The following is a 57,671-nucleotide window of genomic DNA, read 5'->3' on the forward strand; positions in this document are numbered from 1 at the left end:
CGGCTGGCTTTTGGCCAGCCTGCCAGCCGCTTTGGGCTGTGTTGCCCTTTGTGGCCTCCGCGGCTGGCTTTTGGCCAGCCTGCCAGCCGCTTTGGCTGGTCTCGCGGCTGACGCCCATGGCGTAGCCGGTCGCATGCAGCGTCTGCGAGCCGACGACGATCGCGTAGAGCGCGAAGCCGTGCTCGTTCGGGTCCCAGCCGCCGTGCGCCGAACCGCGGAAGAGCCCGAGGATCGCGACCGGGTCGACGCCCCGGCAGTAGGCGACCCCGTGCTCACGGTAGGACGGGAACGCCATGTCGTCGGGCGCGAGTGCCCGGGCGGAGCCGACCTGGGCTGCCTCCTGACCGCGCAGCGGGGCCCACAGCCCCAGTTCACCCTGGCGCTGCAGGGCAGTGGCCTCCTCGTCGAGGCGGCGGATGATGACCATGTCGGTATACATGTCCAACAGGTCCGCCAAGGTCACATCCGCGATGTGCGCCTCGATCTCCTGCGCGCTGATCTCTGGTCCGGCCGCCGCCACCCTTTGTCCGCTCGGTGTGAGCAGCTGCATCAGCTCCGTCACGTTGGCCAACGATAGACCGCGTGGGCGCGTCGGCAAGCCAGCAATCTGTAATCAGATCGATTCGAAAGGTAGTAGTCGTTGCTGCCGGCTCGTTTTATGCCCCGCTGGTGGGGCTTTGCCCCACGCTGGGCCAGACGCTCGGTGGCTCGGCGGCGCGGCTCCGGGGGCAAAGAGGGCGACAGCGGGTTGCCGGGCGATAGGCGCCGGGCGGCTCGGTACGGTGACCGGCGTGAGCGCATCGTCGGAAGCCACCTCGCACACGTCCGCGTTCCCGCCGTCCGGCCCGCCTGGCTCCGCCGTGCCGGTGCCGCGGCCACTGGTCGACGGCGGGTCACTCGGGCGGGTGGGCATCTGGAGCGGGCAGTTCGACTTTTCGCCGGCCGATGTCGTCCGCGAGGCGGTGGCCGAGCTCGACGAGCTCGGCTACCCGACGGTCTGGACCGGCGAGGTGAAGGGCCGCGAGGTGCTGGTGACGGCCGGGCTGATGCTCGCAGCCACCAGCCGGATCACCGTGGCCACCGGCATCGCGCAGATCCTCGCCCGCAACCCGCTGACCATGGCCGCCGGCCAGCTGGCGCTGGCTGAGGCGCACCCCGGCCGGTTCCTGCTCGGCCTCGGCGTCTCGCACGCCGAACTGATGCAGATCCGCGGCGCGCCGTATACCAAACCACTCGGCCAGATGGCGGCCTATCTCGACGAGATGGACCGGATGGCCGCCGAGCAGTACCGGGCGGTGCCGCCCGATGGCACACCAGTCCGGGTGCTGGCCGCGCTCGGCCCGAAGATGTTGGAGCTCGCCCGTGACCGCGCCGATGGCGCGCACACCTATTTCGTTCCGCCCGAGCACACCGCGGCCGCCCGCAAGACGCTCGGCTCGGGCAAGGTGCTCGTTCCCGAGCAGGCGTTCGTGCTGGACACCGACACCGAGCGAGCCCGGGAGCTCGCCCGCCGGCACACCGGCTCCTACCTGCGGCTGCCGAACTACACCAACAACCTGCGCCGCTATGGGTACGGCGACGATGACTTCGCGAACGCCGGTTCCGACCGGCTGGTCGACATGATCGTGCCGCATGGCGGCCCCGAGGTGCTCGCGCGCCGGGTCACCGAGCATCTCGACGCCGGCGCCGACCAGGTCGCCGTGCAGGTGCTCGACTACGACCGCCGCGGCCTGCCGCGCCGCCAGTGGCGCGAGCTCGCCCCCGCGCTGCTCGCGCACTAGCAGAGACCGACTTCGGGACGACCACTTCGGGGACGGCACGTTTCAGCACAGAGCGGGAGATTCTACCCCAGGGTGGATGACCCGGCGTGACCGGCCCGCCCGTGCGAGCCGACAGTGTGGCCCCGGTCGCATGTGGCACGTAGGTGCTGCCTACCGTGTCCCTGATGGGGGCCAGCACGGGGTGGGGTGAGCGGTGATGCCGGCACGGCGGAGCCCAGGCAGGCTGGGCAGGACCGGCGGGAGCCGGGACGAGGGCCCGAGGAGCAGAGCCGCGGCGAGCGGCCGGCGGGCGGCCAGCGTGTCCGCGGCGAGGACCCCGGCCTCCGAGGTACCGAGGGAGAAGGGCTCGATGGCCGTATCCAGGTACCGGTCCGCCGGCCGCCGCCGCGGGGCGCCGCGGATCGTGCTGGCGCTTGTCGCGGTGAGCGCGACGCTGATGGGCTGCGGACTCCTCGGCGGTGGCGACGACGGTTCGTCGGACGGCCAGGTGCATGCCGGCGCGCTCGGCCAGCCGAGCGCCCCCGCCACGACGGCGCCGCCCGTTCCGTCCGTGCCCCCGGGCGGAGCGCAACGAGCGCCCACGGGCGAGCCGGTGACCCTTGAGTTCGCCGGCGACGTGCACTTCGCCGGCTCGTCGGCGGCCGGGCTCACCTCTCTCGGCCCGATGATCCCGACGCTGACGGCGGCCGACCTCACCGTGCTCAACCTGGAGACGGCGATCACCACCGGCGGCGAGCCGGCGTCGAAGGCGTTCACCTTCCGCGCGCCGCCGCAGGCGTTCACGTCGCTGCGGGCCGCGGGCGTCGACGTCGTGAACGTGGCGAACAACCACGGCATGGACTACGGCCCGACCGGTCTTCAGGACACGCTGCGCGCCGCCCAGGCGGCGAACTTCCCCGTGGTGGGGATCGGGCAGGACGACACGCAGGCGTTCCGGCCCTACCGGACCGAGATCAAGGGCCAGCGGATCGCCGTGATCGGGGCGACCCGGGTGCTCGACGACGAGCTCGCCGCCGCGTGGACCGCGGGGCCGGGCAAGCCGGGGCTCGCCTCCGCCAAGGACCTGCCCAAGCTCCTGGCGGCGGTGCGCGCGGCGCGCGCCGACTCCGACACGGTTGTGGTGTTCCTCCACTGGGGGGTGGAGATGCGCAGCTGCGCGGGTGAGGACCAGACCGGCATCGTGCCCGCCCTGGTGGACGCGGGCGCCGACGTCGTCGTCGGCTCGCATGCGCACGTTCTCGAGGGCGGCGGCTGGCATCCGTCGGGCGCCTTCGTCGACTACGGGCTCGGCAACTTCGTCTTCTACGCCTCCGGCGTGAGCGCCACCACGGAGAGCGGCGTACTGCGGCTGACCGTCCAGGGCCGGGCGGTGACCCAGGCCCAGTGGGTACCGGCGCGCATCGTCGGCGGCCTGCCCCGGCCGGCCACCGGGTCCGACGCCCAGGCGATCCTCGCGGCCAAGGGCGCACTGCAGGGCTGTGCCGGGCTGAACCCCAACCCGCCGACGTGGGGCGCCATCCCCGTCACCAGCCAGGGCGGCGCGACCGGTGGCCCGGCGAGTGCATCTTCCCCACCGATTGGCTAGGTCGAACCGCGGCCATACCGACACGTCCGGCCCTGCGCACTCGGAGCCAATCCGGACCTCCCAGCAGACCTCCCAGATCGCTTCGCGATCCGGCAGGGACCCCGGCTTCGCGATCCGGCAGGAACCCCGGGGGACCCCGCGAGCGATCAGCGCGAAAAGCGGCGCCGGGGTCAGGGGCAGGAGACGCAGTCGGCGCAGCGGCCGTAGATCTCCAGGGTGTGCGCGACGTCGGTGAAGCCCTCGGCGGCGGCCACCTGCTCGGTCCAGCGTTCGATCTCGGGGCCCGCGACCTCGACGGCGTGCCCACACTCGCGGCACACCAGGTGATGGTGGTGCGAGCCGGTCGCGCAGCGGCGGTAGACCGTCTCGCCGTCGTCCAGGCGTAGCACGTCGACCTCGCCACGGTCGGCGAGCACCTGCAGATGCCGGTAGACGGTGGTGAGGCCGACCGGCTGGCCGTCGGCGCGCAGCTGGGCGTGCAACTCCTGCGCGCTGGTGAACGCGTTGGTCGCCGCGAGCGCCGCCGAGACGGCGTCGCCCTGGCGGGTGGACCGCGTCGTCGTGCCGCGGCCGGGCAGGCCGCGACCGGCCGAGACGGTCACGCGGCCGTCCGGTTCGTCGCTGGCGCGATCGCGGTTCGCGGTGGGCACGCCCTCCACTTTCTCATCTCCGGAGCTACGGGGGACCGGGCTGGACGGACTGCGGGGGACCGGCGGTCTCTCTTCTTCTAACGGTATTGACAACGGTTTTCATTTCAACCACGATCCGTGGTGAGGTCGTCGCGCCTGGTGCCACGACCGCCATCAGGAACCGTCAGGAAGTGGAGGGAGCTCCATGTCGCTCACCGTGACGCCGGACGTACTCGAGGCCGCCGAGGCGGGCCGGCTCTCCGACGAGGCGTTTGTCGCCTGCGTCCAGGAGTCGCTGCCTTACGCCTACGGTGTCGTCGAGCGGCTCGCCCGTCGGCTGCCGGCGGCCGTTGCCGCCGGCGCGTCCTGCGTCGTCGATGACACCGTGCCGCCGGACGACGCCGCGTTCGGCCAGTTGCTGCGCGCGTTCGCGAGCACGTCGATCCGCGGCGCGCTGGAACGGCGCTTCGGCGTCGCGCTTGCCTTCCAGAACTGCCACCGGGTGGGCGCCTTCTCACCCGGTGGGCGCGCGGGCGACGCCTACCGCCGGTTCACCTCGCCAGAGTCACAGATCCGCAACCAACGCCCTGACCTGGTCAACTGCTGAGGCTCACGCGCCCTTCGCCCGGCGGTGGGGGTGCCAACGGTGCACCCCCACCAAAGGCTGACCTAACTGGCGATATCGTCCAATCGAAAGCTTCCTTCACCGAGGCGCGAACCCCGGCCCCCAAGACGCGGCGCCTGGTCGCGGCGGGGTCGGCGGGTGCGCCCGCCTGACCAGGCGTGGTGTGGCGGAGCGGCACGATTGTGTGGCGCCAGGAGGTCAAGGAGGACGGCGGATGGAACGCCCCCGGACGGGGTCGCGGGCGGGCGTGCGCGCCGATGGGGAGCCGAGCCAGATCTGGGTCCGCTTCGCCATCGCCGGCGCCGCGCTCATCGCGGTCGCCGGGGTGCTGACCACCTGCACCGACGGACGGTCGTCCGGCTCGACCAGCTCTCCCGACAGCGTGTACGCCGCCTCGACCGTGAGCGACGACGTGATCGCCCGTTGGTATGACGGGACGCACGACGTCCGTCAGCGGATCGCCGACGACGTCGCGGAGATCCGCGCGCGCCTCTCGGCTCAGGACGGCAATGCGCTGCGCCCGGCCTGCACCACGCTTGCCGATGATGTGACCGAGGCCAGGGCACTCACGTCCGGCCCGGACACCGCCGCGCAGAACCTGTTCGATGCCGGCCTCGACGGCTACGGCGACGGCGTCACCGCCTGCGGGAACCTCTTCGACGGCACCCAGCTCAGCGTCGACGTGCTCCAGGAGCAGATCAGGAAGGGGCTCACCACCGGCGACGAGCAGTGGGCCGCGCTCGCGGCCCGGCTCTCGCTGCCGATGGCCACCGCTGCGGCGGTTCCCCCGTCCGAGGCGGAGACGAGCACCCCGCCGGACGCGGCGACGCCCGGCGCGCCCGCCTCCACGCCCGGAGCGACCAGGCCGACGCCCGTCCGCACGACCCCGCCGCCGACCGCGCCGAGAACCGGTCCCCCGCCCGCCACCACCACTCCGGCTCCGCCGCCCGCGACCACGGCGAGCCCCACCACGCCGACACCACCCGTGGACGAGACCACCCCGGCTACGAAGCCACCCTTGCCCACGCTCCCCGGCGGCGGCTGACCCGCGCCGCCGGACGGCGCCGCAACCCGATGGGCGATTACGGAAAGTAATGAGTCGTCGCGCCATGGGTTCAACGGTGGGTGAGGCGCACCGCCGCGAACGCGCAGGTACGGGTGTCTCGTCCCCCACACGGCCAGGGTGGGGGCGTCTGGCGCGGCCACCGGGCGTGCATAACCGGTGGACGACATGCCTACCCTGGATGGCATGGAGTTCACCCAGTCCGACAAGCTCGCCGGCGTCTGTTACGACGTCCGAGGTCCCATCCTCGACGAGGCGACTCGGATGGAGGCCGCTGGGGAGTGGATCCTGAAGTTGAACATCGGCAACCCGGCTTCGTTTGGCTTCTCGACCCCGCCCGAGGTTCTCGCGTCCGTGACCGCGAACCTTACGAGCGCCCAGGGCTACAGCGACTCCAAGGGACTTCCGGCGGCGCGTGTCGCCGTCGCCGAGTACCACCGCCGCAAGGGCCTGGCGGGCGTCGGCCCGGACGACGTCTATCTGGGCAACGGCGTCTCCGAAATGATCATGATGTCGTTGCAGGCGCTGCTCAACAACGGCGACGAGGTGCTTCTGCCGGCCCCGGACTACCCGCTGTGGACGGCCGTGGTGAGCCTCTGCGGCGGCAAACCGGTGCACTACCTCTGCGACGAGTCCGCGGGCTGGCTGCCCGACCTGGAACACGTCGCCGCCAGGATCACTCCGCGCACCCGGGCGATCGTGTTGATCAATCCGAACAACCCGACCGGCGCCGTCTATGACCGCGCGACGGTCGAGGCGCTGGTGGAGCTGGCCCGCCAGCACAGCCTGATGGTCTTCTCCGACGAGATCTACGACCGGGTTCTCTACGACGGCACGGAGCACGTCTCGGCCGCGGCGCTCGCCCCCGACCTGGTCTGCGTGACGTTCAACGGCCTGTCCAAGGCCTATCTGCTCGCCGGGTTCCGCGCCGGCTGGATGGTCGTCTCCGGCCCTCGCGAGCACGCCTCCAGCTACATCGAGGGCCTGAACATCCTCGCGAACATGCGGCTGTGCGCGAACGTGCCCGGTCAGTACGCCGTCGTGGCCGCCCTGGCCAACGACGAGGGCGCCGGCGAACTCGTGCTTCCCGGCGGCCGGCTGCGTGAACAGCGCGACACCGTGGTGAAGCTGCTGAACGACATCCCCGGGGTGTCCTGTGTGCCGCCGCGCGGCGCTCTCTACGCGTTCCCGCGGTTGGACCCCGACGTGTACGCGATCCGCGACGACGAACGGTTCGTTCTCGACCTGCTGCGAGCGGAGAACATCCTGCTGGTCCAGGGCACCGGCTTCCATTGGGAGAAGCCTGACCACGTCCGCATCGTCACCCTGCCAAACGTCGACGACCTCACCGCCGCGATCGGCCGCATCGACCACTTCCTGTCGACCTACCAGCAGATCTGAGTGGTGGGCGAGGGGGCTCGCGGCGCCGCTGTCCACATGACCAGGCGAGATTTCCACAGTCATGAGCGCCCTGTGGACAAGAGCTGTGGATAACTCGCCCTCAGCTGTGGACGCCGGGGCTGACGACCGAAGCGTGTCGCTACTTGGCGTTGCCAGTACCGGCCCCGTCGAAGGTAGATCATCGGTGCCGATGGACGCGGATCTCGCTGAAGGCGCTGATCTCACTGAAGGTGCTGAGCCGGACACGCGGGCGGACACCAGACGGGCGCGCCGGCCCCGACGGCCGGTGGACATCGCCGTGCCGGTGGCGCTCGCCGGCGCCGTCGTCGCCGCGTTAGGCGCGCTACACGTCGTGTTGGGCCGTCCGCTCTGGTACGACGAGATCTGGCGCCCGCACTTTCTCGCCGAGCCACCGGCGACGTTCTGGCCGGAGCTCGCGCACGCGAACACCCCGTCGGCGCTGGGCTGGGCGGTGCTCACCCGGCTCGTCGGCGACCTGGCCGGCTGGCACGCCTGGGCGTTGCGCGGGCCCGAGCTGGTTGCGCTGGTCCTGCTCCCGGCCGTCGTCTATGTCTTCACCCGGCGGTTCGCCGGCGTGGTCGCGGCCGGCCTCGCGGGGGCGTCGGTCGGGCTGTCCGGGGTGATCGTCGACCTGGGTACCCAGCTCAAGCCGTACTCGGTCGAGGCGCTCGCCTCCGTCGCCATCGTCTGGCTGTGGACGGCTGGACGCCCACGGGCTGGACACCCGCGACCGGCGACGGCGTCTCGCGCTGGCGACCCGACCAGCGGGGCCGCGCCGAGCGCCCAGGGCGCCGCGACCGCGCCGGGGCGGGCCTTGCTCGCGCGCGGCGCGGCGGGGCTGGTCGCACTGTTCTCGGTGCCGGCCGCCTTCCTGGTCATTCCGCTGGCCGCCGCCGATGTGCTGACAGCCGGACGCGGGTCGCGGCGCAGGCTGACCGCGGTGCTCGTGGCGACGCCCGCGCTGGCGATCTGCGGGCTGCACACCCTGGTGTTCGTCGGCCATCAGTCCAGCCAGCGGGCCAGCCGGTTCTGGGACACCCAGTTCCTCGCGGGCCGTGGCCCGCTCGAAGCGGTCCGGTTCGTCGCGGGCGAGGTGGTCCGGATCCTCGGCGGCGCGCCGACCGGCATCGACCGCTACGACCCGAACCTGGTGCACCCGGCGACGGACACCACCTTCGCCGCCGGCTGGCTCATCGCCCCCGCCGCCGGGGTGGCCTTCGCCGTCGGGACCGTCGCGCTCGCGCGCCGTCGCGACGGGCGGCACCTGATCGCCGCGGTCGTCGGCGCGCTGGTGCTCGCGCTCGCCGCCAGCGCCGGCCGCTACTGGCCATTCGGTGCCAACCGCACCAACCTGTTCCTCGTCCCGCTGCTGGTCGTCGTCGTCGCCACCGGCGCCGACCGCCTCGCCCGCCGCCTTGCTCGCCCCGTTGTCCGCCGCCCCGCGGCCACCTACCGGCACGGCCGCCCCGCGGCCACCTACCGGCACGGCCGTCCCGTTGCCGCGGCGGCGGTGCTGGCCGGTCGGGTGCTCGTGGCGGGTGGGCTCGCCGTGCTCGCCGTGATGCCGGTGGCGTCCGCGAGCGCGTTGGCGCCGTTGTGGCGGGAGCGCGCCGAGATCCGGCCGGTGGCGCTGATGGTCGACGCGACGGAGCAGGCCCGCCGGCTCTACCAGCCGGGTGACGTCGTCATCGTTGGTGGCCGGCTGGCCCGTTCCGGCTGGCTGTACGCGATGAGCGTCAGCGACGACCGTGCCTACCAGCCACCGCCCCGGACCTCCCAGCAGACCTCCCAGATCGCTAACCTCCCAGATCGGCTCCCAGACCTCCCCGATCGGCTTCGCCAATCGGGCAGGGACCCCGGATCCGGCAGGGACCCTGTAGCCGATCCGGCAGGAACCCCGGGCAACGCAAGCCCCACCAATCCGGCGGGAAGCCCAAACGCGCCGTCCCGCGTCGGCCCTCGCCTGCCTCAGGGCTCGACGGTCTTCCTCACCGAGGTCGGCGCCGGCGAGGGGCGCGTGGCGTTGGCGGCGCGCCAGGGCCCGCCCCCGAGCCGCGTCCTGCTGTTCGTCCTCGTCTACGACCGCTCGGGCACACGGGCGGAGCTCGCCGACCTGCGCGCCGCGGGCTGGTGCCCATCGGAGGCCTTCGACTTCCCGAACACGGGAACCTTGAACGTCCTGACGCACTGCCTGTAGCACCTGGAGGACGCTCCGCGGCGGGCTGGGCAGTACGGTCAGGCCGCGGGCCGTCTCGTCTACGTCCGCGCGACGGCGAGGCGCCCCGCGCCTCGCCGCATCGGGGGGGGCATGCCCCAAAATCTGCTGCGATGCCCGTAGGCTCCCGGTCTTGTGAGCCCCGTTCTCGCCTCGTCCCGAGCGGGGAACTTCGTCCGTTCGCTGTTGATCATTGGGCTGATGGTGATCATTTTCCGGGAGCTCTACCTACTGTGGATCTTCCATACCCCAGCCTGGACGTCGCGGCCCCCGGAGATCAAGTATTGCGGCTCCTACTACCAGCAGCGTGAAAATCCGCCGGACGTCTCCACTGCCGAGATGAACAGGATCGCTGGTGGCCGAGTGAAGCAGATCATGCGTTCGCCGGTATTGCGCCCGGTCGCCGCCTACCGCCCCGCGAAGGCCTGCCCGCGCTACGTCTTCGCCAAGGTCGACGACGACCGTTTCGTCGTCTACACCTTCCCGACCAAGTAAGCCGTCCGGGCGCTGGACGCGCCGGGCCGCCTCGGGGCCGGGTTTGGGCGGGAAGGTTGTTGCTGGTTCGCTCCGTGCGGGCGGCGCGCTCCGGCCCCGTACTCGCTTCGCTCCCACGGGACCTCCGCGCGCCGTCCTCCTGCGCTCACGGGCGCTGCGGCGACCTCGCTGCGGCCCCCCTACGTCGCTTCGCTCGTAGGAGGGCCTCCGCGAGGCGCGCCTCCGCGCCCAGCCCGGTTGCGTTTCGCTGGAACGTCACGAGTCCAGGGTCCGGCCTGATCTGAAGCCAGATTCCTGCGGGGAACCACCGACCAGACGCGAAGCCCACCTCACGAGCGCAGCGAAGTGCTTCCCGGTACCAGCCCTGGCCTAGTCCGGCGGGAGGTGACCGTGCTGGGTGCGGAGGCCCGGCCGCGAGCGAAGCGACGTGGCCCTGCCGAGATGGCGGCTTCGGGTTGGCGACGTACAGCGTGACGCAACCGTGCTGGGCGCGGAGGCGCGCCTCCGCGGAGGCCTGCCTACGAGCGAAGCGACGTAGGCGGGCCGCAGCGGAGGTCGCCGCAGCGCCCGTGAGCGCAGGAGGACGCGGCGCGGAGGTCCCGTGGGAGCGAAGCGAGTACGGGGCCGGAGCGCCGCGCCCGGACGGAGCGAACCAGCAACCAATGTCACAGCATCGGGCGGGAGGTGCCGCCGGGGTCGGCCGGAGAGTGGGGCGCCTCGCGTGCTGGGGTGACGGTGTAGACGCGGGCGTGGATGGACGTGCGCTGCTGCAGGGCGGCTCGTACCGCGCGGTGCAGGCCGTCCTCAAGGTAGAGGGTTCCCTCCCACTCGACGACGTGCGGGAACAGGTCGCCGTAGAAGGTGGAGGCCTCATCCAGCAGCAGGTCCAACGCGAGGACCCGCTTCGTGGTCACCAGTTGGTCGAGCCGGACCTGGCGGGGCGGGATCTTTGCCCAGTCGCGCTGGCCGAGCCCGTGGTCGGGGTACGGGCGACTGTCCCCGACCAGCTTGAAGATCACCTGAACCTCCTCGCCGTGCCGTCAGCCTTCACGCCACGGACCTACTCCCAACACCTCACCACCCGGACGGCACCGGACCGCGTGGCCGCTCGCCAGCCCCCGGATCGGCCGGCCGTTCCAGCCTAGAATCCTCCGTCCGCGCCCCGAAGCACTACCAGTGTCCGGCCCGTAGTTGCCCGGACCTTGAGACACGCGGGCCTTGTTGGCGTCGGGTAGTTGTCAACGTGCCCCGCCGTCGCCGCGGCGATCCGCGCGAGACGCCTGTCACACTCTCCTCCCATCGATTGTCCGGTAGGGGCCCGGTGTCGCCGTCCGTCCGACTGGCAGGGGGCCTTTGCTTGACGGGGAGGCCGCTGGCTACTTAAGTAAGGCTTACCTGATGACAGGAGGAACTCGATGCCAGCGGAGGAACCGGACGAGGCGATGGCCCGCGACGCGGTCCGTGCGCGCACCGTCCTGGCCGGCGCCCGGCACGCGCTGCTGACCGTGCTGGGACCGCGGGTGCGAGGCTGGACCGGCCTGATCGACGATGGCGGCGAACCGGTTCTGCTGGTCGGTGCCGACAGCCCGCCCACGCGCGCGGCCGCCGCTGGCTCGGCGCGCCGCTGCCGCCTCGATATCCCCGGCGCCGCGGGCGAGCGGCTCGTGCTCGCCGGGCAGCTGCGGACGGTGCCGGGCAGCGCCGAGCAGGTGGCCCGCAGGATCGCCGGGCCCGGCCTGACGGTCGAGGTGCCGCAGTGCGGCGGCGACGAACTCGCGGCGGTGGCGCTGTCGGTCGACGAGGTACTGCTGTGCCTGCCCAGCGTGGCCGAGCCGGGGGCGCGCCGGGGATGGCTCCACCGTGTCGCCGGAGGTGCCGCGAGCGCCGCGGAGGGCGGTGCCCTCGGCCAGGGCACCGAGCCGCGGTGGCCGTCGACGGCGAACGGCCAACGGATCGATCTGGCCGCCTACGCGCTCGCCGAGCCGGACCTGATCGCCGCGTACGCGCCGGACCTCGTGGAGCACCTGAACATCGCGCACGGCGACCAGCTGCGCCGGATCGCCGCTCATGGCCAGCCCGTCGCGGCGCCCGTGCCGAGGCCGTCACGGACGGCCGGCGCGCTCGGGAGCACGGCGACGGCGGACGGCGCGGGTTCGGCCGCGGGCACGGCCGGCGCCCTCGGACTGGGCGGCGTCGCGAGCGGAAGCGACTCGGGCGAGCCGGCGTGGACCAGACGGCTCGCGGACCCGACGGATCTGTCCGCCGTCGCCGCGGTCGCGATCGGTGACCTCGACCGCACCGGCCTGACGCTGTGGCAGGTCGGCCAGGACGGCGCGGACGAACTGCGCGTCACCTTCCGTCAGCCGCTCACCGAGCCGCGCTCGCTGGGCCTGGAGCTTCGCCGTCTGCTCTCCAACGACTAGCGGAGGCGGAGGCGCCGGGTACCGCGTTTGACAGCGGTATCCGAAACGGTTTTCATTACGGGCATGCGCCCTCATGAGGACCGGACGCCCGCGCGCCGGTCCGCCGTGCCCTGGAAGTACCGTCCGAGGGCCCTGGCGGCGGTCGGCGCGCTTGTCGCGCTTGGCTTCGCCACCTCGGCGCTGCTTGCCGGCTGCGCCTCGGCGGACGACGGCGGCAGCACCGGCGATGCCCACGACGGAAGGCTGCGTGTGGTCGCCACGACCACCCAGGCCGGCGACTTCAGCCGGGCGATCGGCGGTGACCTCGTCGAGGTCACCCAGCTGGTCAAGCCGAACGTCGACCCGCACGACTACGAGCCGTCGCCGGCCGACCTGGACGCCATCGCCACCGCCGGCGTCCTGGTCACCAACGGCGTCGGGCTGGAGCACTGGCTCGACGACGCGGTCTCGGCGGCCGGGTTCGAGGGCACCCGGGTGGTGATGGCCGACGGCGTGACCCTGCGCACCGGCACCGGTGGCGAGGCCGGCGAGCACGACCCGCACATCTGGCACGACCCGCGCAACGCCAAGATCATGGTTGCCGATGTCGAGCGGGGCCTCGCGCGGGCCGATCCGGCGCACGCCGGGACCTACCAGGCGAATCTGGCCACCTACTCGGCGTCGCTCGACGCGCTCGACCGCCGCCAGGCCGCCGCGTTCGCGACGATCCCGCCCGAGCGCCGGCTGCTGGTCACGAACCACGACGCGTTCGGCTATTACACGGCCCGCTATGGGATCACCTACGTCGGCTCGATCATCCCGAGCTTCGACACCTCGGCGGAGCTTTCCGGGCGAGCCATCCAGGAGATCGTCGCGAAGATCCGGGCGACCGGGGTCAGGGCGGTGTTCTCGGAGTCGTCGCTGCCACCGAAGACCGCCGAGACGATCGGACGCGAGGCCGGTGTCACGGTGGTCGCCGGCGAGGACTCGCTGTACGCCGACTCACTTGGCCCCGTCGGGTCCGCCGGCGAGACGTACCTGAAGGCCGAACAGCACAACACCGACGTCATCATCGGAGCGCTTCGGTGAGGCGGGGTGGTCTGGGGGCGGACCGGGCGCTGTCACCTGGTGGTCGACCGCATACCGTGGCCGTCATGAGTTCCGACGCTCGGGCCACCTCGGTATCCCCGTTGGGCCCGTCGCTCGTGACGCCCCGGTTCGGGCTGGCCGCGCTCGCTGACCGCGAGGCGCCGCCGGCTGTCGCCGGGCATGTGACCATGGCCGCGTCGGCCGCTGTGGCGGGGCCGGTCGCCGTGGCGGGGCCGGTCGCGGACGGCGGCCGCTCCGCGCCGCGCCGGGAGCCGGCCGCGCGGACCGGGCCAGCCGGGGGGGCACGGGCCGCCGAGGCGGCTCTGCCCGTCGAGCCGGCCGCCGCGGGAGTGCCGGACGCGCTGGTGCTCGCGGAGGCGACCGTCGCCTATGGCCGCACCCCGGCGCTGGAGCGCGTGAGCGGCCGGGTGCCGGCCGGGCGCACGGTCGCGTTGATCGGCCCGAACGGCGCCGGCAAGTCGACGCTGATCAAGGCGGTGCTCGGCCTGGTCCCCGTGGTGTCCGGCTCGGTGACCGTGCTGGGCCAGACGCCGGCGCGGGCCCGCCGCGAGGTCGGCTACGTCCCCCAGGCGGACACCCTGGACGCCGACTTCCCGGTCTCCGCCGCGCAGGTGGTGTTGATGGGCCGCTACCGGCGGATCGGCTGGGTGCGCCGGCCGGGCGCCGACGACCGGGCTGCCGCCCAGGAGGCGCTCGCGGCGGTCGGGCTCGAGCACCGCGCCCGCGACCGGTTCGGAACGTTGTCCGGCGGGCAGCGTCAGCGGGTTCTGCTGGCCAGGGCGATCTCGGCGCGACCGCGGTTGCTGCTGCTCGACGAGCCGTTCAACGGCGTCGATACCGTCTCCCAGGACGCGCTGCTCGCGACGCTCGCGCGCCTGACCGCCGCGGGGACCGCCGTGGTGATCTCGACCCATGACCTGGCGCTGGCGCACCTGGCCTGCGATGACGTCTGCCTGCTCAACAGGCATCAGTTCGCGTTCGGGCCGCCGGCGGCGACCCTGACTCCCGAGCTGCTGCGCGCGACCTACGGCGGTGCCGCGGTGGAGCTGGGCGCCCACGGCGTCATCGTGGCCCGCCCATGACCTCGACCCGCCGCCGCCTCGCGGCCCGGGCCGCGAGGCGGGAAGGCGTCGGGACGGGCGCGGCACGGTGACACAGCTGCTGGTGGCACCGTTCGAGCGGCCCTACCTCACCCGGGCGCTCGTCGAGCTGTTGCTGCTCGGCGGGGTCGCGGCCGTCGTGGGGGTGTTCGTGCTGCTGCGTCGGCTCGCCTTCCTGACCGACGCACTCACCCACACCGTTTTCCCTGGCGTCGTCGTCGGCTTCCTGCTCGGCGGGCAGTCGGGGATCTTTCCGGGCGCCCTGGTGGTCGCCTGCGTCGCCGCCGGGCTGTTCACTCTGCTCGCGGCCACCCGCCGGGTCGGGGAGGACGCGGCGCTCGCGATCCTGCTCACCGGGTTCTTCGCGATCGGCGTCGTGCTGGTCTCGCGTCGCTCGTCGTACACGGCCGACCTGACGGCGTTTCTGTTCGGCCGGGTGCTGACCGTGCGTGTCTCCGACATCGTCGCGACGGCCGTCGTCGCGGCGTTCGTGCTCGTGATCCTGGCCGTTCTGCGTAAGGAACTGCTGCTGGTCGCGTTCGACCCTGAATCGGCCCGGGCTGCGGGGTACCGGGTGGCCGCACTCGACCTGGCGCTCAACCTGGCGATCGCACTCGTTGTCGTCGCCGCGGTGCGCGCAGTCGGCACGGTCCTCGTGATCGCGCTGGTCGTGGTCCCGGCGGCGGCCGCGCGGCTGCTCTCCGACCGCCTCATCGTGATCGTCACCGTCGCCGCGGCCCTGGGGATGGCGAGCGGCTGGCTCGGCCTGCTGGTCAGCTACCGGATCTCGGTGGACCACGGCATCCGGCTCGCGACCGGCGCGACCGTCGTGCTCGTCCTCGTCGCCGCCTACCTGCTCGCGCTCGCGGCCGCCGCCGTGCGCGCTCGCCTGCGCCCGCGATACCAAGGAGGAACTCGAGGCAGCCGGCGGGCCGTGGCCGCCACGCCCTCGCCCGACGACCCTCAGGCCGACGACCCTCAGTCCATGGCGACCACCCCGGGCGAACGGCCGGGCATGGGCACCCGCCATGGACTGACGAAGAACTCTGACGGCCGTCCCGGCGCGGCGGGTCCGGGCACCGAGATCGGGCTGGGCACGCGATGAGGCTGTGGGAGACCCTCGGCGACGGCTACACGCGCCGGGCGCTGACCGAGGCCGTGCTGGTCGGCATCCTCTGCGGGGCCGTCGGGGTGCACGTGGTCCTGCGGCGGCTGAGCTTCCTGACCACCGCGCTCACCCACGCGACGTTTCCCGGCGTCGTCATCGCCGCGCTGCTGGGCGTGCACCTCGTCCTCGGCGCGGGACTCTTCGGCCTGCTCGTCGTCGGCGTGGTCGCGGCCGTCTCGGGGGCGCGCGGCGGGGGCGGCACCCTGCCCTCGGCCGCTCCGGCTGGCCGCGGCGGGCGTGACCTGTCCAGCGTCACGGGCGTTGTCCTGTCCGGCGGGTTCGCCTTCGGCGTCGCCCTGATGTCCGCCCAGGATGGCTTCACCAAGGATCTGACGGCCTTCCTGGTCGGCTCCATCCTCACCGTCGGCACGACGGACCTCGCCATCACCGCCGGCGCGGCCGCCGTCGTCCTCACGGTGCTCGTCGCGCTGCGCAAGGAGCTGCTGCTCGGCGCGTTCGACCCGACCGCGCTCTGGGCCGCCGGCTACCCGGCGCGGCTGCTCGACCTGGTCGTGCTGCTCGTGGTCGAGGTGACGGTCGTGACCACGGTGCCCGCCGTTGGCACGATCATGGCGATCGCGCTGGTCGTCGGCCCGGCGGCGACCGCGCGGCTGTGGTGCGCGCGTATCGGCCCGATGACCGCCCTCTCGATGGCCTTCGGCGTCGCCGCGAGCGTCATCGGCCTCGCGGTGAGCGCCCAGTGGGACGTCGCCGCCGGCGGCGCCATCGTGCTCACCATTGCCGCCCTCTTCGCCTTCTCGCTGCTTCTCGCCCCCCGCGCCCATCTCGCCACCCCTCGCTCCCCGGCCGCGGAGCCCGCCACGGCCGGCTGAGACGTGATCCGGCGCGGCCTCCCAGCCCGGCGGGACATCTGACGCTCAGCTGACTGCGTGGGCAATAGTGATGAACGTTGGGGATATGGCAGAGTCACGGTCGTGACGACCGGTCGGAGCCGCCCGCGCCGGCCACCCGGCGCGACCGGCCCGGGGCGGCGCGAGCCGCTCGCCGCCCGCCGGTCCTCCGTGATGTTCACCGTGCGAGGCGGCCTGTCCGGTGTTCCGAGCCTGCCAAGGCTCCCGAGCTTCCCGACGCCGCGTCTCGCGTCGCCCGCCGGACAGCACGCCCCCGCCGGCCATCAGCTCGGTTCCCTGGGCTCCTCGGACTCCCTGGCCGGGCATCCCGCGGCGCCGGGCGTCCGGCTCGCCAGGGCGGTCGTCGCCGGCGGGGCCTCGACGAGCCTCGCGATCGCCGCGCACGCCGCCGCCGGTGGTGCCCCACCCTCCGCCGCGTTGGTCGCCGCCGCGGGCGCGCTGTTGATCCGGCTGGCCTACGGCCTGGCCGGGCGTCACCGCGGCCTGCCGACGGTGCTCGCCGCCCTGGCCGGCTCCCAGTTCGGGCTGCACATCGCCTTCGTCCTGAGCGGCCACCGGGCCGCGAACCCGGAGCATCACCATGTGGTAGCCCCGGCGGAGCTGCTCGCCTACGGCGGGGAGCACTACGGCGCGGGCGCAGGGTTCATGATCCTGGCCCACCTGGCCGCGGTCGTCGTCACCGGCGCGCTGCTGCACCGGGCCGAGGAGCTGTTGTGGGCCGCGGCCGCGCTGCGGGCCACGTTGCGCCACCTGACGGCGCGCGTCTTCGGACCACTGGCCGACGCCGTGTCCCGGCTGCGGCGCCTGCTCGCGTCGGTGATCGTGGGCCTTCCGCCGGCGATGAGCGCCGGGGTGACCGCCGTGGCGGCCACGCCACCGGTGCCGCCACGGGACATCCCGGTCGGACGTGCGGCCCGGCGGCGCGGCCCGCCGGCGCCACGCCACGCCCTGACACCCGCCTGACCTCCCTGCCTGACACCCGCCTGACCTCCCTGTACGTGTCCAGCTCACGCATGTCCAGCTCCGACACTTGAGCGGCCTCTGACCGTGCGAGCGGCATTTCCGCGTCGGTCCCCCCTCAGGGCCCCCGCCGACTGGCTGCCAAGTGGCGGGGAGCCCTGGACGTGCCGGTGCGTGCTGAGTCCCCACCTGGCCAATCGGTGGGGAGGAGCTACCGGACGACGCCACCCACCCCGCGGCTGACGCTGGGGTGAGGTCGGAGCCGGCCGGTCGCGTGGCCGTCCCCCCTGTGGACCAGGAGACGACGGCCGGGTGCTGGGCGGCGCGCGTCACGACGAGGCACATTCCACGACCGGGGGCCGAGCCCGCCGCCACCGCGCGGCGGAGTGGGCCGACCGGCGGCGCCTCGCCACCACCCGTGAGCCCCGTGGGCGACGGGCCCATGAGCGACCGTCCAGGGCGGGACCGCCGCGACGGTCCCGGGCGCCGGGTGGCATCCCCTCCCAACTTCTCGTCCACCTGTGTGGAAGGACCACCATGTCCCAAACCGTGTCCCGAACCATGTCCCGGGTCGCCCGGGCCGGCGGCGTGCTCGCCGCCGGAACCATCGCCCTCGTCGCGACGGCCCTGCCCGCCTGGGCGCACGTCAGCGTCGCCCCGACGAGTGCGCCCGCCGGCGGCTACACCACGCTGGCGTTCAAGGTGCCGACCGAGAGCGACACCGCGTCGACCACCAAGCTCGACGTCGCGTTCCCCACCGACGCGCCCATCGGCTCGGTGAGCGTGCAGCCGAAGGCGGGCTGGACCTACGAGGTCCACAAGGGCAAGCCACCCAAGCCGGTGGTGACCGACGACGGTGACCAGATCAACGAGGTGGTCACCGAGATCATCTGGACCGCCGCCGGCTCGCCGGGGATCAAGCCTGGCGAGTTCGACACCTTCGTCGTCTCGGCCGGCCCGCTGCCCGAGGGCGTCGCGTCGATCTCCTTCAAGGCGCTGCAGACCTACTCGGACGGCGAGGTCGTGCGCTGGATCGAGACGAGCACGGCTGGGCAGCCCGAGCCGGAGCACCCGGCCCCGACGCTGACGCTGACCAAGGCGTCGGCGGACGACGCGGACGACGGCGCCACGACGGCCGCCACGCCGGTGGCGGCCGCGTCGTCGGAGTCGTCGGGGTCGTTGTCGGATGGCACGGCTCGTGGGCTTGGGATCGCCGGGCTGGTCGTCGGCGTTCTCGGGCTCGCGGCGGCGGGCTTCGCCCTCGCCACGTCCCGGCGTCGCGCCGGTACGGGAGGCTGACGCACGCGCGTGGCCTGTCCGCCCGGTGGAACGGTCCTCGGGCGGACAGGCCCAGGCTTGTCCGCGGCCGCTTCACCTCGGGTTGCTCGGGGATGGCTCATCGGCGCTATGCGCCGCACCGCCGACGAGATCGGGACCAACCCGTGCTTTGGCGAGAACACCGCTGGGCGCGGTGACAGGAAGAGACTGAACGTTATGAGCGGTAAGACCGGCATCAAGGCGGACTCGCCGGGCCTCTCCCGGGGGTCGGCGGCGGGCGTGGCGGCCGATGAGCCCACGACGCCCTCGGGGAGCTCCGGTGCCGCGGCGGTCCGCCGGCCTCGGCGCCGGATCGCGGCGGCGGGGCACCGTCGGCGTCGGGCCGGGACGTTGCTGGTGCTGACGCTGGCCACCGCACTGGCCGTCGTCGGTGGCGCGGCCTCGCCAGCGTGGGCGCACGCCATCCTGGAACGGGCCACCCCGGCCGGCGGCACCGCCGTCGCCACCGCACCGACGAACATCACACTGGGCTTCAGTGAGGCCGTCCGCACCGACGCGAACGCGATCCGTGTGATCGACACCCATGGCACCCGGGTGGACACCGGCGGCGCGCACAGCGGCGCACACGCCTCCGACGTGACCGTGGCCCTCAAGCCGGGGCTGCCGAAGGGGACGTACCTCGTCAGCTGGCGCGTCATCTCCGCCGACAGCCATCCGATCGCGGGTGGCTACGCCTTCGGGATCGGCGAGGCGCCGGCTGCCGGCGCCGCGGCGGCGGCGAGCGCCACCCCGAAGGGGTCGGCCCTCACCGGGTTCACCTTCGGCCTCGCGCGGCTGGTCGCGTTCGCCGGAATGGCGCTGCTGCTCGGCGCCGTGTTCCTCCTGGTGGCGCTCTGGCCGGGCGGGCTACGCCGCCGCGCGCCGCGGCTGCTGATCGTCGGCGGCTGGGTGGCGGTGTTCGTCGGGTCCGTCGCCTGTCTGCTCCTGCAGGGCGTCTACGCCTCGGGACTGGGGCTTTCGGCGCTGGCACGCTGGGATCCGCTCGGGGCCACGCTCGGGGACCGGTACGGCCGGCTCACCCTGATTCGCCTGCTGGCCCTGCTGCTCGCTCTTCCGCTGCTCCGAGGACTGGTCTGGACCCTCGCCGAGGGAGCCGCCGACAGCCCGCCGCCCGCCGGCGCGGTGCGGCCCTCGCGCTGGGTGATGGCCGAGCTCGGCGGCCTCGCCGTCGCGGTCGCCGCGACGACGGCGCTCGTCGGGCACGCGGGCGCGGGCTCGTGGTCCTGGCTCGCCGCCAGCAGCCTGACGGTGCACCTGCTCGCCATGTCGATCTGGCTGGGAGGCCTGGCCGTGCTCGCCGCCGGGCTCCTCGACCGGCGTGCCTCGGCGGCCGTGACGACGGGCGGCCAGGGCGTATCGGCCGGCTGGGCCTCCGCTGTCGAGCGGGGGAACGCCGGTGAGACGGACGAGGAGGCCGACCTCGCCGCCGCTCGTGCCTACCTGGACGAGCAGGGCGCCGAGGCCGTACCGGTGCCGGCGGCCCGGGCCGCGGAGCTTGCCTCGGTGCTCCCGCGCTGGTCACGCACGGCGATGGCCGCGGTCGCCGCGATCGTGGTCAGCGGCACCTACCAGACCTGGCGCGAGGTCGGCACGCTGCCAGCCCTGTTCGACACCGACTACGGGCGGTTGCTGCTCTACAAGCTCTGGTTCGTGCTGGCGATGCTCGGGATCGGCTACATCTCCCAGCGTTGGATCAGGCACCACTATCGGCCGGTCGCGCTGGCCATGACAGCCGAGACGGATCCGGTGGGCCGCGGCGTGGCCCACCGGCGCGCCGCGGGTGGCGGCCTGGACGGCGCCAAGGCGGCCGCCGCGCCCGCCACACCCGACGCGGACGGCTCCGGGCGGGAGGTCACCGTCGGAGCGCTCGCCGCGCTGCGGCGTGGGGTGATCGCCGAGGCGGTGATCGCGATCGCGGTGCTGGCCGTGACCGCCGTACTGATCAACCGTGTCCCCGGCCGGTCCTCGTACGCTCCGCCGTTCCACACGACAACCGTCGCCGGACCCCTCACCGTCGACGTGCGGGTGTCGCCCACCCGGATCGGCCTGGAGGGCATCGAGGTCACGGTGCGCGACCCGCAGGGACAGCCGCAACGGCTGGTCGAGGCGTCGGTGACGCTGTCGCTACCGGCGGCCCAGGTCGGCCCGCTCGAGGTACCGGTGGTCGCGGCCGGCACCGGGGCCCTGGTCACCCAGGACGCTCAGGTCCCGCTCCCCGGGGACTGGCGCATGACGATCACCCTGCGGATCAATGACTTCGACCAGTACTCGACCACCGTCACCTACCGCGTCCGCTGACCCGTGAGCGCGGCCTTCGGCCCGTCGGCCGACGGGCTGTCCGGGGGGCGAGACGGCGAAGAGGGCCGAATGCTGGAGACCGACCGAGAGCCATGGTGAAGAAGCCGCCGAGTGCCCGGTAGCGTCGGCATGCGCGCCGCCGGCCGAGTCGCCTCCCGCTGTGTGGGGCCGCGCCGTCGTCACGAGGCATGGGGCTCGTGCCGGCTGGCCGCTTCTCGTCGTGTGAGGCCGGCCGTCGCCGCGGCGGGTGGCCGGAGGACGGAGACGGCGGTGGACAGACGAGGGAGCGGATAGATGGGTGTTTCGGCTGGTCCGCTGGTAGCCGAGCTCTACCGGTACCCGGTGAAGGGGCTGTCCGCCGAGCCGATCGGCGAGGTCGCGCTGAGCGCCGACGAGGGCGTCCCCGGTGATCGGATGTTCGCACTCGCGCTGCCCGACACCGAGTTCGACGAGGACCATCCGGAGGCGCTGCACAAGACGCGGTTCCTGATGCTGCAGCGCGACGAGGCGCTCGCCAGGGTCCGCACCGGCTACGACCCGGTCACCGGCCAGCTCCGCGTCGACGACGGCATGCGCCGCTGGTCGGCCGACCTCGGCACCGCGGCCGGACGGCGCGCCGTCGAGGAGTACTTCGGCGCGCTCGCCACCCCGACCGCCGGCACATCCGGCGCCGCCCCGGGCCACGGCACGGACGGCACGGGCATGACGGACGTGACGGACACGGTCCACGGGCTGCCCCGACTGGTCGAGGCCCGTGGCGGCCACCGGTTCACCGACGCGGGGCCGGCCGGGCCGGACCTGATGCGCGCGGTCTCCGTCGTCAACCTGGCATCCGTGCGCGACCTCGCCGCGCGGGTCGGCCAACCGGTCCACCCGCTGCGGTTCCGGGCGAACGTCTACGTCGACGGCATCCCGGCCTGGGCCGAGCGTGACTGGATCGGTAAGGAGATCACCCTGGGCCCGGTGCGGGCCCAGGTGCTCTCCGTCACCCGGCGCTGCGCCGCGACCACCGTCAATCCGGATACCGCCGAGCGTGACCTCAAGGTCGTCAAGGAGCTTTCCGCCCACTACGGTCATACCGAATGCGGCATCTACGTCCAGGTGCGCGGCGCGGGCACGGTGCGCCCGGGCGATGCGGTGACGCCGCCCGCGCCCGCGTAACGCCGCTCACGCCGGACCACCGAGAACGACCCGCTGAAAGGCCGCGCGACAATGGCCGAGTCTTGCGCGGCCGGAGGTGCGCCGGTACCGCGCCGTGAAGGTTGCCGACGATGGACCAGGACCGGGAGGACTCGTGCGGGTCGTGATCGCCGAGGACTCGGTGCTGCTGAGGGAAGGGCTGTCCCGCCTGCTGACCGACGCGGGCTGTGAGATTGTGGCAGCGGTCGGTGACGGTCCTGCCCTGGTTGAGGCGATCGCCGCCCACCGACCGGACGTCTCGGTTGTCGACGTGCGAATGCCGCCGTCGCATCGCGACGAGGGGCTGCGGGCCGCGATCACGGCCCGCTCCACCGTGCCGGGCTCGCCGGTGCTGGTGCTCAGCCAGTACGTCGAGAAACAGTACGCGGCCGAGCTGCTCGCCGACGGCGCCGGCAGCATCGGCTACCTGCTCAAGGACCGTGTCGCCGATGTCCGGGAGTTCGTCGAGGCCGTCCGGCGGGTGGCCTCGGGCGGCACCGTGATGGATCCCGAGGTGGTCGCGCAGCTCCTCGTCCGCACACGGCGCGACGACCCGATGGCCTCTCTGACCCCGCGTGAGCGCGAAGTGCTGCGGCTGATGGCCGAGGGCCGCTCGAACGCGGCGATCGCCGGCGAGCTGGTGGTGAGCGCCGGCGCCGTCGAGAAACACATCTCCAACGTCTTCTCCAAGCTGGGCCTGGAGGCATCCGGCAGCGACCACCGCCGCGTGCTCGCCGTCCTCACCTACCTCCGCGAGTCCTAGGCCGAAGTCGCGCCCCCGGAGGATCGGCTAGCGCCGATCCTCCGGGGACCCCTGCGGCGATGATGGCGAAGCCTCGCGTCCGGGAGGCCGACAGACACGGCATAGCCCCGAGGCGGCACGGCCGCGTTCAGACCGGGGCCGTCGTTCGAGCGAGGACTAGATGTTGGCCGTGTTTCCGGAGCCGACGGTGCCGGGAAGCGACGACGTGCCGCTGTTCGACTCGATGGTCGGAGGGTTCGTCGTCTTGGGCGCCGCGGGCGGCGTGCTCGGTGTGGACGACGTCGGCTGCGCGGGGGTGGTGGGAGCGCCGCCGTCGCCTGGCGTGGGCGAGGTCGTCGTACGGGTCGGTGACGGCGTGGGCGAGGTCGTCGTGCGCGTCGGTGACGGCGTGGGCGAGCTCGTGGTGCGCGTCGGTGACGGGCCGGAGCTGGTGCCCTTGGTGGTGGTCTCCGGCGGCGGTGGGGTCACGGGCGCCGACGAGGCGCCCGCCCGCGTCGGCGGCGCTGGTGTCGTCGTGGCGATCGGGCGGTCGTCGCTGACGAGCCGCGGCTGGCCTCCCGGGCCCGGGAGGCTGGAGACGCCGACGGTCGGGGCGGCCGTCGGCCCGGGCGGGGTCGGCCGGCCGGTCGCCCCCGTGCCGGCCGTCTTGCCCACCTCCAGCGAGGGAGCCACGATCGCGACGTCGGGAAAGTCCTGAGCGGACAGCTGGGCGGTCGGCGCCGGCCAGTTGAGCGCGGCGGTGATGCCCGCGACAGCGACGACCAGCGACGCCGCCACCGCGATCGCAGGACGGGTGCGCCAGTCCGGCCCGTGGCGGCGGCGCCCCTCGACGCCGTCGATCGGCACCAGCGGCGCGCCCTGGCCGTCGGCGTAGTAGTGGCCGTCGGCGTCGTACCGGTGGGCCGGGAACGGCACCACGTTCGGCTCGGCGAGCTCGCTCAGGTCGACGTCGACGGTCGGGGGGTCGACGTCGACGGCGGGGAGGTGCCCTGGGCTGGTGGCCGCGTCGGCTGCGCCCTGCCACTGGGCCGACTGCGCCTGCTGGGCGGCGTTCGCCGCATTGCCGTGGCCGGCCGCGGCGTGGCTGGTTGCCGCGGAGTCGCCGCCGGAGGCCTTCGCGACGCCGACGGCGTGGCCGTGCGCCTCGGCGGCGTGGCCGTGCAGCCCGGCGGCGCCAGCCGGGTCGTGCCCGGCGGCCTTGGTCAGGTGGTCGGCGGCTGCCTGGGCGGCGTTTCCGCCGTCGGCGTGCGCCGCGCCGGCACTCTTTGTCGTCCCTTGGGCGGCCTTGGTCAGATGGTCGGCGGCTGCCTGGGCGAGGTTTCCGCCGTCGGCTTGCGCCGCGGCGGTCCCCTTGTCGGCCGCGGCCGCGGCGAGGTTCGACCCGGCCGATCCCGCGCCTCCGGCCGCGGCGGCGCCCGTGCCTCCGGTCGCGCCGGAGACGATGGTCGGGGCGTCGGCGAGGCCGGCCACGGCCACGGCCCCAAGGCCGATCGCGCCCGCGACGTCGCGCCGGGTGGCGTCGACCTCGGTGTCGGTGTCGGGGTCCGAGTCGGCGAACGCGGCGGCGCCGGCCATCGCGATGGCGGCGCCGGTGGTGCGGACCGGCAGCCCGGACGACTCCATGCCGTAGTCCGTCCGGGCGGCGAGGCGCTCCTGGGCGGCTCGCTCGTGCGCGGCGGCGCTGGCGGCCCGGTCGAAGGTGCGCGCGAGGCCCGCGCGCAGGCTGGCCGGCGCGGGCACCACGGCTCCGTCGATCATGTCCTCGGCGCTGATGCCATGCGGCACGGGCGCGCTACGCGCCTGCGGCGACCCGGACCAGGCGAGGGCGCTGCCGCGGGCAAGCTCGAGCAGCCACGACCGCAGCCGGGCCGGCTCGCTCAGCGGGTTCATCCGGGTGCGGGCCACGAGGGCGAACGCCGTGCCGGCGGCGGCGCGGGCGACCGTCGGGTCCCCCAGAACGACAACGCACATCGAGAAGACGTCGTCCGCGTACCGATCGTAGAGATCGTCAAATGCCTGACGGTCACCGCGGCGTACTCGTGCCACCAGGTCCGCGTCGCCGTCCATATCGCCCGCCGCTCCTGTCGCTCTGTCGGACGCACCAATACTAGAAGCCAGGCCTTCGTTGGGCGTGAAGCTTGCAAAGATCGCCGTGTCGCGCGTTCGACAGCCCATCGGACTTGACGGCGATGGCCGTACTCGGCCCACGGGGTGCCGATCCGTGACACCTTCTCCGCGAACATGTTCTCATCTGGGGGGACCGGACGTACAGCAGGTTCTAGGGCGGATCACGTCCGTTATGGGACAACTTGCCTCCGCGCGGCGCCGCCGCGGACGGTCCGTCGGACCGCGCCAGGCCGCCGCCGGGCGTTGCCCCGCACAATCTGCGCCGCATGGTTGCGCCGGACCTGGAATCGTTTTCTGGGCGTCCGTGGTGTATCTGATGGGAAAATCCGAATGAACACCCGCGATTCCGTCAGGTATTCGCGGCGCGGCCACCATTGATGGCCGCCCACCCGCGGAACATCCGCGCCGAGCATTGGCCCGGCCTCAGCGTCAGTCCATCGTCGGAGGGGGCCGTCCATGACGAGGCGCTGCCCCGTACGGCGGGAGGCGTTCGACAGCTCTCCGGGTGCTGGCCCCGAACAGTGACGAGCCCGGCCGGTGGCTGCCACCGGCCGGGCTCGGGTGCCCGTCCGCGGCCGTGGGCGGCTGTCGGGCCACGCACGGGCGCTGGGGTACTGCGCAGCCTGGTTTACTACGGCTGCTGGGCCAGCTTGACCTGGACGGTCCGGGTCTGGCCGTCACGGCTGTAGGTGACCGTGACGTTGTTATTGACCTCGTGTGCCCGTACCGCCGCGATCAGCGAGTCGGTGTCAGTCACCGTCCGGTCGTCGAGCTTGGTGATGATGTCGCCGACCTGCAGACCGGCCTGCTCAGCCGGGCCACCGCCGACGAGGGACCGGATCTGGGCGCCCTCGCTGCTGGTGCTGGGCTGGTTGTTGTTGCCGTTGCCCACGTCCGACGCGCTGACGCCGAGATACGGGTGGGTGGCGTGGCCAGTCGCGATCAGTTGCTCGGCGATCTTCTGCGCGTAGTTGCTGCCGATCGCGAAGCCGACGCCGATGTTGCCGGACTGCTGCTGTTGCCCGAGCCCACTGCCGCTGTCGACAGTCGCGATCGCGCTGTTGATGCCAACGATCTGGCCCTTGCTGTTGACCAGCGGCCCGCCCGAGTTGCCCGGGTTGATCGCGGTGTCGGTCTGGATCGCGTCGAGCACCGCGTTCTGGTCCTGCACCTGGCTGTCGCCGGTGCGCACCGGCCGGTGCACGGCGCTGACGATGCCGGAGGTGACCGTCCCGGACAGGCCGAGCGGGCTGCCGACCGCGACCACCAGCTCCCCGATCTGCAGCGCGTCGGAGTCGCCGAACGTCGCCGCCGTGAGGCCGGTCTTATTGATCTTGACGACGGCGAGGTCCGAGCTGGGGTCGGTACCCACGACGGTGGCGTCGAGCTGCTCGCCGGTTTGCAGCGTCACGGTAAGCGATCCGCCGGACGAGGCGCCCGACACGACGTGGTTGTTGGTCAGGATGTATCCGTCCGCGCGGATGATCACGCCGGACCCGGTGCCGGCCTCGCTGCTCGACACCTCGGAGATCGTGACCACGCTCGGCAGGATGACCTGCGCGGCCTTGCTGACGGTGCCGTCGGCGGCCGGCGCCACGGGGGAGTTGTCGGTGTCACGGGTCAGCCCCGAGCCGGTGACGACCTGGGAGGAGCCGCTGTTGTCGGCCACCAGGGCTCCGACGCCGCCGCCGATGCCCCCACTGACGAGCACCAGCGCGACCGCCGCGGCGACCAGCCGGCGCCGGCCGCCCAGCGGGCCCGAGCGCGCGGGGCCCGGGCCCGGCCCGCCCGGCCCGACAGGACCGCCGGGGATACCACCGGCGGGTGAGCCATACCCGCCGGTGGGTGGCGGATACTGCGGGGCCGCCCATGGCTGGCCGGAAGGCGGGCCCGCGGACCAGGGTGGGGACGGTGGGGACGGCGGTGGGCCCCAAGGGGAGCCCTGGCCGGGACCAGTCGGCGGGTTGGGGCCCGGCGTGCCCTCGGTGTTGAACACCGTGTTCGTCGGGACCCCACCGGTCGCCGGACCGACGAGGACGGGGCCCGTGGCCGGGTTCATGCCGCCGGCATATGGCGTATGCCCGAACTCGCCGGGCGGCCCCTGTGGGGCCGCGCCGGGTCCGGTGTTCTCGGCCGAGCCCGTTACAGGCGGAGCCCAGGGCGAGCGGTACTCGGACGCGGCGTCAGGCACCTCCCGGGCATCGATTGGCCGGCCGGCCGCGTCGCTGTTGCCGAACGCGGTGGTGTTGAAGGTGGGACGCGTTGTCATGAGATGCACTTTCCCGGCGGACCCTGAGTGATTCCTGAAATCCATCCAACGTTTCCGCTAAGCGGTCTGCACAGGCTATCGGTTATCGGACTGACGGGTCCGGCGCGGGTCGGTCGGCCGACACACCCCTCCGCCGTCCTCGCGTGTCGTCCGTCGTCCGTCGTCCGCGGGCCGTGCCGGTGGCTGTGACGGCGGCCGCGTTGGCCGCGTCGGTCGCTGCGGGCCGGGCACGCGGGCCGACCGGCATGCCCTCCGCCGGGGCAGGAGATCACGTCGCCGCCGGGGCGGCGGGCGGCGTTCGCCGGCCGACCTCCGCGCGCGGTGTCGCGGATGTCGGGACGTCGGGTCCTGGGCGCCGTCGACGACGACCGGTACAGACGACGACCGGTACAAGGGCACACGGCGCATGGTTCCGCCAGCCGGCCAGGCCAGAGCAAGCCAGACCGGTGTGGCCAGGCCGTCAGAGGCTCGACTTCGTCCTGTTCGTGCCGGAGCCGGGCTCGCGGGTGGCGAGCAGGTCGCGGATCTCGATCAGCAGCCGGGCCTCGTCGGACAGCACGGGCTCCTCTTCGACGGGCACCTGATCATGCGCGCGCCGCTCGTTGAGCTTGGCCAGCGGCAACACGACCAGGAAGTAGATCACCGCGGCGACGGTCAGGAAGGTGATCGCACTGTTGATGAACCTCCCGTACAGGAACACGCTGTTGTGGATCTTGAAGTGCAGGGCGGAGAAGTCCTGCTTGCCGCCGATCGCCGCGATGAGCGGCGTGAAGATGTTCTCCACCAGCGACGTGACCAGCGCGGTGAACGCGAGGCCGACCACGACCGCCACGGCCAGGTCGATGATGTTGCCGCGCAGAATGAACTGCTTGAACCCCTTGAGCAGGTCCTGCATCGCTTTGAGCGTGTTCTGCATCGCTCCCCCTCGGTCTGTTCTTTCAGGCGCCGGTCCGCGTACCGCGCGCGGGCGCGGGACGCCTGCGCGGGCGCCCGCCCTGCTCCTCGCGGGTGCCGGGGTGGGGCGTCGTCCGACTGGTCACCGTAGACGAATGTCCCGAACGCCCGATTGGACGGTCCTGAATCGAACGAATCCGGAGGGGCGCCAGGGTGGCGCCGGATCGGTCTGACAGCGTTGCGTGACTGCCCTGTCTCCGCAGCGTGCCCAGCGGGCGGCATTCTGTCATGATTCCGCCATCTCATCCGCGTTAGTGCTCGGTCGACGGCTATGCGATCGAAATGCTCGGTGGCATGCTCAATGCCCTGTGGGCGACGAAGGTCCGGTTGATCAGGACCTGCCGCAATAGGGAACCAACAGCGGTGGTACACCGGTGTTGGGCAAATCTGGCATGAGTTCCGGATGGAGGCTGCCTGGTGACGGACGGTGCTCGCCGGCCCGGCCCGGTCGACCCGCGTCGGTCCGCGGTGACCGGACGTCGCGCCGACGAGTCCGACGGGTACCGGCAGGACAGCGACGGGCGTGCGCCGTACCCGCGCGACGACTACTACCGCGAGGAGCCGGAAGGCCGGCGTCCCGCTGGCGGGCGCGGCACCGGGCGCGAGGACATCGCAGACCGGTCGGGGGGCACCAGGCCAAGTTATGAGGGCGGCCGGACTCGCGCCGGCGGTGAACGAGGGAACGTCGGGCGCGGCGGCGACCGCGACGGATCCGGGTCTTGGCACCGCGATGAGCCCGCTGGGCGAGGCACCGGGCCAGCCCGTGACTACCGGAGCGATGGCGACGGCTCACCACGCCGGGGCGGCTACCAGGGCACGGGCGCCCGCCCGGCCGTCAGCCCGGGCCGTCAGGACGGCTGGGGCGACCGGAGACCGGCCGGGCGGACGAGCCCCGACGACGACCAGGATCCAGCTACCGACGGGCTGCCGGTTGGCATGGATCCGTCGGCCAGGGCCGGCGGCGGAACCGGCCGGTTCGCGTCAGCGCCCAGCCCGGCCGCCGGGGAGCGGGCCAGGGCCGACGGCCCCGACCGTGCCGGCGAGCGCCCCTGGCGTACCGGAGGGCGGGGCGGCGCGCCCAGGGATGACGACGCCGATGAGGATGGTTTCCAGCCTGGCCGCGGGACCGGCCCGCGCCGGACAGCCGCCGGAGCGACGTCCTCCAGGTTCGCCGCGTCGCCCGAGGGCTCCGGCCGCTTCGCCAAGATCAACGATTCCGACGATCCCGGCGACGGCCCCGAGAGCGGCCCCAGTTCCTCCGCCAAAGCGGCGCCCGATCCAAGCATGAGCCTGTTCCTGCGCCGGCTGGTGATCGCGCTGGTCTGGCTTGGGTTCGCGCTCGGCCTCGGTGTTGGCGCGGGTGTCGTCTGGGAGAAGATCCGCCCCAGCGGAGAGAGCGCCGTGGCGGCGACGTCAAGCGCCACCCCGACGGCTGTCACGTCCGCCCCGACCGGAGGGACGCCGGCACCCTCGCCAGGCGCGTCGGCGACCCCGGCCGTGCCATCGGACTGGGTTTCGTACACCACGACGGCCAGCAAGGCGAAGTCCACCTTCTCTCATCCCAGCAGCTGGGCGGTGCGAGAGGACTCCACCGGGGTGTTCTTCGGAGAGCCGTCCGGGCCGAGGATGATCGGCGTCGCTCGGCGGACCGGGGTCGACGGGGCCGGCGCGCTGTCCAAGGTGCAGGCACTCGAGTTCGGCGGGCAGCCGGGTCTCGCCGTCACCGGCTCCGGCGACGTCACCGACCCGGTGTCCGGCGCCAAGGTGCGTGAGCTGACCGGTACCTACACCAGGCAGGGGCAGAAGGTCTCGTATCTGATGCGCTCGGTCGACGCGCCCGGCGCCGTCTACATCCTGATCGTCCGGGTGCCCGCCGACTCCGACGCCGAACTCGACACCCTGATGACCTCGCTGCGTGCGTCCTTCCAACCCGCTGCCTGAGGCTGGCCGTGCCTGAGGCTGGCGCCTCGGGCGTCGCGTCAGCGGGCGACGGAGGCCGCGTGGGCGCGCGCCGTGCTCAACAGCTGCCAGAGCACTGACGCGGTGTCGAAGGCACTGGGGCCGGTGGCGGGCGGCCAGCCATGGTCGACGTCCGGCAGGTAGTAGTCGACCACCCGGGCTCCGGTGGCGCACGTCGACTCGGTGCGTACCACGGGTGCCGGGCTCGCCACCGGGTCGACCGTCACCAGCGTGAACGAGGGCGTCGTGGGCGCCGCGGTGGTCGAGGAAGGCGTCGGCGCGGCGGTGCCGCCCGCCGCGGGTCCGGATGCTGGGCCCCCGGAAGCGGCTGTCGGTTGGGCCTGAGGCGCGACCGCCGCGAGCACGGCTCGGATCTGGGCGGGGGTCACCGCCGCGCTGCTCGTGCTGAGGGCCGGCGACAGCCGGGGCGCGCCGTCCTGGCCGGTGGCCGTGACGTCGCCCGGGCGGGTCGGCGCCTCGCAGCGGTCGGCCGCCCGGAACGGGGCAAGGCTCTGCTCGGTCGAGGTGATCGGTGTGCCGAGCGCGGGCTGCCAGGGCGTCCCGGCGCCGGGCACGTGCCCGTCCTTGCCGCCGTGTACCGAGACGACCGTGACCGGCGCATTCGGGCGGCAACCCAGCTGCTGCAGGCTGCCGGCGACAACCGCGATCCCCGCGACGTCCTCGGGATGATCGCAGGCGTACCGGTAGGCCATCATTCCGCCGTTGGAGAGGCCGATGATGACCACCCGCGCCGGATCGATCGGGTAGTTGCTCTCCAGGTGCTGGATCAGCGCGTGCAGCCAGCCGACGTCATCGACGGAGGCGTTGGCCGCCTCGTCGCAGCAGGTGCCCGCGTTCCAGGACCCGTCGATGCCGTCCGGACTGACCAGCGCGAAGCCAGCCGTCTTGGCCAGCTTGTCCAGGCCCCACCCGGCCGCCTCGCTGCCGTCGTGGAAGAGGCTGTGCAGCGCGATGACCAGCGGGTACGGCCCCGCGGTGTCGGCGCCCGGCAGCACCAGCCGTAGGTTGCCGGGCCGGCCGGAGCGTTCGTATGCGTCCGGGCCGGCCGTGTGCGTCACGACGGCGGCCGCGGCTGGCGTGGGACCGGCTCCGGCCTGGGTGGCGGGTCGGTCGTCGGCGAGGATTCCGCATCCGGCAGTGGCGGGCACCGCGAGCGTGAGGCTGAGAAGCCAGACCGTGGCGGCCCGGCGGCAACGGACGGCCGACACAATGCCCATTCTGTCCGGTAACGCCCAGGCACTCGACCTCTGGTTGCCCGTCATGGCCGTCGGTACTCGCTTTGCCACATCTTGCCGAGGCTCGCGAAGTTCCACCCGCCACCGGCCGCTGGCGGCGCCGGTGGCCTGGCCGGGTCTCGTGCGGCCGAGCCTGCACGAGAGGATGCCGAGACATGTGCGTCAGTGAGCCGGCAGGTCGACGGCGCGCCACAATTCGCTCGCGGAGTGTCACCTCAGGGTGGTCCGTGGCGGCCTCGTGTCGTGAATTTCCGCGGGAGCGGACCTGCCAGCGCTCGCTGCCGCGGCGGAAACCCGCGAAGGCGGTGAGCCGGCCTCGCCGGGCCGTCGCCGCGCTCTGGCGGCGTCCCACCAGTCCGCCCGCTGACCGACGAGAATCCTCCCGATCGCCGTGCTCGGGAGCCCCGCCGGCCGTGGCACCCGCTGTGTCGATGGGTGCGTACCGCGCTGTGCCGACGGGTGCGTACCGCTTACTGGCGCGGGGCGGTTGGTGGTCGGTCGGCGCCGAGCCTCGTCGATCCGGCGGTCCGCCCGCGTGGTGCTGGGCATGCTGACCAACGGCGGGTTCAGGCTGACGAACGGCGGGGTTCGGCTGACGGATCAGTGTGCCCGGCTCTTCGTCGATCCTCCGGCCTGCCCGGATGGCGCCGGTGCGCTGACCAGCGGCAAGGCCGGGTTGGCAGATCGACGGGGCGGGCGGTTTCGGCGAACCATTGGGCGTCGCCGGCCTAACTGCGGCACTCTGGGAGTGGGCACCAGCGCGGGCGCTGAGGACGGCGCCGACACACGTCGCACCGCCAGGCGAGGCAGGAGACGCGACCGGAGCGAGCAATCAGCAATCCGGAGGGATAACTCTCGGTGGACGAGGTATCGGACATGGACCGTTCCCGCCTGCTCCTTGGGTGGCTGGCGGCACGGCGGGCGGTGGACCACTGCCTCTCGGACCTGCTGGCCGCCGGACCGGCGGGTGAGCGGCGGGTCCGCGCTCAGCTCGCGCTCGTCGACGACCTGGAAAGCCGGGCTCAGGCCGCCTTCGACCGCTACCGTTCGGCCGCCGTGAAGACCGGCCCCACCCCCATGCAGGACTCCCACCGTCCACATCTCAACATCGTCCGCGGTGACCGAGCCTAGAGCCTTTGGGATCCTGACCCCGTACATGTGAGTGAGGTCCTCAGGCAGCAAGCCGGATGCGCGCTCGGGCGCCACTTTCCGACCGATTCGCGAACAGACCGGGCCGGGCCGGGCCTGTGTTTCGTCGGTCCGGGACGCGGCCTCGGAGCGACATGACGGGCTCTGCCGAAACTGCCAACACTCAGCGAACGGGGACAAGCCACCCGGCGTCCCGATCCGCGAGTACCCCGATCGCGGTCGCGCCTCCGTACGCCCCCCTCCGAGCGTAGGGTCGGCGCGACCGCGGCCGGGCGGGACCGTCCTAGACGAGTGGAACCCTCCTAGTCCACACGTCCGTGGTCCCAGCGGCGGAGGGATCCCCATCGCCTCCGCCTAGCCTGGACATTCCGTACCCACCTGCCGCCGACCCAAGCCGCGACTTCGGGCCTGACCAGCGACGTTATGGCCACCTACCCAGCTGAGCCGGGCTTACGCACCCAATATGAGTCGGCTGAAGCTGGGAGCGTCCAGCCAAGGTTCGGGCATCCAACGGGCGACTGACCACCGCATCCCGACTTCCGGGGCTGTCGGATGACCGACAGCCCGCGTGTCTTGCGCTAGCCCCGACCCGGCACCCGACGAACCGCACAAGTCGCCCCCCTCGGGCGCCACCGGCCCCCCGGCGGAGTGGCGCCGTTCCAGCGACCAGCAAGCGCACCTCAACCACAACTGGTGACAGCGCATCGGCGCAGTGCCAACCCGACCACGTCGTCAGTCTGGTCCCAGCCCCACCACCGCCAAATGCCAGGACCCGGAGCCACGCGGGGAGGACGCTCAGCGTCCGACAGGCGGCGCCCGGCGGCGGGCGCGGACCGTCCGGCCGCGGGACCGCCTCACCCACACCTGGTGACAGCGCATCGGCGCAGCGCCAACCCGACCACCTCGTCAACCCGGTCCCAGCCCCACCACCGCCAAATGCCAGGACCCGGAGCCACGCGGGGAGGACGCTCAGCGTCCGACAGGCAGGGCGGCGCGTCCAGCGCCCGCACGCCTTAGGCGATGATGTCGACCGGGGTGCCGGTCGGCACGGTTCCCGCGAGACGAGTGATGGCGTCGTTGCTGAGCCGGATGCACCCGTGGGAGACGTCCTGGCCGAGCAGCTGCGGCTGGTTGGTGCCGTGGAGGCCGATCACCGGATCCTGGCCTTCGAAGGAGTCGAGGGTCGTGGAGAAGCCGTTGAGACCGAATGCGTACGGACCATACGGTCCGTTCGGGTTCGGTGGCTTCAGTAGCTCCGCGAGGTAGAACCGGCCGCCCGGTGTCGGAGTGTCCGAGGTTCCGATCGCGACCTTCTCCACGGCGATCGAAGCGTCCGACTTGTAGAGCGTGAGGGTGTGCTGGCCGCGGGACACCACGATCCGGTACGGAGTGCTGCTTGCGGTCACCTGCTCGGCTTTGACCCAGCCAGTCGAGCCGTTTGGCTGGACTGGCAGCAGGACCTGCCACCAGCCCGGCATCTTGGCCGTGACGAGGAGGACGAGCTTCGCGCCGTCCTGGTTTGGGTTTGCCAGCCGTAGCTTCGGGGTCGCGGCGGCGGCGGGCGCCCCGGGCGCGGGGTAGACCGCGACCGAGTTACCGGTCGCGGCCAGGATCGTGCTGTCCACGCCAACCCCGGCCACGGCGGCCAGCTGGGTCTTCACCGGGTCCGGCATCTGGGTGGGGGTGGCCTCCGGGGCCCCGCCGCCCCCACAGCCGGCCGCGGTGACGGCGGCGAGAGCCGCCACCACCGTGGCGCGAGCGATCTTGCCGGAGAACCTCATGATCAGCCGGTGAAGTGCGGGGTGCCGGGGACGGCCGCGGCGGGCGGGGCGACCGGCAGGTTGGCCGGGATGGCCGGGACGGCCGGAGCGCCGGGGCAGGTCGAGAAACCGATGGCGGGGATCGCGACCAGCAGGACGTTGGTCGCGGCGTCCCATGGCGAGGCGATCACGGCCTTCGAGTGGCTGTTGAGCTTCTGGGTCTCGCCCGGCGCGATCGTCGAGATGCCGCCGCCGAGGTTGATGTCGAACCAGCCGAAGCCGAGCGCCTTGGCGCCGGTGTTCTTGATCGTCCAGTCCGGGCCGTTCGGGCCGCAGGTGGCGGTGATGAGCAGCGGGTTGACCTCGAAGTCCTCGATGCCGTTGATCTCCTTGTCACAGGGGACCTTGATCGGCGAGAAGGAGTTGAAGGTGTCGCAGCCCTTCTTGAAGTCGATCTCACCGAAGCCCGGGACGACGATCACGCCGGGCGTGCCGGTGGCCGTCGGGCTCGCGGACGTCACCGCGGTACTGGTGAGGCTGGCCTCGGGCGTTGGCGTCCCAGTCGAGGTGGCCGTGGCGGTGGGCAGGGTGATCGCTGGCGGGCTGACGGTCACGGCGAGGCCGTTCGTCAGAGGAGTCGCCGTGGCCGTGGGGCTCGCTGACGGGCTGGTGGTCGCTTCGGGGCTCGTGCTCGGTGAGGGGGAGGCCGCCCACGCCGGACCACCCACGGCGATCACCGCCGCGCCGACAGCGCCGGCCATGACGGCCCGCATTCTGGATTTACGCATGAATCCGTCTCCCTCACAGGACCGGCCCGCACGGTTGCCACCCGCGGGGCTAGTTGGCCGGAGCCGACGGGGGCACTTCCCCTGCGCGCACCGATGCCGGTGAGGAACGGTACCAACGACGCATAGCGGATACACAGGCGGGTTGCGGTCTAGAGCTGCCGTTGGGTGTCGGTTTCTGTATAGGAAGCTTGTCCTACTACGAAGGGTGAAATTTGCCATCCAGTGACAAACCCATGGTGGCCTCGCCAAACCCACGCTGGAGCACGCCAAGCAGATGGCAGCCAGTCCGGTCATCAGGAGGAAGAGCCGATGCGGCCCAGGAGCCGGAAGGTAACCGCCCCCACGCGAAACGGCCGGTCCCGCTCCCGGAGGAGAACCGGACCGGCCGTTCTGTCGATCGCCGGACTCACGCGCGGATACCCGCGCTCATCGGACACCGCGCCGTGACGGTCCGTGGCAACTACAGGTGTTCGACCACGAACTCGATCGCGCCGGTGAGCGCCTCCACGTCGGCCGGGTCGACCGCCGGGAAGCAGGCGATCCGCAGCTGGTTGCGGCCGAGCTTGCGGTACGGCTCGACGTCGACGACGCCGTTCGCGCGCAGCGCCTTCGCGACCGCCGCCGCGTCCACTCCGTCGAAGTCGATCGTGACGACCACCTGCGAGCGGTGCGCCGGGTCGGTCACGAACGGCACCGTGTACGAGGTCTTCTCGGCCCAGGTGTAGAGGATCGAACTCGACTCGGCGGTCCGCGACACACACCAGTCCAGACCACCCTGCCCGAGCATCCAGTCGAGCTGCTCGGCGAACAGGAACAGCGTCGCCACCGCCGGGGTGTTGTACGTCTGGTCCTTGGTGGAGTTGTCCAGCGCCGTGGTCAGGTCCAGGAACGGCGGGATCCACCGGTCCGTCGCCTTGATCTCGGCGAGCCGGCCGACGGCCGCGGGCGACATCAGCGCCACCCACAGCCCGCCGTCCGAGCCGAAGCACTTCTGCGGCGCGAAGTAGTAGACGTCCGCCTCGGACACGTCGACCGGCAGGCCGCCAGCGCCGGAGGTGGCGTCGACCAGGTGGAGCGCGCCCTCGTCGGCGCCGACCGGCCGGCGCACCGGCTTGGCCACGCCCGTGGACGTCTCGTTGTGCGGCGTCGCGTAGACGTCGACACCGGCCAGCGGCGACCAGTCCGGGTACGTGCCCGGCACGGACTTCACCACCGACGGCTCGGCCAGGAACGGCGCGCCCTTGGTGGTGTCCGCGAACTTTCCACCGAACTCGCCGAAGACGAGGTGCTGCGACCGCTCGCGGACGAGGTTGAACGCCGCCGCGTCCCAGAACGCGGTGGACCCGCCCACGCCGAGCACGACCTCGTAGCCGTCAGGCGGCGAGAACAGCTGGGTGATTCCGGAGCGGACGCGGCCGACCAGGCTCTTCACCGGCTTCTGCCGGTGAGAGGTCCCGAGCAGCTCGGCGCCGCTGGCGGCCAGGGCCGCCACCGCCTCCGGCCGGATCTTCGACGGGCCGCAGCCGAACCGGCCATCGGCCGGCCGAAGCTCGTCGGGCAGGACGATTTCAGGCACTGGTGACATCCCCCAGGGGCCGCGGCGCCGGACCGACGTAGCGCGCGGACGGCCGAATAAGCCGGCCGGTGCGCTTCTGCTCCATGACGTGCGCGCTCCAGCCCGCGGTCCGGGCACAGGTGAACATGGACGTGAACATATGCGCCGGCACCTCGGCGAAGTCGAGTACCACGGCCGACCAGAACTCGACGTTCGTGCGCAGCGGCCGGTCCGGGTAGCGGTTGGTGAGCTCCTCGATCGCCGCCGCCTCCAGCGCCTCGGCCACCTCGTAGCGGGGCGAGCCGAGGTCGCGGGCAGTGCGCCGCAGCACCCGGGCGCGTGGGTCCTCGGCCCGGTACACCCGGTGGCCGAAGCCCATCAGCCGCTCGTGGTTGTCCAGCGCGCGCTTCACATAGCCGACCGGGTCGCCGGTGCGCTCCACCTCGTCGAGCATGGCGAGCACCCGGGACGGCGCGCCGCCGTGCAGCGGCCCGGACAGGGCGCCGACCGCGGCGGACAGGGCCGCCGCGCAGTCCGCGCCGGTGGAGGCGACCACGCGCGCGGTGAACGTCGACGCGTTCATGCCGTGCTCGGCGGCCGATACCCAGTACGCGTCGACGGCCTGGACGTGCTTGGGGTCCGGCTCGCCGCGCCAGCGAATCATGAACCGCTCGGTGATCGTGCGCGCCTTGTCGACCTCGGTCTGCGGCACCGCCGGCTGACCGAGGCCACGGGCGGACTGCGCGACGAACGACAGCGCCATCACGGAGGACCGGGCGAGGTCCTGGCGGGCCTGCTCATCCGGAATGTCGATCAGCTGGCCGAAGCCCCAGTACGGGGCGAGCATGGCCAGCGCGCTCTGCACGTCGACTCTTATATCGCCGGAGTGCACCGGCACGGGGAACGGCTCCGCCGGCGGCAGGCCCGGCTCGAAGGAGCCATCGACCAGCAGCCCCCATACGTGGCCGTAGTCGACCTTGCCGACGAGATCCTCGATGTCGACGCCGCGATAGCGCAGCGCGCTACCTTCCTTGTCCGGCTCGGCGATCTCGGTCTCAAAGGCGATCACGCCTTCCAGACCGGGCTTGAAATCGCTTGTCTTCTCGGCCATCGAGTCCGGATCTCCGCTCTATGTATCGCAGTGATTGCGGCGTCCCCCCGCGGCGAGCATCCTGCCGCCCGGGGCCCGGCGACGCCACGAACAGGCCCCACCGACCATCCAACTCCTGGGACGGGACGATCGCCCTGTCCAGGGCCACAGGGAAACCCCCAGTGACGGGGAGGTGTCGTACTTCACACCCGGCGAAGCTGTTGGGTAGGTGAAACCTCCGTGTTACGGAGAGAACGCCGTCTCGGCACCGTCTCGACGCCGCGGCGCCGCCCTCCGCGCGGGGTTCCGGTGCCCGCCCCCCGCCGCCCGATGCCAGGATCGGCCCATGGCCGCCCCCGAGCCCGCGTCCACCCGGCCGCGGCCCATCCAGCCAACAACGCATCAGCCGCGCCCCGGCCAGGCACCGCCCGGCCATCCGCACCCGGCTCGCGTCCCGGCGGAGACCGATACCCAGCTCGGCGCCGACCTCGCCGCGGTGCGCCGCGGCTACGGCGGTGGACGGCTCGAGGAGGGCGATCTGGCACCGACCTGGATGGAGCAGTTCGCGCGATGGTTCGCTGACGCGGCCGCGGCGGGCTCCGGAATCGTCGAACCGAACGCGATGGTGTTCGGTACCGCCGACGCCGCCGGGCGCCCGAGCGCCCGCACGGTGCTGCTGAAGGGCTTCGGCGCCGAGGGCTTCTTGCTGTTCACCAACTACACCTCCCGCAAGGGCACGGAAAGCGCCGCCAACCCGCACGGGAGCCTGGTCTTTCCCTGGTACGCGCTGGAACGCCAGGTGATCGTGGTTGGCACCGTGGAACGAGTGTCCGCGCAACGTTCCGCCGAGTACTTCCACTCCCGCCCGCGGGGCAGCCAGCTGGGCGCCTGGGCCAGCCACCAGTCGGCGGTGCTCTCGTCGCGAGCCGAGCTGGAACGCCGGGACGCGGAGCTTGTCGAGCGCTGGCCGCCGGGGACGCCGATCCCGGTCCCGCCGTTCTGGGGCGGGCTGCTCGTGGTCCCGGAGACGGTCGAGTTCTGGCAGGGCCGCCCCGACCGCCTACACGACCGCCTCCGCTACCGCCGCGCCGACGACACCTGGCTGGTCGAACGCCTCGCGCCTTGACATTGGTTCGCTCCGTGCGGGCACGGCGCTCCGGCCCCTTACTCGCTTCGCTCCCAAGGGACCTCCGCGCCGTGTCCTCCTCCGCGAACGTGCCCTCCGGCGACCTCCGCTGCGGCCCAACCACCTTCGCTTCGCTCGGTGGCCGGGCCTCCGCGGAGGCGCGCCTCCGGGCCAGCACGGTTGCTTTGCGCTCGGACAGCGCGGGACCACATAACCGTGTGCGGGGCCACTTCGCTTCGCTCGTGGGGTGGGGTTCGCTCCCGACCGACCGGTACGGGAGTGCTTGGCCCGGTACCGGTCCAGACACCCACGAGCGAAGCGAAGTGGCCTACGGATGTGCCGCTTTGGGTTGGTGACGTTCAGCGGCGGGTGACCGTGCGGGCGCGAAGGCGCGCCTCGCGGAGGCCCGGCCCCGGAGCGAAGCGAACGGGGCCGGGCCGCAGCGAGGTCGCCGTAGCGCCCGTGAGCGGAGGAGGACGGCGCGCGGAGGTCCCGTGGGAGCGAAGCGAGTACGGGGCCGGAGCGCGCCGCCCGCACGGAGCGAACCAGCAACAACCTTCCCGCCTGACCCCAGACATGTCCCGGAGCGAACCAGCTAACGCAGCGGGCGCTCCGGCGCCGCCTGGGCTGCCTGGGCGGCGATGGCGTCGACGTCGGCGTCCGTAGCCGCGGAGCGGGTCGACATCGGGGCGTAGGAGCGCTCGTCGTAGCCGACGTAGAGCTGGCGCGGGCGGGCGATCTTCTGCTCGGGGTCGAGCAGTCCTTCCTCCCACTGGGCGAGCCAGCCTGGCATCCGGCCGATCGCGAACAGCACCGGGAACATCTCCACCGGGAAGCCCATCGCCTGGTAGATGATCCCGGTGTAGAAGTCGACGTTCGGGTAGAGCTTGCGGCTGATGAAGTAGTCGTCCTCGAGCGCGATCCGCTCGAGCTCCATCGCCAGGTCCAGCATCGGGTTCGTGCCGGTGACCTTGAACACCTCGTCGGCGATCTGGCGGATCACCCGGGCGCGCGGGTCGTAGTTCTTGTAGACCCGGTGGCCGAAGCCCATCAGCTTCTTCTTGCCGTCCTTCACCTGCGCGATGAAGGACGGGATGTTCTCCGCCGAGCCGATCTCGCGCAGCATCCGCAGCACCTGCTCGTTGGCGCCGCCGTGCAGCGGGCCGTAGAGCGCGGCGATCGCCGCCGCCGCGGCCGAGAAGGGATCGGCCTCGGAGCTGCCGACGGCGCGCATCGCGTTGGCGGAGCAGTTCTGCTCGTGGTCGGCGTGCAGGATGAACAGCACGTCGAGCGCGTGCTCGAGGACCGGGTCCGGGTCGTACTTGAGCTCCGTCGCCTTCCACATCATGTTGAGGAAGTTGCCGGCGTACGACAGGTCGTTGTCCGGGTAGACGTACGGGAACCCGACGGAGTGCCGGTAGGAGTACGCCGCGAGGGTGGTGATCTTCGCGATCAGCCGGACGATCTGCAGCCGGCGCAGCCCCGGGTCCTTGATCTTCTTGGCGTCCGGGTAGAAGGTCGACAGCGCGCCCACGGAGGAGACCAGCATGCCCATCGGGTGGGCGTCGTGGTGGAAGCCGTCGATGAACTTCTTGATCGACTCGTGCACCAGGGTGTGGTGCGTGATCTCGTCTTCCCAGGTGAACAGCTCGTCCTTGGTCGGCAGCTCGCCCGCGAGCAGCAGGTAGGCGACCTCCAGGAAGCTGCTCTTCTCGGCGACGTCCTGGATCGGGTAGCCGCGGTAGCGCAGGATGCCGGCGTCGCCATCGATGAACGTGATGGCGCTGCGACAGCTCGCCGTGTTGGTGAACGCGGGGTCGTAGGTCATCAGCCCGAAGTCGGCGTCGTCGACCTTGATCTTGCGGAAGTCCGCCGCGGGCACCGCGCCGTCTTTGATCGGAATCTCGTAGCTACGACCGGTGCGGTTGTCGGTCACGGTCAGGGTGCTGACCTGCTCGGACACGCCGGGCTCCTCTCGCTGTGGCAGCGCAGTCGGTCGACGGGCTGGCACGACGCCGGCGCCATGAGTCCGGGTAACGGAAGCCCTCGCGCCGGTTTGCTGGCAGTTCGTTACTCCCAAGTCTGGCTGCTCGGGGCGCCACATGCGCGTGATCGGAGTGGTACATCCGACGTGGGTTGCGCCACCCGGTCCGTCCCGCGTAGTCGGGTTGGTCTGCTGCGTCGCTGGAGCCGTGCTCAGCGCTCTGAGCTAGCCACATCTCGTGGCGGCAACGCTTGTCGACCTTGGTTCTGGTAGCTATTACCCATTATTGATGGGAATGCGTTGTGTATCGCGCGCCACTCAGCGTGTGCCTGCAGCACCGGGCTGCCCCGAGTGGGCCCCGCCACTCTTGACGCCGCTTCGAGAGAAGGCGAGAAGGCCAATTCAGGGATATCCGCCATTGCGTCGAGTGGCCGGGAACGGGCCAACCGGGACAGATTGGCCCGGGTGAAGTCCGGTGAACGAAGTCCGGTGAACGGCCGCGACCCCGGCGCGGGAGCCGCTACCGCGGGCCGGCGGGAGGCGGGCCGGCGGGCGGGTCGGCGGCCGGGTCGACATCGGCCTGCGCGCGCAGCCAGGCCAGCACGGCCAGCACCCGGCGGTTGTCGTCCGCCGCGATCGGAAGGTCCAGCTTCGCCAGCAGGCTCGCGACGTGGTTCTCCACGGTCTTCGGCGCCAGGTGCAGCGCGGCGCCGATGCCCTGGTTCGACCGTCCCTCGGCCATGTGACGCAGCACAGTCCGCTCACGGTCCGTCAGCCGGGCGAGCGCGCTCGCCCGGCGGCGGTGCGCGAGCAGCGGGGCGACGATCTGCTCGTCCACCACCAGTCGGCCCGACGCGACCCGGCGCAACGCGTCCAGCAGCGTGTCGACGTCGTCGACCCGGTCCTTGAGCAGGTAGCCGACGCCGCCGAAGCCGTCACCGAGCAGCCGTACGACATGCGGCGTCTCGGCGTACGTCGACAGCACCACCACGCCGACCCCCGGGTAGGTCGCGCACAGCCTCTCGGCGGCCCGCACGCCCTCATCGGTGAAGGTCGGCGGCATCCGGATATCGAGGATCACCGCGTCCGGGGGGTCGGCGTCGACGGCGGCCAGCAGCTCCTCGGCCGTCCCCGCGGCGACCGTCACCTCGATACCGGCGTGGCGCAGGAGGAGGACCAGACCCTCCCGGAAGAGGGCCGAATCGTCGGCGACGGCTACCCGCATGAGAACCCCATGCTCCGCATCGGGCCGCCCGGCGACCCTGGAGGGGGCGGCCGGCCGCCGGCCGAGTGCGCCTGCGACCCCTGGGGCAACACTGAAGGTACCTTCCGTAGTTGGTCTGTCGCCCGAGAACCTCACCCTGGCCGACGCCAGCTGGCCCGCGGGGGAGAAGGAAGAAGCCCGCTCCCGCCGATCTCCGGAGCGTGACCTGAGGCTCAGGCGATCGGGATGACCGCGGTGAGTGTCGTGCCCCTGCCCGGCGGGCTGTTGATGGTCAGGCGGCCGCCCAGCGTGCGGAGTCGGTCGGTGAGCCCGGCGAGGCCCCCGTCGGGGGTGGTCCGCGCGCCACCCTGGCCGTCGTCGGTGACCGTGAGGACGACGGCGAGGGGGGTACGGGCGACGGTGACGGTGGCGGCGGTGGCCTGGGCGTGTTTGACGGCGTTGGTGAGGGCTTCGCAGACCGTGTAGTAAGCGCTTGCCTCGACCTCGGGGCTGAGCCGTTCGTCGGAAGCGGTGACGGTGACCGCGAGGGGGAGGGAGTCGGCGACGGCCTCGAGCGCGGGGGCGAGGCCGCCGCCCGCGAGAAGGGCGGGGTAGAGGCCACGGGCGAGGGCGCGCAGCTCGGCGAGGGCGGCGGCGAGGTCGCCGCGGGCGGCGTCCAGGGCGGCGAGAGTGTCGGGTTCCGTGGCGGTGTGGCGGGCGACGCCGAGACGAGTGCCCAGAGCGAGGAGCCGTTGCTGGGCGCCGTCGTGGAGATCGCGTTCGAGCTGGCGCCGGGCTTCGTAGGCGGCCGCGTTGGCCCGGGCGGAGGAGGCGAGGACCTCTTCGAGGCGGGCGTCGGCCGTCGCCTTGAGGCGGACGTTCTCCAGCGCGACCGCGAGCGCCTTCACCGTCACGTGGACGGAGTCCCAGGGACCACCCCGCCCGCTGCTCAGAACGACGACAGCCAACGGGCCGCCATCACGGTCGCGCAGCGGCACCCTCACGATGCCCTTGGTGGGTGCCGGGGGATCGGCCGGTGCCCCGCTCGCGGTGATGTGACGCATGTCGTCCTCGGCCCACAGGTAGATCTCGCCCGTCGGGTCGCGCAGAGCTGTCCGCAGCACGTTCCTGACGTCCGCCAGCGATGGCGGTACCGGCAGCGACGCGAGCAGCAGCGCGGTTCGCACCCGTGCCAGCCGGCAGCGCAGCGCCGCGGCGTCGAATGAACCTGGGATCGCGAGCACCGCGAGGGCTATCGGCAGGTACACCTGGTCCTGCGCCGTCGTCCTGACCAGAGTGGTAATGAGACAGGCCGTCGCCACTACGAGTGCCGCCGGGGCCAGGACACGGCATTCGAATCTGCTTGCAGGCCTGAGTCCCGCGCGCGACGGCGAGACCAGCGACCACGCCATGTCAGCACACCCCGCGATGCTGATGAGCCATGTCATAAGCCTGGCACGGTCCGTCACAATCCCCACGCGGGGATGGGGGGAACCACCTAACCCGCCGCCAGGGTCCGCCCGTTGGTGGTCTTGCGTCGCCCGGCGGGTGGATTTGGGAGAGGTTTCCGGGCGAGAGTCGGGCCGGTGATCCCTTCCGGCGGGCTTGTGGGTGAACCCCGGTACATCCTGAGCTTCGCTAACGAGTATCGTCAGACGATGGAGACCGCGGCGATGCCCGAGCTCGCGTCGGCGTTGCGCCTGTCCGTCATGCGGCTGTCCCGGCGGATGCGCCAGGAGCGTTCCAGCAGCCTCTCGCCGACGCAGATCGCGGCGCTTGCCACGCTTGAGCGGCACGGCCCTATGACGCTCGGCGAGATCGCCGCGCACGAGCGGGTGCAGCCGCCGTCGATGACCAGGGTCATCACCTACCTCGCGGATGCCGGCCTGGCCGTGCGGTCCGCGCATCCCACCGACGGCCGGCAGGTCATCGCCGAGATCACCGTGGCCGGCCACGCCCTGCTCGAGTCCGACCGGCGCCGCCGCGACGAGTGGCTCGCCGAGCGCCTGACCCACCTGTCCGGCGACGACATCGCCGCGCTGCGCCGCGCCGCCCCCATCCTCGAAAGCCTCGCCGGCTCCTGACTCCGCCGGCGCCCTCGGTGCCGCCCTGGCTGGGCGTGGGCGCATGGACGCGCGGCGGCCGTCACAGCTCGACCCAGCCGCCGTCGTCCCGGGAACGGCGGGCCGCCTCCCGCAGCCTGGTGACCGTGAGCAGGTCGTGCACGGTGGCGCCGCGGACCATCGCGGGGTCGCCCAGCTCGACGGCGCGCACCAGCTCGTAGGCAGCCTCGACCAGACCGGGGCGCTCGGAGACCGGCGCGGGCGTCCAGACGGTGCGCACCCCGTTGTGGTCGGCCAGGCGGACCCGGCGGCCCTCGACGACGATCCGCCCCTGCTCACCACACAGCGTGAACGTCGCCTCGGCGAGCTTCCCGCCCATCCGCTCGTGCACCAGGACCGTCGCGCCACTGGTGGTCAGGAGCGCCAGGGTGACGGGGGCGGCCGCCGTGAGCCGGCGCGCCGGCATGCCCTCCGGGTCGGCACACACGGCCAGCACGTCGCCGCACCAGCGGCCGGTGAGGTCAAGGATCTCCGCCCGGCCCAGCGGCCCGGACGGCGCGCCCACGACCGTCATCTGGGTGAGGCGGCCGAGCGTGGGCACGGACGCCTGCACGTGCCGGGCGGCCGGCCACGCCCGGTCGTCGAAGGCGACGACGTGGGCGAGGTCCGCGTCCTCGGCGACGTCGGCCACGGCGCGCAGCGCGGCCGGGTCGCCCGTCGCCGCCCGCACCATCAGCACGTGCAGGCCCGCCTCGGCCACTCGCCGGGCGATCAGATCCGACCCCGGCGGCGCCAGCTCTATGCACACGGCCTCGATCTCGTCCGACAGCAGCGCGGCCAGGTCGCTGTATGCCCGCGGCGCCTCGGCGTCGGCCGCCCAGGCCAGCGACTCCAACGGCTCGGGCGCGAGCAGGCCGACCACCTCCAGCCCGGCTTCCCGCAGCACCGACGCGGTCGCGCGTTCCGAACCGTCGGTGACCAGCGCGGCGACGACCGGCGGCCGGCCGGAGTCTGCCAGGCGCCTCGCCGCGCGCCGTCGCTCCCGCCAGGCCCGGGCGACCATGGGGTCGCGCGGGCCGACAAGCTCAGGCACGGTGGTCATGGCTAGAGATAGTGCCTCTGCCGGGTGCCCACACGAAGCCCGCTTGGCACGAGTCACGCCGACGAATCCTGGGCTGGCCGAGGCGCCCCGCGCCGCTGCCGGTCCGTCCGCGATCAAGGGGGACGTGATGCCCGCCGAACCGCCGGCGTCCGGCCGAGGCTTCGCCACGGGCGCGCGGCCTCCGACCGCGGTCTCCGAGGGGCGCCCGGCCGGGGCAAGGCTGTTTGTGGCCGTGACACCGCCGGCTGAGGTGATCGAGGCGCTGGTCACGGCGGTCGGGCGGGCGCGGCCAGCGGCACCGGCACTGCGCTGGGTCGACGTGGAGCGGATCCACCTGACGTTGGCGTTCCTCGGCACGGTCGACGACGTGCTGCGCGAGGACCTGTCCGATCGGCTTGGCCGCGTCGCGCGCCGTCACCCTCCGGTCGCCGTGCAGCTGGCGGGGGCAGGCCGGTTCGGGCATCGGGTGCTGTGGGTAGGCGTCACCGGCGAGCTGGCCCCCCTGGCCGCCGGGGTGCGGCGGGCGGCGGCGAAGGCCGGGGTGGCCGGCCTCGACGATCGGCCGCTGCGCGCGCATCTGACGTTGGCGCGGGCGCGCGACGACCGGCGATCGGGATGGGAGGACGGCCCCGGCCGGGCCGGTTCCGGGCGGGGGACGAGCGGCGTCGACCTGCGGCCCGTGCTGGCGGCGCTCGGCGAGCTGCCGGCCCTGGCCTGGACGGTCGACCGGTTCGATCTCATGAGGAGCGTGCTGGGCCGGCATCCGTACTACACCGTCGAGTCGACGTGGCCTCTGGACGGGGCCCGGCCCGGCGATGCCGATGATCGTTAATCTCACTTTGTTCAGTCAAGTGGTAGAAAAGTGAATCACGACACACTGTGAAAGCGTTGGCGAGCGCGCTACACGTGTGTTTCCGTTGCTTTCGTGCTGAAGCCGGCCTATCTGGTCACCCGGGGCTACATCGACCTGCTCCGGGTCGCCTCCGCGGCCTGTCCGGTCCGCTGACGACCCCGCCGCCCTAGCCGCCAGCCACCCTCCGTTCGCCCGCCTCGCCGGTTCCCGGCGTCGCGGCTGGACCGCCTCGCGCCGCCAGACCCGGCCGCGGACCCGCCCCCCGTGCCACGTCCGTCGACAACGGCCGGCGGCGGGCACGAGGCAGCCGTCCCTGGCCGGCGCGCCCGCCCCCACTTTCGAGCAGAACCCGTCGGCGGAGCCCTGCCACGCCGCCGCTCGTCCCATGCCGCATCCGCCTGAGGAGATCCGCATGTCGCCGCAGCCCGCCGCCGCTCCTGCCCCCCAGACCTCGCCGCGCGTACCCGCGCTCGCATCCATCCATACGGTCCGCCGCCCGGCGGGCCCGCCGGTCGACTCCACCGGTTCCGGGGCGCGCGCCCGTGCCGGTGTGCAGGCCAGCGCCACCGAGCGTTTTGATCTTCACCAGCTGAACCGTGGCTCCGCGGCCCTGCGGGCGCTGGCCGGGGCGGGAGCGGTCGCGCCGGGAGCCAGCGGCGCCTCGTCCGGGCCGGCGGGGGTGCCGGGCGGGCGCCGTGGGCTGATGGTCGACCGGTCCGCCTGGGCCGCCTGGCTCGACGGCGAGTTGCTGGACCTGACCTACCTCGAGTTCGAGGTGCTCGACTTCTTGGTCCGCCACCCCGGCCGCGTGTACTCCAGGGCGGCGCTGCTGCGTCACGTCTGGGGGCACCACGTCGAGGACGACCCCGGTCAGGCCGGCCGCACCGTCGACGTGCTGGTGACCCGGCTGCGCCGCAAGCTGGGGCCCGAGCACCGGATCCGGATCGAGACCGTCCGCCGGGTCGGCTATCGCTACCGTCCCGTCGCGGCCGACCTGCTCGGCTGACGGCGCGGGCCGGGGCGGCCGGCTCCGGCGACGCCGAGTCAGCCACGGCCACGGCCACGGCAGCGGGATCCTGGTCCAAATCACCCCGGGTTCTGGCTGCGTGGTGAGGTCCGGAACTGTTGGGTAGAGGTGTGAAACCGTCGACCGAGTTCACCGAACATCCTCCGGCCACGGGAGGTTTCGCGGTCGCGCGGACGTCGGTCGGGAAGGTGCCCATGGCGCTGAGTGCCGCCGAAGGCACGCACGACCGCCTGGCGCTCCGCGCGACGGTACCGGCGGCACAGGCGTGGACGCGCCCGCTGACGCGGATGTCAGGACACATCCATGGTGGGTGGGCTGCCCGATGACGAACGCGGACTTCCTGGCGGATGTCAACCCCGCGTTGACCCACGTGACCGGCGCGGCGCGGGACCCACGGCCGGTGGTGCTGGCCCGCCGCGAGCCGACCGCCGCGCCCACCGTCGATCCGGGGACGCTGCGGCGGGTCTTCCGCCGGCACGCGGCCGGCGTCGCGGTCGTCACCCTGACCGGGCCCGCCGGCCCGGTCGGGTTCACCGCGACGTCGGTCGCGTCGCTGTCGGCCACGCCGCCGCTGCTGTCGTTGTCGCTGTCGAGTACGTCGTCGTCCGCGCCCGCGATGCTGGCCGCCGAGACGCTGGTGGTGCATCTGCTCTCGTCGGACCACGAGGAGATCGCCCGGCGGTTCGCGACGAGCGGCGTCGACCGGTTCGCGCCGCCGGTCCGCTGGCGCGCACTGCCGACCGGCGAGCCGGTGCTGTCCGATGTCGCTGTCTGGCTGCGGGCGAGGATCGAACATCGGATCGCCGCCGGTGAGAGCTATCTCGTCGTCGCCGAGGTGGTGGACAGCTGGGTCGACCGGGCGGACGAGCCGCTTCTCTACCACGACGGCCGTTACGGCACGATCTCCGACATGCCCGCGCCGGACGCGGCGCCAGGACCGGACCCGGCCCCCGAGGGCTAGCTGCTCGGACTGCCCGCGAGGCGGTCAGACGGTCAGACGCCGGAGGTTCAGACGCCGGAGGTTCAGACGCCGGAGTGCGGCGCGGTCTGGCCGGCGTGGCGGAGGCGGTTGCGGCGGCGGATGACGATGACCAGTCCGAGCAGGCCGAGGCCGACGCCGCAGGCCGCCGTGGCAAGCCACCACAGATGTCCGTCCGCGCGCAGGTCATCGGCGAACGGCAGCATGATGATCAGAGCAACCAGCCAGGCCACCGTGCCGACGGCGACCGAGCCGACCCCGTCATGGGACAGGGGGGCGAGTCCGCCCGCGCCGTCGTCCGGACGAGGCTCGACGCCGTCCGGCCGTGAGGGTTCCTCCGATGGGCCATCCGGCTCCCGACCCGCCGCGCCGGCACCCTGGCTCGTCGTAGCATGCGCCTCCACGTCGGCGACGTTACCCGGCGGCGCGGCCGGCGGCCGCGCTGGTGGCGCGCCGGCTCCAGGCACCGGCCGCTCGGGCCGGTGCGAGGTCAGATGTCCGCGGCGCGTGCCACGGGGGCCGGCCCGCCGGACGGCGTGAGCCATGCGCCGAAGGAACGGTGAGTCACCGACTCCAGCAGGCGTATGTCTTCCTGGAACAGCTCCACGGCCCGCGCACGCAGGTCGGGCGGTGGGCGGTCGGCCGACTGGCCGGGCTCGTCGGCCAGCCCGGCCCCCGTTCCGGCTCCGGCGGCGAGCTCGAAACGCGGATCACGGGCCGCGCCCTTGCGGACGCCGAGGAAGCCGCAGGCCCGGTCGAAGACGGCGGCCGGTCCGGCGACCAGGTCCGGATAGTGCACGAGCAGCACCTGGCCGGGGCTGTACAGGGTGTACAGCTTTCGCAGCTGGCCGCCGTAACGGCCCAGCTCCGCGTAGCGCCACGCCCAGCCGTAGCCGGCCCTGGCACGCTCCGGCTCGGCGAGCAACGCCGCGACAAAGTCGGCCAGCGGCTCTGTCCCAGTGGTCCGCGCGCGCCGCCAGGCGGCGTACGCCCGGTCGATCGGGTCGCGTAGCGCGACTAACAGCCGCGGATAGGCCGTGCACTCGTGTAACCGCCGCTGTGCCGCGAAATCCGCGAGCAGGTACGGCGCCACGACGCCGTGGCGGCTCCCCGCCGGTACCGCCGGCCCATCCTCGACGCCGGTGGCCCCGTCGATCCCCCACGCGTCGCCGGCGGGTGCTCCCCCCGGCTCGCTGGGCGTCCGGTGCTGGTCCGCGGGCACCGCGGCCGCCGTTGCCTGCCGCGGAGCGGTCAGCCGCAGGCCTGGATGGCGAGCGAGCGTGGCGACGAGCCGCGTTCCGCCCGTCTCGGGCGGGGCGGCGACGACGAAGTCCGGCCGCGTCATTCTCACCCCCCGGCCCGTCCCTGACACATGATCGTAGCCCTGCCGACGGTACTCACCGTTGTCCATCAAGAAGATAGACAATTACGTCGAAGACCCGGATCGCCGCGCGCCATCGTCAGCCATCGCCACACCCGCCGGGCGGTCACCCGGATGGGGCGCTCCAGAGGGGGGCGATCGCCTCGTCGTCGAGGTCGTCCTCGGCGTCGCGGAAGGCCGTGCCGTCGGGGTCCCGCAGGGCCGCGGCCAGGGCGTGCCGGCGGTGCCAGGTGCCGGCCCGCCAGGCGAGCGCGCGGGCGAGCGCGTCGGTGCCGGCCGCGGCATCGACGTGGACCTCGCCGCCGATGCCGCCGACCACACGCCAGGGCGTGTGCGCCGGTCGGCCGGCGAGGTCGGCGACCACCAGCCGGGCGTGCTCGACGTACGGCGTGCCGTCCGGCGCCTGCCGCTCTGCCGTGTTGTAAGGACCATCGAGGACGGCGCAGTCGGCGGACGCCGACGCGAGTGGCACCCCGAGCACGTGGCCGATCTCGGCCGCCCGGTCGAGCGGCACCCGCAGCGGCGCCGCGTCGCCGAGCAGGGTGAGCAGGTCCGGGGCGTCCAGGACGACGGCGTCGCGGGTGGGGACGACTCCCCGCGGGGTGCGCACCGTCAGCGGCGGGTCCAGCCGGCCGTCGGCGAGCCCACCGCCCGGCTCCCCGTCCGGGCCGGCGGCCAGCCGGGTCGCGGCGGTCACCGCGGCGACGTAGAGCGCCCTGGCGGACGGCCACGGAACGTCCCGGTCGACGTCACCGAGCCTGTCGAGCAGGTCGAGCACACCGGCGACGTCGCCGAGGACGTCGCCCAGGGTCAGGCGGCAGCCGAGCGCGCGCAGCAGCTCGGCGTCCACCCCGGGCAGCGGTGCCGCCGGGGCGAACAGCCCCGCGAGCAGCGGGTCGGCGCCGGGCAGCCGCAGCTCCGGCGGTGGCAGCCGGACCGTCCCGCCGCGGCCGCCGGCAAAGCCGAAGCCCTCCCGGTCATACCGGTCCCGGTCGTCGTAGTCGTCCTCGCCGGTGCCGCGGTCGGCATCGGCGTCGGCATCGGCGTCGGCGGCCGCGTCGGTGTCCCGCGCGCTCGCGATCGGCAGCAGCGCGTGCCGGGCGAGCCACCAACGGGTGTATGACGGCTCGTCGTCGAGCACGATCCCGCGCAGCGGCGGCTGAGCGAGCTCGGCGAGCGCCTCCGGCCAGGCAGCCGGATCCACCAGCTCCAGGTCGCGCACGGCGGCGAAGCCTGCGAGCACCACCGGAGCGCCGCGGCCGCCGGCGCGGGCCGCCGCGGCCCTCGCCGTCGCGAGCGCCGGCGACTCGACAGCCTCCTCGACCCAGGTGTCGCTGTCGTCGAGGTCGAGCAGCACGGGTTCGTCCGGGTCGAGCGTCACGTCGCTCGCGTAGAGCACCCCGAACGTGCGCAGCACGCCGACGGCCTCCAGCACGCTCGTCGACCAGGCGTCGGTGATCTCCGGTGCCAGGATGCCGAAAGGCGTGTCACCCGCGACCAGGCGGTCCAGTGGGCCGTCCGCGATCAGCAGCTCGGCGGACGGGACGAACTCGCTCTCGGTGTCCGGCAGGAGCAGCTCGCCGAGCCAGTCGAGCCCAGCGGCTGTGTCCGCCGGGCTCAGGTCCGCGTCGCGGACCAGCGCGAGCACGGCCGCGGCCAGCGCCAGCAGCTCCTCCGGGTCGTCGTCGGGGTCGGAGTCGACGACCGCCTCGTGTACCGCCGGGTCGCGCAGCACGCCGGCCGGCGTGCCCTCCACCGCCCCGAGGGTGCGCAGCGCGTCCCTGGCCGCACCGAGGCAGGCGTCCGGATGCACGACCCGCAGCGGCAGCCCGGAGGCGGCGAGCGCCATCACGTCCAGCCCCTCGGTGGGCAGCAGCACCCCGCGCGGCCCGGTGACCATCCGCACCCGCAGGGCCGGCCGATCGCCCACGGCGCCCGCCGCGCCGTCGGGATGGTCGCCGCCGTCGGCGACCGTCGCGACCGGCACCGGCAGGGCGCCGAGGGCATCCCGGTCCGGCGCTGTGATCAGAGCCGCGTACAGCGACGACCACCAGGCCGGGGGCCTGCGCAGGCCCGCGAGCACGTCCACCAGGCCGGCGCTGTCGAGCCGGCGCACGCCGAGCGCGTCCAGCGCGCGCCGCCAGTGCCGGGCGGCGTAGCGCGCCGGGAGCAGTCCCGCGACAGGGCTCTCCCGGGAGTCCTCGGCGGCAATCTCGGGACCCGGGGTTCCTGCTGGGCTGGAGGCGACGCCCTGGTCGGACACGACGGCCCCGCCAGCGGCCGGGGAGAGCAGGGCGGTCACGGCGTCGGTGGCCGGGCCGAGGTCGCAGACGACGCATTCTCGGCCGAGCCGGCCGCCCGGCATCATCCCGACCTCGGGCAGCATCCGCGCCACGGCGTCGCGCAGCCGGCCGTCCACGGGACCGGCGGGCAGCCCGGACGGCACCAGCTCCAGTGCCGCCAGCGGGTCCGGCGGGATCACGACCTGTTCGATCGGCTCCGCCGATCGAACAGGAACCCCGGGGTCCGCGCCGATCGGTGCGGGGCTGTGCCCTTCACCGGAGGCCGGGCCCGACGCCGCGAACGCGGCGAACAGGTCCTCGCCCCGGCCTTCGCCGTCGCCGCCCGGCGCGGGCGTGCCATCGGCCGTCGCATCGACATCGGCGTCGGCGGCACCCAGGTGGACGGCGAGGGCGACGACCGCCTCGGCGAGGCGGTCGGTCAGCCAGTCGCGCAGCGGCCCCGCGACCGTGTGCCGGCGGGAGGGCTCCAGCGGCAGCTCGACGCTGGCCAGTACCGGTAGGGACAGGGGCTCGTCGGTTGGCTGCGGCGCGCGGACCACCTTCGGGACAGACGCCGGCCAGCCGCGGTCGCGCACCATCGCGCGGGCCGCGTAACCGGTCCTCGCCCGCTCCTCGACGGGCCTGTCCGCGAGCAGCGCCGCCGGGATCGTGCCCCGGCGCACGCAGCCGCGCCAGCGTTCCCCGTCGAGCAGCGCGATCTCCAGCGCGGCGTCCAGCGGCATGTCCGCGGGATCGGCCGGGTCGCCGTGGTGGGCGTCGGCGATCGCCGCCGGCGGCTCGCCGACCGACTCGTCGCCCGCGGTGTACTCCCAGTGGCAGGTGTGCGTCTGGACGTCGCCGTCCAGGTCGAGGACGGCCTCGACCAGGCCGGGCAGGACCAGCAGGAGCGTGGGGTCGAAGGCGGCCAGCAGCTCGCGGGCGGTCGTGGCGGCCTCGGCATCGCGCAGCGGGAGCCGGACGACGGTGTCGTAGCCGTCCGGTGGCGGCTGCTCGTCCACCACGGCGAACGGCAGCCGCAGTGTGGGCGCCGCGCCGTCGCGGCGGGCGAGCTCGGCGCGCAGCCCGGCGGCGCCGATCTCGTGGACGGCGGCGACCGTCCATTCCTTGGACCAGCGCACGCCGCGTGCGGACGCCGGCGGGGCCCCTTCGGACGGGCCTTCCGCCGGGCCTCCTGGCGTTTCTTCGCCGATCCGGGTCATGGCCGGGTTCCGCGAGACGATCGACGGCTCGTCGCTGACGGCGAGCACGGCGGCGAACCCGGCGCCGAACCGGCCGATGGCGCCGGTATCCCGCTTGGCCGAGGCGCGCAACGTGCTGAGCGCCTCCACGCCGGCGGCGGTTAGTGGCGCGCCGGTGTTCGCGACCTCCAGCTGGTCACCCGCGAGCCGGATCAGCACCCGGCCGGCGACCCCGGCGACCGCGGCCGCATCCACCGCGTTCTGCAGCAGTTCGGCGACGAGGCGGTCACGGTAGGCGCCGAGCGCCGCGTCCTCCTCGGCGTTGGCGTCCTCTCGGAACCGGGCCGGCGACGCCGCCCAGGCGTCGAGCACCCGCCCTCGGATGGCCGCCGTCCCGAACGGATCGCCGACCTCCCGGATCCGGGGTCCCTGCCCGATTGGCGACAGGGTCCCTCCTCGATCGGCGGACGGGGTCCCTGCCGGATCGGCGAAGCCGATCGGGGAGGTCGTGATCGGGGAGGTAGGCGATCGGGGAGGTTCGGGAGCCGAGCCGGGAGGAACCCCGGGGTTCACCGGCTCGTCGGCCGGCCCAGCCGCCGCGGCGGAGCCAACCGCCGGCCCGTCGACCGCGTCCAGATGCGTCGCTTCCACTGCTCTATCTTCGCCACTGCCTCCTGCGGCTGTGACATTGGTTCGCTCCGTGCGGGCTGTATTTCTGGTTCGCTCCGTCCGGGCGCGGCGCTCCGGCCCCGTACTCGCTTCGCTCCCACGGGACCTCCGCGCCCGGGGTTCCTGCCGGATCGCGCCAGCGATCTGGTAGGTCCGCCTCCTCCGCGAACGTGCGCTGCGGCGACCTCCGCTGCGGCCCCCCTACGTCGCTGCGCTCGTAGGAGGGCCTCCGCGGAGGCGCGCCTCCGCGCCGCACGGTCACCTGCCGCTGTACGTGGCCAACCCGAAGCCGTCATATCGGTGGGGCCACGTCGCTTCGCTCGTGGCCGGGCTCGCGAGCGAAGCGACGTGCCCCACGGAGACGGCTGATGTGGTCTCGCATCGTTCAAGCGGACCGCAACCGAGCTGGCGCGGAGGCGCTACGAGCGAAGCGGAGTGGCTCCCGCAAGGCTCAAGCTCTGGATCGGGTCGGTCCTGGTTTGGTGACGTCACAGCGAAAGGTGACCGTGCTGGCGCGGAGGCGTGCCGCCGCGGAGGCATCCCCACGAGCGAAGCGACGTGGGGGTGCCGCAGCGGAGGTCGCCGTAGCGCACGTGAGCGGAGGAGGCGGACCTACCAGATCGCTGGCGCGATCCGGCAGGAACCCCGGGCACGGAGGTCCCGTGGGAGCGAAGCGAGTACGGGGCCGGAGTGCCGTGCCCGGACGGAGCGAACCAGAATTACAGCATGGGACGAGCGGGCGCGCGGCGGCCGGATGATCCTCGGCTGGCGGAGGCCTTCACCCGGCAGTGGGATCTGATCGTGGCCGGCGTCGATGCGTTGGATGACGCGCTTTTCGCCGCCTCCAGCGCGCTGCCCGGTTGGACGACAGCCGACCTGGTGGCGCACTGCGCCCGGTCCGGTGGGGCGCTGGCGCGTGCGCTCATCGACGCGCCGCCCACCCCGACGGCCGCCGCTGCCGGCCGGGGGGAGGCCCGTGCGAGCGACGCCGGTGTGGCAAACGCCGTCGAGTATGTGGGCGGGGTCGGTGCCCGTGCCGAGGCGATCGCGGACACCGCCCGCTCGGACGCCGCGGGCATGTCCCCGAATGACCTGCGCTCCCTGCTGCGGGCGGCGGTGGCCGCGTCGCGCGGCGCCCTCACGGCCGCGACCGTTGACCAGCCCGCCGGGCAGACAGCCTGGGACCTGGTGGCGACCTCGCCTGGCGGGCCGATCCGGCTGGGCGACTTCGTCGTGACCAGGTGCGTCGAGGGGGTCGTGCACGGCCTGGATCTCGGGCTCGCGCCGGACCGGGACGCGCTGCGTGTCGTGACGCGTCTGCTCGTCGATCTGCTGGCGGTTCGGGCACCCGGCCGGTCCGTCGAGGTCCGGGTGCCGCCGTTCGCCGCCGCGCAGGTGGTCGAGGGCCCCCGGCACACCCGTGGCACCCCGCCGAACGTCGTCGAGGCCGACCCGGTCGCCTTCGTCGCGGTGGCCGCCGGGCGGCTGGACTGGTCGGCGGCGCTGGCCGACGGCCGTGTCACGGCCAGCGGTGAGCGTTCCGACCTGCGTCCCTACCTCCCGCTCCTGTAGTTCGTTCCTGTAGTCCATCTCACTTGTCCGGCGGCGGATGACGGTCTTCCGGCTGCTGGGTGGCCCGCGCGCCCGTGGGAGCTTGGTAGTACTGCTCACGGGTACCTCCGGAGCGAAATACCCGCTAACCCGGCTCCTGTTAGCGTGAGTGGCGGTGGCTGTCGACGGTGAGTCCGTGGTGGGACGGTCCGTCAAGATCCCAGTCAAGGCGGGTTGGCCCGTTGGCGCCCGCGTGGGCGGCCTGGCAGGGTGGCCCGTTGTGCCAGCCCGGGGGCGAGCCCGGATCCCGGACGGTGACAGGCGAGGAGAACTGGTGCCATGACCAAGGGGACGGCCGCCGCTTCCGGTTCGGACGACCCTCGCTCCGCCGGCCCCCGTTCGTCCACTGGCCGGGTGGCCGGCACTGGCCGGGTGGCCGGCGCCGCCGGCCGGGGCCGCGTGGACCAGAACTGGGACCTCGAGCTGCGCGACGCCGCCGGCCCTCAGGACGCCTGCGGGGTGTTCGGGGTCTGGGCGCCCGGCGAGGACGTCGCGAATCTCACCTACTACGGCCTGTACGCCCTGCAGCACCGCGGCCAGGAGGCGGCCGGCATGGCCGTCGCCGACGGCCGCGCGATCCTGGTGTTCAAGGAGCTGGGGCTGGTCGCCCAGGTGTTCGACGAGCGGACGCTGTCGAGCCTGTCCGGGCATCTGGCCGTCGGGCACACCCGGTACTCGACCACCGGCTCGTCCACCTGGGAGAACGCCCAGCCGTCGTACCGCACCGCCCGGCTGGGCCAGGGCGTCGCGCTCGCGCACAACGGCAACCTGACCAACATCATGGAACTGGCCGAGAAGCTCGGTGACGACCGGGACGCCGGCATGCACGCCACCACTGACTCCGACCTGATCACCGCGCTGCTGGCCAACCACCCCGGCCCGACACTGGTGGACGCGGCGCTGGACATCCTGCCCCGCCTGTGCGGCGCGTTCTCGCTGGTCTTCTCGGACGCCTCGACGCTGTACGCCGCCCGCGACACCCACGGCATCCATCCGCTCGTGCTGGGCCGCCTCGACAGCCGCGCCGACGAACAGGCCGAGCGGTCGGCCGCCGCCGACACGGACGGCGTGGGCGCGCCGGTCGCGGCCGGCCGGGACGTCTCCGGCCATGACGGTTTCCCACCTGTTCAGCCTGGCGGTGGCCCGGCGGTGGCGGCCGGGGCCTGGGTGGTGGCCAGCGAGACCTGCGCGCTCGACATCGTGGGCGCGACGTTCGTGCGCGAGGTGGAGCCGGGCGAGCTGGTCGTCATCGACGCGGACGGGCCGCGCTCGCTGCGCTTCGCCCCGGCCGACCGGCACGGCTGCCTGTTCGAGTTCGTCTACCTGGCTCGCCCGGACACGACGATCGCCGGTCGCTCGGTGCACGCCACCCGGGTCGAGGTCGGGCGGGCCCTTGCCCGCGAGGCCCCGGTCGACGCCGACCTGGTCATCCCGGTGCCGCAGTCCGGTGTGCCGGCCGCCGTCGGCTACGCGGAGGCGTCCGGTATCCCGTTCGGCGAGGGGCTGGTCAAGAACTCCTACGTCGGGCGGACGTTCATCCAGCCGTCCCAGACGATCCGCCAGCGGGGCATCCGGCTGAAACTGAACCCGCTGCGCGAGGTGATCGAGGGCCGCCGGCTCGTCGTCGTCGACGACTCGATCGTGCGCGGCAACACCCAGCGCGCGCTGGTGCGGATGCTGCGCGAGGCCGGCGCCGCCGAGGTCCACATCCGTATCTCCTCGCCGCCGGTCCGCTGGCCATGCTTCTACGGCATCGATTTCGCCACCAGGGCCGAGCTGATCGCCAGCGGTGCGGGGGTGGAGGAGGTACGGGAGTCGCTCGGCGCGGACTCGCTCGCCTACGTCTCGCTGGATGGCCTGGTCGCCGCGTCCCGCCAGCCGGCGAACGAGCTGTGCCGGGCGTGCTTCGACGGCATCTACCCAGTGCCGCTGTCCGACTCTGATCGGTTGGGTGGCAAGCACCAGCTGGAGGCGATGGGCAGCGGCGCGGCCACCGGCAAGGCGCTCGCCGAGGCGTTCCGCCGACAGGTCGTGGCCGGCATGAACGGCGCGGACCCGTCACCCGACGACCTCGACGAACTGGCCGGCATAGACACGTTCGAGGGCATCGAGGATCTGGCCCGCCTGGACGCGTCGTCGACGGCTCCGACGATGCCGGCGGGGCGCGTGGGTGGCGCGGGCGCCGGTGTCGCGCCCGCCGGAAGCGTCCGGCCGTGACCGCGCCCGTGAGCCCCGGCGGCAGCCGTCCCGGCTCCTCCAGCGGCACCGGTTCGGGTGGT

Annotated in this window: 45 protein-coding genes (1 of these 45 running past the window's edge); 27 read left to right on the plus strand and 18 right to left on the minus strand. The window is 73.1% G+C overall.

Features of this window, described 5'->3' with window-relative positions:
• Window positions 1-550: thiamine pyrophosphate-dependent enzyme (locus BCD48_RS04240; RefSeq protein WP_241841509.1), on the minus strand; the 550-nt coding region annotated here is incomplete at its 3' end.
• Window positions 551-866: 316 nt separating this feature from the next.
• Between BCD48_RS04240 and BCD48_RS04245 the strand changes: the two genes are divergently transcribed.
• Window positions 867-1,781: an LLM class F420-dependent oxidoreductase gene (locus tag BCD48_RS04245; RefSeq protein ID WP_397428909.1), complete on the plus strand. Its 915-nt coding sequence runs from the start codon at window positions 867-869 to the stop codon at window positions 1,779-1,781.
• 349 nt (window positions 1,782-2,130) lie between these two features.
• A complete protein-coding gene (locus BCD48_RS04250) occupies window positions 2,131-3,366 on the plus strand; it encodes a CapA family protein (RefSeq protein ID WP_071046912.1) in 1,236 nt (411 codons plus the stop codon).
• A gap of 170 nt (window positions 3,367-3,536) precedes the next feature.
• On the opposite strand, the gene BCD48_RS04255 is transcribed toward BCD48_RS04250, so the two are convergent.
• Complete coding sequence (locus BCD48_RS04255) at window positions 3,537-4,025, minus strand: Fur family transcriptional regulator (RefSeq protein ID WP_083418158.1); 489 nt, start codon at window positions 4,023-4,025, stop codon at window positions 3,537-3,539.
• Between the two features lie 175 nt (window positions 4,026-4,200).
• On the opposite strand from BCD48_RS04255, the gene BCD48_RS04260 reads away from it, so the two are divergent.
• From BCD48_RS04260 to BCD48_RS04280, 5 genes are all read left to right on the plus strand, one after another.
• On the plus strand, window positions 4,201-4,602 hold the full coding sequence (locus BCD48_RS04260; RefSeq protein ID WP_071046913.1) for an SCO5389 family protein: 402 nt from the start codon (window positions 4,201-4,203) through the stop codon (window positions 4,600-4,602).
• 232 nt (window positions 4,603-4,834) lie between these two features.
• Entirely contained in the window at window positions 4,835-5,665 is an 831-nt protein-coding gene (locus tag BCD48_RS04265; protein WP_071046914.1) for a hypothetical protein, read from the plus strand.
• A gap of 204 nt (window positions 5,666-5,869) precedes the next feature.
• The gene (locus BCD48_RS04270; protein ID WP_071046915.1) at window positions 5,870-7,084 is read left to right on the plus strand and encodes a pyridoxal phosphate-dependent aminotransferase; all 1,215 of its coding nucleotides are present in this window, start codon (window positions 5,870-5,872) and stop codon (window positions 7,082-7,084) included.
• 286 nt (window positions 7,085-7,370) lie between these two features.
• A complete protein-coding gene (locus tag BCD48_RS04275) occupies window positions 7,371-9,302 on the plus strand; it encodes a hypothetical protein (protein WP_071046916.1) in 1,932 nt (643 codons plus the stop codon).
• A gap of 153 nt (window positions 9,303-9,455) precedes the next feature.
• Window positions 9,456-9,815: a hypothetical protein gene (locus tag BCD48_RS04280; RefSeq protein WP_071046917.1), complete on the plus strand. Its 360-nt coding sequence runs from the start codon at window positions 9,456-9,458 to the stop codon at window positions 9,813-9,815.
• A 665-nt stretch (window positions 9,816-10,480) separates the two neighbouring features.
• Here BCD48_RS04280 and BCD48_RS04285 read toward each other — a convergent pair.
• The gene (locus tag BCD48_RS04285) at window positions 10,481-10,834 is read right to left on the minus strand and encodes a type II toxin-antitoxin system VapB family antitoxin (RefSeq protein WP_071046918.1); all 354 of its coding nucleotides are present in this window, start codon (window positions 10,832-10,834) and stop codon (window positions 10,481-10,483) included.
• 396 nt (window positions 10,835-11,230) lie between these two features.
• Between BCD48_RS04285 and BCD48_RS04290 the strand changes: the two genes are divergently transcribed.
• The 10 genes from BCD48_RS04290 to BCD48_RS04335 all read left to right on the plus strand — a co-directional run bounded on the left by BCD48_RS04290 (window position 11,231) and on the right by BCD48_RS04335 (window position 23,005).
• Window positions 11,231-12,238 (plus strand): DUF2470 domain-containing protein, encoded by a 1,008-nt coding sequence (locus BCD48_RS04290; protein ID WP_071046919.1) that lies wholly within the window; start codon window positions 11,231-11,233, stop codon window positions 12,236-12,238.
• A 63-nt stretch (window positions 12,239-12,301) separates the two neighbouring features.
• Window positions 12,302-13,306 carry a metal ABC transporter substrate-binding protein gene (locus BCD48_RS04295; protein ID WP_083418160.1) on the plus strand — a complete coding sequence of 335 codons (1,005 nt, stop codon included), beginning with the start codon at window positions 12,302-12,304 and terminating at the stop codon, window positions 13,304-13,306.
• 65 nt (window positions 13,307-13,371) lie between these two features.
• On the plus strand, window positions 13,372-14,409 hold the full coding sequence (locus BCD48_RS04300) for a metal ABC transporter ATP-binding protein (RefSeq protein ID WP_312628354.1): 1,038 nt from the start codon (window positions 13,372-13,374) through the stop codon (window positions 14,407-14,409).
• 67 nt (window positions 14,410-14,476) lie between these two features.
• Window positions 14,477-15,532: a metal ABC transporter permease gene (locus BCD48_RS04305; RefSeq protein ID WP_241841501.1), complete on the plus strand. Its 1,056-nt coding sequence runs from the start codon at window positions 14,477-14,479 to the stop codon at window positions 15,530-15,532.
• On the plus strand, window positions 15,529-16,428 hold the full coding sequence (locus BCD48_RS04310) for a metal ABC transporter permease (RefSeq protein WP_071046920.1): 900 nt from the start codon (window positions 15,529-15,531) through the stop codon (window positions 16,426-16,428). Before BCD48_RS04305 ends, BCD48_RS04310 begins: the two co-directional genes overlap by 4 nt.
• Window positions 16,429-16,530: 102 nt before the next feature.
• A complete protein-coding gene (locus BCD48_RS04315) occupies window positions 16,531-17,430 on the plus strand; it encodes a hypothetical protein (RefSeq protein WP_071046921.1) in 900 nt (299 codons plus the stop codon).
• Window positions 17,431-17,964: 534 nt separating this feature from the next.
• Complete coding sequence (locus tag BCD48_RS04320) at window positions 17,965-18,726, plus strand: YcnI family copper-binding membrane protein (protein WP_241841502.1); 762 nt, start codon at window positions 17,965-17,967, stop codon at window positions 18,724-18,726.
• Between the two features lie 195 nt (window positions 18,727-18,921).
• Window positions 18,922-21,063, plus strand: a complete 2,142-nt coding sequence (locus tag BCD48_RS04325) for a copper resistance protein CopC (RefSeq protein ID WP_241841503.1) — start codon at window positions 18,922-18,924, stop codon at window positions 21,061-21,063.
• A gap of 294 nt (window positions 21,064-21,357) precedes the next feature.
• Window positions 21,358-22,224, plus strand: coding sequence for an MOSC domain-containing protein (locus BCD48_RS04330; RefSeq protein WP_071046923.1), 867 nt, complete (start codon window positions 21,358-21,360; stop codon window positions 22,222-22,224).
• Window positions 22,225-22,357: 133 nt separating this feature from the next.
• Window positions 22,358-23,005, plus strand: coding sequence for a response regulator transcription factor (locus BCD48_RS04335; protein ID WP_071046924.1), 648 nt, complete (start codon window positions 22,358-22,360; stop codon window positions 23,003-23,005).
• A gap of 156 nt (window positions 23,006-23,161) precedes the next feature.
• Here BCD48_RS04335 and BCD48_RS51950 read toward each other — a convergent pair whose 3' ends face one another.
• The 3 genes from BCD48_RS51950 to mscL all read right to left on the minus strand — a co-directional run bounded on the left by BCD48_RS51950 (window position 23,162) and on the right by mscL (window position 28,317).
• Window positions 23,162-25,072, minus strand: a complete 1,911-nt coding sequence (locus tag BCD48_RS51950; RefSeq protein ID WP_071046925.1) for a hypothetical protein — start codon at window positions 25,070-25,072, stop codon at window positions 23,162-23,164.
• A 691-nt stretch (window positions 25,073-25,763) separates the two neighbouring features.
• Window positions 25,764-27,401 (minus strand): S1C family serine protease, encoded by a 1,638-nt coding sequence (locus BCD48_RS04345; RefSeq protein ID WP_071046926.1) that lies wholly within the window; start codon window positions 27,399-27,401, stop codon window positions 25,764-25,766.
• 460 nt (window positions 27,402-27,861) lie between these two features.
• Window positions 27,862-28,317 (minus strand): large conductance mechanosensitive channel protein MscL, encoded by a 456-nt coding sequence (gene mscL / locus BCD48_RS04350; RefSeq protein WP_241841504.1) that lies wholly within the window; start codon window positions 28,315-28,317, stop codon window positions 27,862-27,864.
• Between the two features lie 455 nt (window positions 28,318-28,772).
• Between mscL and BCD48_RS51955 the strand changes: the two genes are divergently transcribed.
• Window positions 28,773-30,296: a hypothetical protein gene (locus BCD48_RS51955; RefSeq protein WP_071046927.1), complete on the plus strand. Its 1,524-nt coding sequence runs from the start codon at window positions 28,773-28,775 to the stop codon at window positions 30,294-30,296.
• Window positions 30,297-30,334: 38 nt separating this feature from the next.
• Here BCD48_RS51955 and BCD48_RS04360 read toward each other — a convergent pair whose 3' ends face one another.
• Window positions 30,335-31,552 carry a CE1 family esterase gene (locus BCD48_RS04360; protein ID WP_071046928.1) on the minus strand — a complete coding sequence of 406 codons (1,218 nt, stop codon included), beginning with the start codon at window positions 31,550-31,552 and terminating at the stop codon, window positions 30,335-30,337.
• An 876-nt stretch (window positions 31,553-32,428) separates the two neighbouring features.
• Between BCD48_RS04360 and BCD48_RS04365 the strand changes: the two genes are divergently transcribed.
• On the plus strand, window positions 32,429-32,701 hold the full coding sequence (locus BCD48_RS04365; RefSeq protein ID WP_071046929.1) for a hypothetical protein: 273 nt from the start codon (window positions 32,429-32,431) through the stop codon (window positions 32,699-32,701).
• 1,031 nt (window positions 32,702-33,732) lie between these two features.
• Here BCD48_RS04365 and BCD48_RS04370 read toward each other — a convergent pair.
• From BCD48_RS04370 to BCD48_RS04385, 4 genes are all read right to left on the minus strand, one after another.
• Complete coding sequence (locus BCD48_RS04370; protein ID WP_071046930.1) at window positions 33,733-34,500, minus strand: L,D-transpeptidase; 768 nt, start codon at window positions 34,498-34,500, stop codon at window positions 33,733-33,735.
• Window positions 34,501-34,502: 2 nt separating this feature from the next.
• Window positions 34,503-35,267 carry a hypothetical protein gene (locus BCD48_RS04375; protein WP_071046931.1) on the minus strand — a complete coding sequence of 255 codons (765 nt, stop codon included), beginning with the start codon at window positions 35,265-35,267 and terminating at the stop codon, window positions 34,503-34,505.
• Between the two features lie 460 nt (window positions 35,268-35,727).
• A complete protein-coding gene (gene serC / locus BCD48_RS04380) occupies window positions 35,728-36,852 on the minus strand; it encodes a phosphoserine transaminase (RefSeq protein WP_071046932.1) in 1,125 nt (374 codons plus the stop codon).
• Window positions 36,836-37,933 carry a citrate synthase 2 gene (locus BCD48_RS04385; RefSeq protein WP_071046933.1) on the minus strand — a complete coding sequence of 366 codons (1,098 nt, stop codon included), beginning with the start codon at window positions 37,931-37,933 and terminating at the stop codon, window positions 36,836-36,838. The genes serC and BCD48_RS04385 overlap by 17 nt, the downstream gene beginning before the upstream one ends.
• Window positions 37,934-38,258: 325 nt before the next feature.
• Here BCD48_RS04385 and pdxH point away from each other — a divergent pair, with 325 nt between their 5' ends.
• The gene (gene pdxH, locus BCD48_RS04390; protein ID WP_083418163.1) at window positions 38,259-39,038 is read left to right on the plus strand and encodes a pyridoxamine 5'-phosphate oxidase; all 780 of its coding nucleotides are present in this window, start codon (window positions 38,259-38,261) and stop codon (window positions 39,036-39,038) included.
• 595 nt (window positions 39,039-39,633) lie between these two features.
• On the opposite strand, the gene BCD48_RS04395 is transcribed toward pdxH, so the two are convergent.
• From BCD48_RS04395 to BCD48_RS04405, 3 genes are all read right to left on the minus strand, one after another.
• Complete coding sequence (locus BCD48_RS04395; RefSeq protein WP_071046934.1) at window positions 39,634-41,001, minus strand: citrate synthase; 1,368 nt, start codon at window positions 40,999-41,001, stop codon at window positions 39,634-39,636.
• 541 nt (window positions 41,002-41,542) lie between these two features.
• Window positions 41,543-42,247 (minus strand): response regulator transcription factor, encoded by a 705-nt coding sequence (locus BCD48_RS04400; RefSeq protein ID WP_071046935.1) that lies wholly within the window; start codon window positions 42,245-42,247, stop codon window positions 41,543-41,545.
• Between the two features lie 212 nt (window positions 42,248-42,459).
• Window positions 42,460-43,548, minus strand: coding sequence for a sensor histidine kinase (locus BCD48_RS04405; RefSeq protein WP_157910429.1), 1,089 nt, complete (start codon window positions 43,546-43,548; stop codon window positions 42,460-42,462).
• A 336-nt stretch (window positions 43,549-43,884) separates the two neighbouring features.
• On the opposite strand from BCD48_RS04405, the gene BCD48_RS04410 reads away from it, so the two are divergent.
• Window positions 43,885-44,310, plus strand: a complete 426-nt coding sequence (locus BCD48_RS04410) for a MarR family winged helix-turn-helix transcriptional regulator (RefSeq protein ID WP_071046937.1) — start codon at window positions 43,885-43,887, stop codon at window positions 44,308-44,310.
• Between the two features lie 61 nt (window positions 44,311-44,371).
• Here the strand turns inward: BCD48_RS04410 and BCD48_RS04415 are convergent, their stop codons facing one another.
• Window positions 44,372-45,391, minus strand: a complete 1,020-nt coding sequence (locus tag BCD48_RS04415; protein ID WP_071046938.1) for a Gfo/Idh/MocA family oxidoreductase — start codon at window positions 45,389-45,391, stop codon at window positions 44,372-44,374.
• A 127-nt stretch (window positions 45,392-45,518) separates the two neighbouring features.
• Here BCD48_RS04415 and thpR point away from each other — a divergent pair, with 127 nt between their 5' ends.
• The 3 genes from thpR to BCD48_RS04435 all read left to right on the plus strand — a co-directional run bounded on the left by thpR (window position 45,519) and on the right by BCD48_RS04435 (window position 48,232).
• Complete coding sequence (thpR, locus tag BCD48_RS04420; RefSeq protein ID WP_083418175.1) at window positions 45,519-46,223, plus strand: RNA 2',3'-cyclic phosphodiesterase; 705 nt, start codon at window positions 45,519-45,521, stop codon at window positions 46,221-46,223.
• 433 nt (window positions 46,224-46,656) lie between these two features.
• Window positions 46,657-47,250: a winged helix-turn-helix domain-containing protein gene (locus BCD48_RS04425; protein WP_071046939.1), complete on the plus strand. Its 594-nt coding sequence runs from the start codon at window positions 46,657-46,659 to the stop codon at window positions 47,248-47,250.
• 343 nt (window positions 47,251-47,593) lie between these two features.
• Window positions 47,594-48,232, plus strand: coding sequence for a flavin reductase family protein (locus BCD48_RS04435; protein ID WP_083418176.1), 639 nt, complete (start codon window positions 47,594-47,596; stop codon window positions 48,230-48,232).
• A 62-nt stretch (window positions 48,233-48,294) separates the two neighbouring features.
• Here the strand turns inward: BCD48_RS04435 and BCD48_RS45455 are convergent, their stop codons facing one another.
• The 3 genes from BCD48_RS45455 to BCD48_RS04450 form a co-directional block, all read right to left on the minus strand.
• A complete protein-coding gene (locus BCD48_RS45455; protein ID WP_083418177.1) occupies window positions 48,295-48,654 on the minus strand; it encodes a DUF2530 domain-containing protein in 360 nt (119 codons plus the stop codon).
• Between the two features lie 86 nt (window positions 48,655-48,740).
• A complete protein-coding gene (locus BCD48_RS04445; protein ID WP_071046941.1) occupies window positions 48,741-49,595 on the minus strand; it encodes a sulfotransferase family protein in 855 nt (284 codons plus the stop codon).
• Between the two features lie 142 nt (window positions 49,596-49,737).
• Complete coding sequence (locus BCD48_RS04450) at window positions 49,738-53,763, minus strand: sacsin N-terminal ATP-binding-like domain-containing protein (RefSeq protein WP_083418166.1); 4,026 nt, start codon at window positions 53,761-53,763, stop codon at window positions 49,738-49,740.
• 744 nt (window positions 53,764-54,507) lie between these two features.
• Between BCD48_RS04450 and BCD48_RS04455 the strand changes: the two genes are divergently transcribed.
• From BCD48_RS04455 to purM, 3 genes are all read left to right on the plus strand, one after another.
• The gene (locus BCD48_RS04455) at window positions 54,508-55,353 is read left to right on the plus strand and encodes a sterol carrier family protein (protein ID WP_071046942.1); all 846 of its coding nucleotides are present in this window, start codon (window positions 54,508-54,510) and stop codon (window positions 55,351-55,353) included.
• Window positions 55,354-55,671: 318 nt separating this feature from the next.
• Window positions 55,672-57,609 carry an amidophosphoribosyltransferase gene (locus BCD48_RS04460; RefSeq protein WP_083418168.1) on the plus strand — a complete coding sequence of 646 codons (1,938 nt, stop codon included), beginning with the start codon at window positions 55,672-55,674 and terminating at the stop codon, window positions 57,607-57,609.
• Window positions 57,606-57,671: the start of a phosphoribosylformylglycinamidine cyclo-ligase gene (purM, locus tag BCD48_RS04465; RefSeq protein ID WP_083418169.1), read on the plus strand. Its footprint extends 1,119 nt past the window's final position; the window shows 66 of its 1,185 coding nt (coding positions 1-66); the start codon lies at window positions 57,606-57,608; its stop codon lies beyond the right edge, outside the window. Before BCD48_RS04460 ends, purM begins: the two co-directional genes overlap by 4 nt.

Source organism: Pseudofrankia coriaricola (assembly GCF_001854805.1).
Lineage (GTDB): Bacteria > Actinomycetota > Actinomycetes > Frankiales > Frankiaceae > Pseudofrankia.

Bases quoted from the DNA above. Each gene is read 5' to 3' on its own strand.
- BCD48_RS51950 (WP_071046925.1), bottom strand. From the start codon at position 25,072: ATGGACGGCGACGCGGACCTGGTGGCACGAGTACGCCGCGGTGACCGT.
- BCD48_RS04270 (WP_071046915.1), top strand. From the start codon at position 5,870: ATGGAGTTCACCCAGTCCGACAAGCTCGCCGGCGTCTGTTACGACGTC.
- BCD48_RS04260 (WP_071046913.1), top strand. From the start codon at position 4,201: ATGTCGCTCACCGTGACGCCGGACGTACTCGAGGCCGCCGAGGCGGGC.
- BCD48_RS04295 (WP_083418160.1), top strand. From the start codon at position 12,302: ATGCGCCCTCATGAGGACCGGACGCCCGCGCGCCGGTCCGCCGTGCCC.
- BCD48_RS04265 (WP_071046914.1), top strand. From the start codon at position 4,835: ATGGAACGCCCCCGGACGGGGTCGCGGGCGGGCGTGCGCGCCGATGGG.
- BCD48_RS04375 (WP_071046931.1), bottom strand. From the start codon at position 35,267: ATGCGTAAATCCAGAATGCGGGCCGTCATGGCCGGCGCTGTCGGCGCG.
- mscL (WP_241841504.1), bottom strand. From the start codon at position 28,317: ATGCAGAACACGCTCAAAGCGATGCAGGACCTGCTCAAGGGGTTCAAG.
- BCD48_RS04325 (WP_241841503.1), top strand. From the start codon at position 18,922: ATGAGCGGTAAGACCGGCATCAAGGCGGACTCGCCGGGCCTCTCCCGG.
- serC (WP_071046932.1), bottom strand. From the start codon at position 36,852: ATGTCACCAGTGCCTGAAATCGTCCTGCCCGACGAGCTTCGGCCGGCC.
- BCD48_RS04330 (WP_071046923.1), top strand. From the start codon at position 21,358: ATGGGTGTTTCGGCTGGTCCGCTGGTAGCCGAGCTCTACCGGTACCCG.
- BCD48_RS04320 (WP_241841502.1), top strand. From the start codon at position 17,965: ATGTCCCAAACCGTGTCCCGAACCATGTCCCGGGTCGCCCGGGCCGGC.
- BCD48_RS04410 (WP_071046937.1), top strand. From the start codon at position 43,885: ATGGAGACCGCGGCGATGCCCGAGCTCGCGTCGGCGTTGCGCCTGTCC.
- BCD48_RS04345 (WP_071046926.1), bottom strand. From the start codon at position 27,401: ATGACAACGCGTCCCACCTTCAACACCACCGCGTTCGGCAACAGCGAC.
- BCD48_RS04435 (WP_083418176.1), top strand. From the start codon at position 47,594: ATGACGAACGCGGACTTCCTGGCGGATGTCAACCCCGCGTTGACCCAC.
- BCD48_RS04425 (WP_071046939.1), top strand. From the start codon at position 46,657: ATGTCGCCGCAGCCCGCCGCCGCTCCTGCCCCCCAGACCTCGCCGCGC.
- BCD48_RS04310 (WP_071046920.1), top strand. From the start codon at position 15,529: ATGAGGCTGTGGGAGACCCTCGGCGACGGCTACACGCGCCGGGCGCTG.
- BCD48_RS04360 (WP_071046928.1), bottom strand. From the start codon at position 31,552: ATGGGCATTGTGTCGGCCGTCCGTTGCCGCCGGGCCGCCACGGTCTGG.
- BCD48_RS04445 (WP_071046941.1), bottom strand. From the start codon at position 49,595: ATGACGCGGCCGGACTTCGTCGTCGCCGCCCCGCCCGAGACGGGCGGA.
- BCD48_RS04250 (WP_071046912.1), top strand. From the start codon at position 2,131: ATGGCCGTATCCAGGTACCGGTCCGCCGGCCGCCGCCGCGGGGCGCCG.
- pdxH (WP_083418163.1), top strand. From the start codon at position 38,259: ATGGCCGCCCCCGAGCCCGCGTCCACCCGGCCGCGGCCCATCCAGCCA.
- BCD48_RS04290 (WP_071046919.1), top strand. From the start codon at position 11,231: ATGCCAGCGGAGGAACCGGACGAGGCGATGGCCCGCGACGCGGTCCGT.
- BCD48_RS04460 (WP_083418168.1), top strand. From the start codon at position 55,672: ATGACCAAGGGGACGGCCGCCGCTTCCGGTTCGGACGACCCTCGCTCC.
- BCD48_RS04300 (WP_312628354.1), top strand. From the start codon at position 13,372: ATGAGTTCCGACGCTCGGGCCACCTCGGTATCCCCGTTGGGCCCGTCG.
- BCD48_RS04415 (WP_071046938.1), bottom strand. From the start codon at position 45,391: ATGACCACCGTGCCTGAGCTTGTCGGCCCGCGCGACCCCATGGTCGCC.
- BCD48_RS04400 (WP_071046935.1), bottom strand. From the start codon at position 42,247: ATGCGGGTAGCCGTCGCCGACGATTCGGCCCTCTTCCGGGAGGGTCTG.
- BCD48_RS04455 (WP_071046942.1), top strand. From the start codon at position 54,508: ATGGGACGAGCGGGCGCGCGGCGGCCGGATGATCCTCGGCTGGCGGAG.
- BCD48_RS04370 (WP_071046930.1), bottom strand. From the start codon at position 34,500: ATGAGGTTCTCCGGCAAGATCGCTCGCGCCACGGTGGTGGCGGCTCTC.
- BCD48_RS04385 (WP_071046933.1), bottom strand. From the start codon at position 37,933: ATGGCCGAGAAGACAAGCGATTTCAAGCCCGGTCTGGAAGGCGTGATC.
- thpR (WP_083418175.1), top strand. From the start codon at position 45,519: ATGCCCGCCGAACCGCCGGCGTCCGGCCGAGGCTTCGCCACGGGCGCG.